This is a genomic window from Micromonospora sp. NPDC048887 (assembly GCF_040649715.1).
In the GTDB taxonomy this organism is placed as follows: domain Bacteria; phylum Actinomycetota; class Actinomycetes; order Mycobacteriales; family Micromonosporaceae; genus Micromonospora.
In genome coordinates this window covers 1-54,762 of sequence record NZ_JBEZGA010000024.1, presented here as the reverse complement: position 1 = coordinate 54,762, position 54,762 = coordinate 1, and the positions used below count along the sequence as shown (strand labels likewise).

Genomic DNA, 54,762 nt, shown 5'->3' with positions numbered 1-54,762 from the left:
CTGTCCGGGTACCGTCCATCCTCGGATCCAACGCACCGTAGGCGTCCGGATCCGCTGGGGAGTGAGGTGCGCGAGCGATGCCGTGGTGGTCATGGCGCCCTGGTCCCGCCGTTGGCGGGGAGCCGGAGACTCGAAGCGGGACCACAGTGGATGACACCATCCGGGTCGGGCCGCCGGCCCCCCGCCCTCCGGGCGACGACGTGGCGCCACCCGAGCGGCCGGCCCTCGCGGACATGCCGGCCACCGTCGCGCCGGTCACCCTGAGCCGGGTCTGCGACGCGCTCGACCTGCTCGACGTGCGCTATCTGGCCGACGGGGACGGCAACCTGCTGGCCATGTGGGAGCGGCACGCGGTGCTGGTCGCGCTGGAGGGTCCGGAGGACGAGATCCTGGTGATGCGGGCCCGCCCGCACGCGACGGTCCCACCGGACTGGGCCGACCGGGCCTACCGCGTGGTGAACGAGTGGAACCACACCCGGCGCTTCTGCAAGGCGTACATCGGCGACCCGACCGAACGCGGTCAGCTCCCGATCTACGCCGAGTTGCAGGTCCCGCTCGGCGCCGGCGCACACGACGCCCTGCTGGTCGAGATGCTCGACTGCGGCGCCGCGGTCGCCGTGACGTTCGTCGACTGGCTGCACGACGAGGGTGCCCTGCTCTGAGCCGGGCTCAGCCCGCGGCCGGGTCCTCCATCACGTTCACCATGAAATAGGCGGCCCGCTCCAGGTAGTCCCAGAGCGCGGCGGCGAGCTGCGGCGGCAGGTCGAGCGTGTCCACCGCCCGGCGCATGTGGTGCAGCCAGGCGTCCCGCTCGGCCGCGCCGATCCGGAACGGTGCGTGGCGCATCCGCAGCCGCGGGTGGCCGCGCTGCTCCGAGTAGGTGTGCGGGCCGCCCCAGTACTGCATGAGGAACAGGGTCAGCCGGTCCGCCGCCGGGCCGAGGTCCTCCTCCGGGTACATCGGCCGCAGCAGCGGGTCGTCGGCGACGCCGGCGTAGAACTCGTCCACCAGCTTGCGGAAGGCCGGTTCGCCGCCGATCGCCTCGAAGAGGGTCATCGACTCGCCTGGGGAAGTCACGCTTCCATCCTGCCAGGTGCGCCCCGGCACCCGCGCCCGCCCGCCGGGCGGCGCGGATCACGTCACCGCGTGCCGGTGCCGGCCGGGTTCGCGGTTGCGGTCACCCGGCGCCGGGCCGGGCGGGTGCGCGTGCGCGACCCCGGTGGCGGCCGAGGACTCGGCGCGGGCGGTCTCGATGGCCTCGTTGATCACCTGTGGCCGGGGCCAGGCGAGCGCCGCCCCGGTCATGATCAGCACCCCGGCCGCGCTCCAGGCACCGACCACCGCCGGAACCGAGAACCGCTCGGCGAGCGCGCCGGTGGCCAGCACCGCGGCACCCTGGATGATCTGTGTGCCGCTGGCCATCACGCCGAACGCCCGGGCCCGGAACCCGTCCGGCAGCGCCTGCACGAACAGGCCGTTGGCGATCGGGACGAGCCCGGCGACGGCGAAGCCGCACCCGGCCGCGAGCAGCGCCACCACCGTCGGTGGCGGGTTGAACAGCGCGGGTACGAGCGTCGCCGGCGCGATGATCATCAACGGTCGCATCAGCGTCAGCCGCCGGGCCGGGCCGACGAGCCGGCTGATGGTCAGCCCGCCGAGGATGTAGCCGACCGGCACGGCGGCCATGATCAGCCCTTGGGCGGTGCCGGTGTTCATCCGGCCGTCGGCGCGGTCGGCGGCCCAGCCCGCGGCCAGCCCCTCGGGGACGATCGAGAAGAGCATCGCGCTGAACACCAGCACCGCGATGGCGCGCAGCACCGGCCGGTCGAAGACGATCTGGAAGCCCTGGACGGTCTCCCGCAGCAGGTGGCTGCGGTGCACCTCGGCCATCGCCGGTGGCCGCTCGCGGATGCCGAAGCGGACCAGCGCGGCCGACACGGCGAAGGTGACGGCGTTGACGAGCAGCGCGATGTTCGGGTTGAGCGCCGCCACTGTGGCGCCGATCAGGTAGCCGACGACCTGGGCGGCCTGGCCGGCGCTGGTCAACGCGGACAGGCCCACGACCAGCCGGTCCCCGGTCAGGATGTGCGGCATCAGCGCCGACCGCGCCGCCTGGCTGGGCGGGTTCGCGAGCGTGGCCAGGAAGATCAGCGCGAAGATCGACCAGGTCGGCATCCGGGGCATCGCGACGAGCGCCATCAGCGCCATCCGGAGGACGTCGCAGACCACCATGACCCGCCGGTAGTGGTGCCGCTCGGCGAGCGCGGAGAGCAGTGGGCCGCCGACCAGCCAGGGAAGGTAGCTGGCGGCGAACGCGGCGGCGGAGAGCGCTACCGAGTCGGTCTCGCGCAACACGAGCACGGCGACCGCGGCGCGGGCCAGGTAGTCACCCACCCAGGAGAGGGTGTTGGCGGCGAAGATGACGCGGAACTCCGACTGGCCGAAGACGTCCCGAAAGGTGGCCGGGCTCTCCTGGGCGGGTCGCGCGTCGGACACCGTCGCCTCCATCGTTCCTGGTCGACCACTTGTGATGGCCCGACCGGGAACCGTCGTCAGATCAACCGATCAGCGAGGACACGAGCACGCTCCCCGGTGGAGCGTGTGCACCGGATTCTGCCCGATCGTCTGACAACTGGCTAGGGCGAACGGATTGATCGTCGCATCTCCGACTGAACCGAACGGACGATACCCGAGGGGCCGCGCGGCGCGCGACCCCCGGAAATTGTCCGGCTCGTCCGGCGACTCAGGTGGGTCCGCCGGTCCCCGTGCCCTCGGTGGCGGGCGGCGCCGGCGGCTGGACCGGCAGGCCCGGGAACAGCCGGGCGGCCGCGATCTGCGCGACGATCCCCGAGTTCTCCAGCGCCTCCGCGAGCCGGCGGCGCAGCTCGCGGCCGACCGCGAACTGGCCGTCCGCGGTGGTCTTGACGACGGTACGGATCACCGCGCCGTCGACGGTGATCTGCTCGACGCCGAGCACCTCCGGCTCCTCGACGATCTTCGGCGCCAGCTCCGGGTCCAGCGCCACCGACGCCGCCGCGGTACGCAGCACAGCGGTGGCCTCCTCGGTGGAGGCGAACCCGATCGGCAGGTCGACCACCACCAGCGCCCAGCCCTGGCTCTTGTTCCCGACCCGGATGATCTCGCCGTTGCGGATGTACCAGAGCACGCCGCGGCCGTCCCGGACGGTGGTGACCCGCAACCCCACCGCCTCGACCACGCCCGTCGCCTCGCCCAGGTCGACCGTGTCGCCGACGCCGTACTGGTCCTCGATCAGCATGAACAGGCCGGCGATGAGGTCCTTGACCAGGCTCTGCGCGCCGAAGCCGAGCGCCACGCCGGCGATGCCCGCGCTGGCCAGCAGCGGGGCCAGGTCGAAGCTGAACTCCTTGAGCACCATCAGCAGCGCGATGCCGAAGACGAACGCGGTGACCATGCTGCGCAGCACCGACCCGATCGCCTCGGCCCGCTGCCGCCGCCGCTCCGGCACGAACTGGTTCGGGTCCAGCGTGGCGCTGGGGATCCGCTCGCGCAGCGGGCGGAGCATGGTCGGCACCGCGCCGTCGGTGGTGGTCCGCACCAGCCGGTTGATGGTCCGGTGCAGCGCCCACCGGGCGGCCACCGCGATCACCAGGATCAACGCGACCCGCAGCGGTTTCAGCAGGACCCAGTAGCTGCTCTCGGCGAACCAGGCGGAGCCGGTGAGCCGGTACAGGAACTCGCAGGAGCTGCTGCCCTGGCAGTCCGGGCGCCGGTCGGAGAGGGCGGACACCACGGCGGAGATCAGGTCGGAGACGTTCACAGTGCTTTCGTACCGCACGGGCGGGCGGCGGCGGACATCGCCACCACGGCGAAGTGCCGCTGCCCGGGGGAAGCCGGGATTAGTACGTGCAATCGAGGGCGCGATCAGGGACTATTGGCGCAACGGACGTCGGTGATCCAGCCGGCGTCGGAGCTGTTCCGCGCTGTTCGCGGGCGGTTCCGGCGCGCGGGCGGCGGGAGCGGCTGGACCGGGAGGGTGAGCGCGATGCCTGACATACGACCCACGGCGGGCTCCGGTGCACTCGTTCTCAACGCCACCTACGAGCCCCTGTGCGTCGTGTCGGTGCGTCGTGCCGCGATCCTCGTCCTCTCCGCCAAGGCGGTCTGCGTCGCCGACGGCGAGGGCATCCTGCACAGTGCGCGCAACGCGTTACCGGTGCCCTCTGTGGTACGCCTGACCCGCTACGTCCGGGTGCCGTACCGCACCCATGTCGGGTTGTCCCGGCGGGCCGTGTTCGCCCGCGACGGGTGGCGGTGCGCGTACTGCCGGGGGCCGGCCGAGACCATCGACCATGTGTTCCCGCGCAGCCGGGGCGGCCGGCACGCCTGGGAGAACGTGGTCGCCGCCTGCGCCCGGTGCAACCACACGAAGGGCGACAAGACGCCGGCCGAGCTGGGCTGGCGGCTGCACCACCTGCCGGCCGCGCCCAAGGGGACCGCCTGGCGGGTGCTCGGGCACCGCGCCCCCGACCCGCGCTGGGCGGACTGGCTCGACCTGCGCGAGCCCGAGCCCGAGGCGGCCTGACCGGCGCTCAGCGCGCCTTGACCAGCGAGGCGTAGACCACCAGGTTGTCCGCGTACCCGGTCTCGCCGCCGACCCAGCGCCCGCCGCAGGTGATCAGCCGCAGGCCGGGCCGGCTGAAGTCGCCGTAGACGTCCTCCACCGGCAGCTTCTCCTTGCCGTACCGCTCGATCGAGGTCACCTCGAACACCGCCACCGAGCGGTCCTGGCGGGTCACCTCGATCCGGTCGCCGTCGTCGAGTTCCCGCAGCCCGTGGAAGACGGCCGGCCCGGTGGTGGTGTCGACGTGGCCGACGAGCACCGCCGGGCCGTACTGGCCGGGGGTGGGGCCCTGGTCGTACCAGCCGACCTCACCGGCCCGTTCCACGTCCGGCACCGCGATGCTGCCGTCCGGCGCGATGCCGACCCGGTGCACCGGCGCGCGCAGGTCCAGCTTCCCGATGCTCAGGTCCGTCGGCGGACTGGCCGGCAGCACCGGGAACTTCTTCGGCGGCGGGCGCAGACCGGCGACGATCCGGTCGGGCAGCACGCTGACCCCGGTCACCCGTTCCACGCCGAGCATGGCCACGATCAGCGCCATCACGCTCGCCACCACGAGCACCGGGACACCCGGGTGCCGGCTCGGGGCGTACCGGCGGGTGGTGGTCCGGGCGGCGCGGGCCGGAACCGGCCGGGACTGCGGATCCGCCGTGGCGACGCTGGCCGAGAACGCGTGCCCGGCGATGTGGGCGAACCGGCGCGCGGCCCCGGCGGTCAGCCGCAGCGCGGCCCGGAGCCGTCCGGTACGCCCCCGCGACCGGCGGGCGGCGGCGCGGCGGCCGGTGCGGTCCGCCGCCGGGCCGGTACGGTCCCGGCGGCGTGATGAGCGGGCCATCGCGGCACCCCGTCAGACGCGGCCGCCGGTCTTGCGGCGGGCGCTCACACCGGCCACCACTGCCACCGCTACCAGACCGCCGACCAGCAGCAGCGAGCCCGTGCCCCGGCTGCCCGCGGTGCCACCGCCGCCGGTCGCCGGCCCCTTGCTCGGCTGCGCCATGTTGAGCACGGTGAGCATGGTCGAGGCGGTGTTGCCGTTGGAGCAGTCCAGGTTCACCGGGTAGTCGCCGGGCGCCTTGTTCCCGGGCACTGTGACCGAGCCGGTGAGGAAGCCGTTGTCCGGCCGCAGCGTCACCCGCCCGAAGGCGTCCGAGGTGACCTGCGCCTGGCGGTTGTTGCTGTTGTCGCAGCCGGCCCGCAGGTTGACCCGGGAACCGGCCTGGACGCTGTTCGGCGTCACCTCGATGAACACGCTCTCCCCGGCCCGGGCCGGCGGCGCGGTGGTCAGGACGAACGCCGCGACCAGGCCGAGCAGGCCCAGCAGGGACGACAACGCACGATGTGACACGAGCCCTCGCATGGTTCCCCCCTCCCGGCGCGACGGTGCGCCGGACCACTGACGGGCAGCGGCGGCTGTGTTCCCGGGAGGTGGGGGAAGCTAACGAGGCGCCTTGACCACCGGGTGCCAGGCCAGCGGGGTGGAGAGCACCATCGTGCTGGACGGCTGCCCGTACGGCGCGAGGCGGTCGATGACCTCTTCGAACTCGCCCATGTTCGTCGCGGCGACCTTGAGCATGCTGCACGCGTCCCCGGTGATCCGGTGGATCTCCATGATCTCCGGCCAGCCCGCGACGTCGGGGTCGTTGAGGATGCAGCGCGCGCCGTAGCAGGACATCCGGATCAGCGCGAGCACCGTGCGCCCGGCCCGGGTGAGGTCGACGTGGGCGTGGTAGCCGGTGATCACGCCGGATTCCTCCAGCCGCCGCACCCGCTCGGCGACCGCGGGCGGGGACAGGTGGACCCGGCGGGACAACTCGCTGTACGACAGCCGGGCGTCGGCCTGGAGCTCGCGCAGCAGCGCCCAGTCCATGTCGTCCACGCGCGGACCTTCCTTCCGTAAAGAGGGCGACGCGAGATGGTTTCGGTTCGCCAAGTGAGACCACCATACCGCCGTTGAACAGGCATTCCATTCGGCCGCCCACCAGCGGGATCATGACGTCTACCCCGCGCACGGACGGAGAATGACTGTGGAACAGACGACGGCGGTGCGCCCGGTAACCCCGCAGGAACGGGCGGCTCGGGCGGCGCGCAACGGCGGCGAGCCGACCCTGGAGTTCGCCGACCGCGTGCCGTACGACGCGTACGTACGGGCCAGCACGCTGCACCGGCTCCAGGAGCCGCTCAGCGACGACCCGGGCGAGATGTCCTTCCTGATGGTCAGCCAGATCATGGAGCTGTACTTCGGCCTGACCTGCCACGAGCTGCGGCACGCCAAGCGCGAGCTGCGCGAGGACCGGATCTGGGAGGCGCTGCCCCCGCTGCGCCGCGCCGCTCTGCACCTGGAGGGCCTCAACGCCGCCTGGCACGGCCTGCGCTGGATGAGCCCGGCCGACTTCAACCGCTTCCGCGACCGGCTCGGCGAGGGCTCCGGCTTCCAGTCCGCGATGTACCGGCAACTGGAGTTCCTGCTCGGCCTGCGCGACCGGGCGCTGATCCGCCCGTTCCGCCGGCACACCGAGGTGTACGACGAGCTGACCGCCGCGCTGGCCACGCCGAGCCTCTGGGACGAGGTGGTGGCGCTGCTGGCCCGCAAGGGCTTCGACGTACCGGCCGAACTGCTGTCGCGGGACGTGAACGCCGAGCACGAGGCGCACCCGGCGATCGAGGCGGCCTGGGTCCGCATCTACGGCGACAACGGCCCGGACAACCACCTGCGCCTGCTCGGCGACGCGCTGACCGAGATCGCCGAGGAGTTCGGCGACTGGCGCTGGAACCACGTCAAGGCCGTGCAGCGCACCATGGGCGCCAAGGTCGGCAGCGGCGGCTCCGCCGGACTGGCATGGTTGCAGCGCAGCATGGCCCGGGTGGTCTTCCCGGAGCTGTGGTCGGCCCGCACCGCGATGTGACGAGAGAGAACAGCATGCACACCCCCGAGAACGAAGCCCTCCGCCGCGACGCCGCCGACCCCGGCCACCGGCACCTGTTCCACATCCCGCCCGCCGACGGCGGGCGCTACCCCGACACGGCGTACCTCGCCGGCAACTCGCTCGGCCTTCAGCCCCGGGCCACCCGGGACGAGCTGCTCGCCGACCTGGACGCCTGGCAGCGCCTGGGCGTGGAGGGGCACCTGGAGTCGGAGCGGCCCTGGCTGCCGTACCACGAGCTGCTGACCGCGCCGGCCGCCCGCCTGGTCGGCGCGCTGCCCGCCGAGACCGTGGTGATGAACTCCCTCACCGTCAACCTGCACCTGCTGATGGTGAGCTTCTACCGGCCGGCCGGCGAGCGCACCCGCATCGTCATCGAGGACAGCGCGTTCCCCTCGGACAGCTACGCGGTGCGCAGCCAGGCCCGCTTCCACGGCCTGGACCCGGACACCACTGTCGTACGCCTCAAGCCGCGCCCCGGCTCCGACACGCTCGACACCGAGGACGTGCTGGACTTCCTGGCCCGCGAGGGCCACACGGTGGCGCTGCTGATGCTCGGCGGCGTGAACTACCTGACCGGCGAGCTGATGGACATCCCCACCATCACCGCCGCCGGCCGCGCGGCGGGCGCGGTGGTCGGCTGGGACCTGGCGCACGCCGCCGGCAACGTGCCGCTGGCGCTGCACGACTGGGACGTCGACTTCGCCGCCTGGTGCTCGTACAAGTACCTCAACTCCGGGCCGGGCGCGCTCGGTGGCGTCTTCGTCCACGAGCGGCACCTCGGCGATCCGTCCATCCAGCGCTTCGAGGGCTGGTGGAGCACCGAGGCGGCCACCCGGTTCGAGATGACCCCGGTGTCCCGGCCCCCGGCCACCGTCGAGGCGTGGCAGATCTCCAACCCGCCGATCTTCGCGATGGGCCCGGTGCGTACCTCGCTGGAGCTGTTCGACTCCGTCGGCATGCCGGCGCTGCGTGAGCGCAGCCTGCGGCTGACCGCCTGGCTGGAGCAGCTGCTCGACGAGGTGACGCCCGGCCGGCCGCTCACCGTGGTCACCCCGCGCGACCCGGCCCGGCGCGGTTGCCAGCTCTCGGTGCGGATCGGCGTCGGTAGCGCCAACGAGCTGACCAAGCGGCTGCGGCACGAGCACGGCGTGGTCGCCGACGCCCGGGAGCCGGACATCGTCCGGTTCGCGCCGGTGCCGCTGTACTCCACGTACCACGACTGCTGGCGGGTCGCCGAGGCGCTGGCGGCAACGTTCGAGAAGGAGGGCTCGTGAGAGAGCGCGACGAGATCGCTGTGGTCGGCGCCGGACTGGCCGGCTGCCTGCTGGCCTGCTACCTGGCCCGGCGCGGCTATCCGGTGGCCCTCTACGAGCGGCGGCCCGACCCGCGTACCGGCACGGTCGAGCGGGGCCGGTCGATCAACCTGGCGCTGTCCGAGCGCGGCCTGGACGCGCTGCGCCGCATCGGCCTGGAGGACGAGGTGATGGCGGACGCGCTGCCGATGCGCGGCCGCATGATCCACCCGGTCGAGGGCGAGCCGGAGTTCCAGTCGTACAGCGGCTCCGGGGACCGGGCGATCAACTCGATCAGCCGGGGCGCGCTGAACAACGCGCTGCTCGACGCCGCCGCCGCGCTGCCGAACGTGCGCGTCGCGTTCGACCACCGGCTGGTCGGCCTCGACCCGCTCGGCGGCGAGATGACGTTCGAGACGCCGCAGGGCAAGGTCACCGCCACCGCCTCGGTCGTCCTCGGCGCCGACGGCGCCGGCTCCGCGGTGCGCGGGCAGCTGCTCGCGTACGGCGGCCTGACCGAGAGCCTCGACTTCCTCGACTACGGCTACAAGGAGCTGACCATCCCGCCGCTGGGCGGGGAGTTCGCGCTCGACCCGGGCGCGCTGCACATCTGGCCGCGCGGCACCTCGATGATGATCGCGCTGCCGAACCCGGACCGCTCCTTCACCTGCACGCTGTTCTGGCCCACCCACGGCACCCGCAGCTTCGCGTCGCTGAGCAGCCCGGCCGCGATCGAGCAGTTCTTCGCCACCCACTACCCGGACCTGGTCCCGCTCGCGCCGAACCTGGTCGACGACTACCAGCACAACCCGGTCGGTGTGCTCGGCACGGTGCGCTGCACGCCGTGGCAGGTAGCCGGCAAGGTCGGCCTGATCGGCGACGCCGCGCACGCCATCGTGCCGTTCTACGGCCAGGGCGCGAACTGCGCGTTCGAGGACGTGGTCGAGCTGGACCGCTGCCTGGACGAGTGCGACGACGAGTGGACCGCCGCGCTGCCGCTGTTCCAGCACCGCCGCCAGGACAACGCGGAGGCGATCGCCCGGATGGCGCTGGCGAACTTCGTGGAGATGCGGGACAAGGTCGCCTCGCCGGTGTTCCGCACCCGCAAGCAGGTCGAGCACGCCCTGGAGCGGGCGTTGCCCGGCCGCTACGTCTCCCAGTACGAGCTGGTCTCCTTCTCCACCACCCCGTACGCGCAGGTGCGCCGCCGGGTGCGCGCGCAGTACGCGGTGGTCGGCGCGGTGGCGGCCGGCGCGCTGGCGCTGCTGGCCGGTGGTGTCCGCGCGGCGCTGGGGCGGCGGCGATGACGCTCTGGGATCCCCGGCTGATGACCGGGCACGCGCCGGACGGCCCCGGCCTGCTGCGCAACTTCGTCGGCGGCGAGTTCGTCGACGCCGGCTCCCGGTTCACCAAGCGCAGCCCGGTCACCGGCGAGCCGGTGTTCGAGGTGGTCGAGGCGTCGCAGTCGACTGTGGACGACGCGGTCGCCGCGGCACGGGCGGCGCTGCGCGGCCCGTGGGGCCGGATGGGCGAGCGGGAGCGCGCCGAGGTGCTCCGCCGGGTCGCCGACGAGCTGGAACGGCGCTTCGACGACCTGGTCGCCGCCGAGGTGGCGGACACCGGCAAGTCCATCTCGCAGGCCCGTACGCTCGACATCCCGCGCGGCGCTGCCAACTTCCGGGCGTTCGCGGAGATCGTGGCGACCGCGCCCACCGAGTCGTTCACCACCGTCACACCGACCGGTGGGCGGGCGCTCAACTACGCGGTCCGTAAGCCGGTCGGCGTGGTGGCGGTCATCGTGCCGTGGAACCTGCCGCTGCTGCTGCTCACCTGGAAGGTCGCCCCGGCCCTGGCCTGCGGCAACGCCGTGGTGGTCAAGCCCAGCGAGGAGACCCCCGCCTCGGCCACGCTGCTGGCCGAGGTGATGGCCGCGGCGGGCGTGCCGGAGGGCGTGTTCAACCTGGTGCACGGCTTCGGGCCCGGCTCGGCCGGTGAGCACCTGACCCGGCACGCGGGCGTGGACGCGATCACGTTCACCGGCGAGTCGGCGACCGGCAGCGCGATCATGCGCGCCGCCGCCGACGGGGTGAAGGCGGTCAGCTTCGAGCTGGGCGGCAAGAACGCCGGCCTGGTCTTCGCCGACGCCGACCTGGACGCGGCGGTCGCCGGTTCGGTGCGGTCCAGCTTCACGAACGGCGGCCAGGTCTGTCTCTGCACCGAACGCGTCTACGTGCAGCGGCCGGTGTTCGAGGAGTTCACCGCCCGCCTGGCCAAGCGCGCCGACGAGCTGGCGTACGGCTGGCCGGACGACGAGGCGACGGCGAACATGCCGCTCATCTCGCACGGTCACCGGGACAAGGTGCTCGGCCACTACGCGCTGGCCCGTACCGAGGGCGCCGAGGTGCGCGCCGGGGGCGGCGTGCCGCGCTTCGGCGACGCCCGCGACGGCGGGGCGTACGTGCAGCCGACGGTGCTCACCGGGCTCGGCCCGGACGCCCGCACCAACCAGGAGGAGATCTTCGGCCCGGTGGTGCACGTCGCGCCGTTCGACGACGAGGACGAGGCGTTCGCGCTCGCAAACGGCACCGCCTACGGCCTGGCGGCGACGGTGTGGACGCGGGACGTGGGCCGGGCGCACCGGGCCGGTGCCCGGCTCGACGCGGGCATCGTCTGGGTGAACACCTGGTTCCTGCGCGACCTGCGCACCCCGTTCGGCGGGGTGAAGGCGTCGGGTGTCGGCCGCGAGGGCGGCGTGCACTCGCTCGACTTCTACTCCGAACTGACGAATGTCTGCGTGGATTTGACGTGAGCGCGAGGAGTGAGCCGGTGTTGCGAGCCCCGCAGTCGCGAACGAAGGGTGGCCCAGCATGAGCGCGCGGACTGGCGCGGGCGCGCGTGGTGGGCAGAATGGCCGGAATCCGCAGCGACGTAAGCGAGGAGCCGCCATGACCGTGGACATCGAGGCCGCCAACCGGGAACTCGCGGTGGCCCGGCAGGAGGGGAAGCCCTGCCCGCCGCTGCGCGGCCGGCTGCTGCCCGAGGGCGACATCGAGGCCGCGTACCAGGTGCAGCAGGTCTACACCCGGCAGCGGCTGGGCAAGGGGCACCGCCGCGTCGGCGCGAAGATCGGCCTGACGTCGCGGACCGTGCAGGAGAGCTTCGGCGTCTTCCAGCCCGACTTCGGAGTGCTCTTCGACGACATGGCCGTCGGTGACGGCGTCGAGGTGCCGATCGGGCGGCTGCTCCAGCCGCGGGTGGAGGCGGAGATCGCCTTCGTGCTCGGCGCGGACCTGCCGGACGAGCGGGTCACCACTGTCGACCTGATCCGGTCGGTGGACCACGTGCTGCCGGCCATCGAGATCGTCGACTCGCGGATCGCCGACTGGGACATCTCCATCGTGGACACGGTGGCGGACAACGCCTCCAGCGGGCTGTTCGTGCTCGGCACCGCGCCCCGGCGACTCGCCGACGTGGACCTGCGGCTGTGCGGCATGGTGCTGGAGCACGCCGGTGAGCCGGTCTCGGTCGGCGCGGGCGCGGCCTGCCTGGGCAATCCGCTGCACGCGTTGCAGTGGCTGGCCGCGACCATGGCCCGGGCGGGCGACCCGCTCAAGGCCGGTGACGTGGTGCTCTCCGGCGCGCTCGGCCCGATGGTGCCGGTCACGCCCGGCGCCGCGTACGAGGCGCGCATCTCCGGGCTCGGTTCGGTGCGTACCTGTTTCTCCAAGGAGACCAGCTCATGAGCGAGCGCCAGCGAGCGAATCATCGATACAGGGCCGTCGAGCCTCATGGCGGCACGCAGCGCAGCGGAGGGCCGGCATGAGCGTCGGAGTGGCGGTGCTCGGGTCGGGCAACATCGGCACCGACCTGATGATCAAGGTGCTGCGGCTCAGTGAGAGCCTGCGCATGGTGGCGATGGCCGGCATCGACCCGGCCTCGGACGGTCTGGCCCGGGCCCGCCGGCTCGGCGTGACCACCACCGCCGAGGGCGTCGACGGCCTCGTCGCGCTGCCCGAGTTCGCCGACGTCCAACTGGTCTTCGACGCCACCTCGGCTGGCGCGCACAAGCGGCACGACGAGGTGCTGCGGGCACACGGCCGCACGGTGGTCGACCTGACCCCGGCCGCGATCGGCCCGTACGTGGTGCCGCCGGTGAACCTCGACGAGCACCTGGGCGAGCCGAACGTCAACATGGTGACCTGCGGCGGGCAGGCGACGGTGCCGATCGTGCACGCGGTCGGCCGGATCACCCCTGTCGCGTACGGCGAGATCGTCGCCTCGATCGCCTCGAAGTCGGCCGGTCCGGGCACCCGGGCCAACATCGACGAGTTCACCGAGACCACCGCCCGCGCCATCGAGGTGGTCGGCGGCGCCGAACGCGGCAAGGCCATCATCGTGCTGAACCCGGCCGACCCGCCGCTGCTCATGCGCGACACGGTCTACTGCCTGTGCCCGGACGCCGACGCCGACCGGGGCGCGATCGCCGCCTCGGTGGCCGACATGGTGAAGGCCGTGCAGGAGTACGTGCCCGGCTACCGGCTCAAGCAGGACGTGCAGTTCGACCCTGTCGACACGTACGCGCCGGTGCTCGGCCGGCACTTCACCGGCCTGCAGGTGTCGGTGTTCCTGGAGGTCTCCGGCGCCGGGCACTACCTGCCCGCGTACGCCGGGAACCTGGACATCATGACGTCGGCCGCGCTGCGTACCGCGGAGCGGCTGGTGGCGCTGCGCGCGACGGAGGTGAGTGCGCGATGACCGACCTCTACATCCAGGACGTGACGCTGCGCGACGGCATGCACGCCATCGGCCACCGCTACACGGTCGACCAGGTGCGTACCATCGCCGCCGCGCTCGACGCGGCCGGCGTGGCGGCGGTCGAGGTGGCCCACGGCGACGGCCTGGCCGGTTCCAGCGTCAACTACGGGCACGGCGCCGCCGCCGACGCGGACTGGATCGCCGCCGCCGCCGAGGTGCTCACCACCGCGCGGCTCACCACGCTGCTGCTGCCGGGCATCGGCACCATCGCCGACCTGAAGGCGGCGAAGGCGCTCGGCGTGACGAGCGTACGGATCGCCACGCACTGCACCGAGGCGGACATCTCGGCCCAGCACATCGCCTGGGCCCGGGAGAACGACATGGACGTCTCCGGGTTCCTGATGATGTCGCACCTCAACGACCCGGCCGGGCTGGCCGCGCAGGCGAAGCTCATGGAGTCGTACGGCGCGCACTGCGTCTACGTCACCGACTCCGGCGGGCGGCTGCTGATGTCGGACGTGGCGCAGCGCGTCGACGCGTACCGGCAGGTGCTGGAACCGGAGACGCAGATCGGCATCCACGCGCACCACAACCTGTCCCTGGGTGTGGCGAACAGCGTGCTGGCGGTCGAGCACGGCCGGATCCTCGGCGACGGCCCGCTCGGTTCGCCCTCCGGGCGGACCGTCCGGGTGGACGCGTCGCTCGCCGGTATGGGCGCGGGCGCGGGCAACGCGCCGCTGGAGGTCTTCGTCGCGGTCGCCGAGCTGCACGGCTGGAAGCACGGCTGCGACGTGTTCGCGCTGATGGACGCCGCCGACGACCTCGTCCGCCCTTTGCAGGACCGGCCGGTCCAGGTGGACCGGGAGACGCTCTCCCTGGGGTACGCGGGCGTCTACTCAAGCTTCCTGCGTCACGCCGAGCGTGCCTCGGCCAAGTACGGCGTGGACGTCCGCTCGATCCTGGTCGAGCTGGGCCGCCGCCGGATGGTCGGCGGCCAGGAGGACATGATCGTGGACGTGGCACTGGACCTGGCGAGCAAGGAGAACCCATGATCGGGCCGGACATCGCGGGCATCGCGGAGAAGCTGGGCGCGGCGGCTGACGACGCCGCCGCGATCCCGCAGCTCGCCGCCGAGACCGGCCTCGACGTCGACGCCGCGTACGCGGTGCAGACCGCGCTGGTGAAGCGCCGCCTCGACCGGGGTGAGCGGCTGGTCGGCCTGAAGATGGGCCTCACCAGCAAGGCCAAGATGGCCCAGGTCGGCGTGGACGAGGTGATCTGGGGCCGGCTGACCGACGTGATGCGGGTGCCCGACGGCGGCGCCGTCGACGTCGGCGACTTCATCCACCCGCGCGTCGAGCCGGAGGTGGCGTTCCTGCTGGACCGGCTGCCCGACCCGGGCGAACCGGTCGGCTCGTTCACCCGGGCGGTACGCGCGGTCGCCCCGGCGATCGAGCTGATCGACTCCCGGTACGCGAACTTCACCTTCTCGCTGCCGGACGTGGTGGCCGACAACACCTCGGCCGCCGCGTTCGTGGTCGGGCCGTGGTCGCCGGTGCCGGACGGGCTGGACAACCTCGGCGTGCTGCTGGAGATCGACGGGCGGGTGGCACAGGTCGGCTCGACCGCCGCCATCCTCGGCGACCCGCGCCGCGCCCTGGACGAGGGCCTGCGGCTGGCCGGCCGGCACGGCGTCCGGCTGCGCAAGGGCTGGGTGTTCCTGGCCGGCGCGGCCACCGCAGCGGTGCCGTTGCGACCGGGCGCACACGTGCGCGCCACTGTGGAGAAGCTCGGTTCCGCCTCCCTGAAGGCTCTGCCGTGACGGCCCGCGTGGTGGCCGGGAAGGCCGTGCCGCGGGGCGCGTTCCCGCACGTCAAGGTGGGCGGTGGGTTCGTCTACGTGTCCGGCACGTCGTCGCGCCGGCCGGACAACACGTTCGCCGGGGTGTCGGTGGACGAGTTCGGCACCACCGACCTGGACATCCGGGAGCAGACCCGGGCCGTGGTGGAGAACATCCGTGACCTGCTCCGCTCGGTCGGCGCCGACCTGAGCGACCTGGTGCAGGTCACCAGCTACCTGGTCAACATGAACGACTTCGGCGGCTACAACGAGGTGTGGGCGGAGTTCTTCGACGCCACCGGCCCGACCCGGACCACAGTCGCCGTGCACCAGCTTCCGCATCCGCATCTGCTGATCGAGATGCAGGCAGTCGCCCTACTTCCGTCGGGAGGTTCCCATGAGTGAGATCGCCGAGCCGTTCAGCTTCTCCGGCTGGATCGGCGAGAACCAGCACCTGCTCAAGCCCCCGGTGGGCAACAAGGAGATGCTGCCCGGCAGCGACGACTTCATCGTCATGGTGGTCGGCGGCCCGAACCAGCGCACGGACTTCCACGTCGACCCGTACGAGGAGTTCTTCTACCAGGTCAAGGGCAACATGCACATCAACCTGATGCTGCCCGAGGGCCCGCGTACGGTGCACGTGCGCGAGGGGCAGATGTGGATGCTGCCGCGCAACACCCCGCACTCGCCGCAGCGCCCCGAGGCCAGCTCGATCGGCATGGTGATCGAGCGGGTCCGCGAGGAGGGCACGCTGGAGAAGTTCCAGTGGTACTGCGGCGAGTGCCACCACAAGGTGCACGAGGTGGAGTTGCAGGTCCGCGACATCGCCGCCGACCTGCCCCCGGTCTTCGCCGCGTTCTACGCCGACGAGAAGGCCCGCACCTGCGACAACTGCGGCGCGCTGCACCCGGGCAAGGGCTGACGCGTGCCGGTCGTGGACGTGCACACGCACGTCGTACCGAAGGGGTGGCCGGACCTCGCCGCGGCGTGCGGCGGGTCCGGGTGGCCCTGGTTGCGGGTGGACTCCGAGCGCGCCGCCATGATCATGGTGGGGGAGACGGAGTTCCGCCCGATCGGCGGGCAGTGCTGGGACGCGCCGACCCGGCTCGCCGACATGGACGCCGACGGCGTGGACGTGCAGGTCGTCTCGCCCACCCCGGTCTTCTTCAGCTACGACCGCCCGGCCGACCAGGCGGTCAAGGTGGCCCGGATCTTCAACGACCTCACGCTGGAGGTCACCGCCGCCGGCGGCGACCGGCTGGTGCCGTTCTGCCAGGTGCCGTTGCAGGACGCGGACGCGGCCTGTGCCGAGCTGGACCGCTGCCTGGCGGCCGGGCACGCCGGGGTGGAGATCGGTAACCACGTCGGCGACCGGGACCTGGACGACGCGGGCATCGTGCAGTTCCTGACCCACTGCGCCGAGGTGGGCGCGCCGGTGTTCGTGCACCCGTGGGACATGCCCGGCGGCCCCCGGCTGGACCGGTGGATGGCGCGCTGGCTGACCGGGATGCCGGCCGAGACGCACCTGTCGGTGCTGGCACTGATCCTCGGCGGCGTGTTCGACCGGGTGCCGGAGACGCTGCGGATCTGCTTCGCGCACGGCGGCGGCAGCTTCCCGTTCTGGCTGGGCCGCGCCGACAACGCCTGGCACCGCCGGGGTGACCTGGTACGCGGCGCGTCCAGCGCGCCGCCCAGCTCCTACGTCGACAGGTTCCACGTCGACTCGGTGGTCTTCGAACCGGCCGCGCTGCGGCTGCTGGTGGACACCATGGGCGCCGAGCGGGTGCTGCTCGGCAGCGACTACCCGTACCCGCTGGGGGAGCGGCCGGTCGGCCAGGTGGTGCACCGGGCGGACTTCCTCACCGACGCGCAGCGGGACGCGCTGCTCGGCGGCAACGCGCTGCGGTTCCTCGGCCGCTGAAGACCGGCGCGGGTGCGTCCGTCGTCGCCCTAGAGTCGACGGACGCACCCGGCGCTGCTCAGGAGTGCGGGCAGGTGTCCCGGTACTCCTCGATGGCCGTGCCCCGGGGTGCCGGGCAGAGGAACTGCTCGTAGCGGGTGTCGTCGTCGACGAACCGCTTGAGCCAGGAGATGCTGTACTTCGCGACAGTCACGTTCGGCGAGGTCGGCGCCGAGTGGCTCGCCGCGTTCAACTCCAGGTACGCCTTGTCCAGCGTGGCCGGCAGGCTGGTGTAGAACGGCTCCGAGTGTGACGACACCGGCGCCACCGTGTCGTTCTCCGCGCCGATGACGAGCGTCGGCACGCGTACCGACGACCAGTTCTTCGTGGAGTGCCAGCCGGTCAGCGGGATCGCCGCCTGGAGCGCGGGCCGGGCGTTCGCCGCCGACAGGCTGCCGCCACCGCCCATCGAGTGCCCCATCACCGCCAGCCGGTTGCGGTCGATCCGGGTACGCACCGCGCTGGTGTTCGTCAGGTAGTCCAGGGCGGCCAGGAGCTGGGTGCCGCGGCTGGCCGGCTGGTCGTAGACGGAGAGGGTGTCGATGGTGATGACCACGAAGCCCTGTGAGGCCAGCCGGGGCCCGAGCCAGGACACCGCCGACTGGCTGGCGGTGAAGCCGGGGGAGACGGCGACCGCGCCGAAGGTGCCCTCGGCGGTGCTTGTCGGGTAGTAGATGGTGCCGCCGCGGAAGCCGCTGACGCTCGACGCGGAGACGGTGGTCTGGGCGATCGCGAACGGGCCGCGGGTGGCCTCGATCGACGCGGTGGTGGGCGCGGGACCGCGCTCGTAGGGGTTCGCGGCGAGCGCCGCGGCCGGCCCGCCGTCGCGGGCTCCGGCCGGTGCCACCGGCAGGGCGGCGAGGCCGGCGGCGGTCAGGGCGAGGGCGAGCAGGGGGCGCAGGGCGCGCGGGAGCCGGGACGGGCGGGCCGGTGTGCCGGGTGCGTGGTGCACGGGGTGCTCCTCGGGGTGGTCGGGGCAGCCTTCAATCGAATTATGTCGATCTGTACATCCTGCGCGCCCCACCCGCCCGGCGGACCATCCCGAACCGGTCATGTCACCCGGATATGGACCGGCTGCCGCCGGTCGGATCACCCGGATACGGACCGGCCACCGCCGGTCGGACGTGTCGCCCGGTCGTCCGGCCGCCGGACCGGCAGGATGGGCGGCATGGCCGAGCCGCACGACCTGACCGCGCTGGAACAGGCCGCCGCGATCCGCCGGGGCGAGCTGTCCAGCCTGGAACTGGTCGAGCACCACCTGCGCCGGGTCGAGGCGCTCGGCGACACTGTCGGCGCGTTCGTCACCGTCACCGCCGAGCGGGCCCGGACCGCCGCCCGCGCCGCCGACGCGGTGGCGGCGGAGGAACGCGGCCCCCTGCACGGGGTGCCGACCGCGATCAAGGACCTGACGCTCACCGCCGGGGTACGCACCACCTTCGGCTCGGCCGCCTTCGCCGACTTCGTCCCACCCGTCGACGCCGACGTGGTCCGCCTCCTGGCCGACGCCGGCCTGGTCAGCCTCGGCAAGACCACCACCTCCGAACTCGGCTGCTCGCTCTACTCCGAGGGACTGGTGGCGCCACCGGCCCGCAACCCGTGGGACCTCGCGTACACGGCCGGCGGATCCAGCGGCGGCGCGGCGGCAGCTGTCGCCGCCGGGCTGGTCCCGGTGGCGCAGGGCTCCGACGGCGGGGGCTCACTGCGCATCCCGGCCGCGCTCTGCGGACTGGTCGGCTACAAACCGAGCCGGGGCATGGTCTCCGGCGGGCCGCTCGGCTTCGGCGGCTTCGGGCTGCCGGTGAACGGGCCGATCGGCCGTACCGTGGCCGACGTGGCCGCGCTGCTCGACGTGCTCGCGCGGCCGGTGCCCGGCGAGCCGTACCTGCCGCCGGCCGCGCCCGCCGGCGGGTACCTCGGCGTCACCCGCGCCGCCCGCTCCGCCGGCCCCGGCCGGCTGCGCGTCGGCCGCTTCACCACGCCGATGCTCGCCGACGAACCGGTCCACCCGGACTGCGCAGCCGCCGTCGACCGGACCTCCGCGCTGCTCGCCGACGCCGGCCACGAGGTGGTCGACGTCCCCGCGCCGCTCGGCCCCGAGGCGTGGCCGCTGTTCGAGACCGTCTGGTACGCGCTGGCTGTCACCCCCGTCCCGGCCGGGCGGGAGGGCGACCTGCTGCCGCTGACCCGGTTCCTGCGCGAACGCGGCGAGGCGCTCGGCACGGCCCGGCTGATCGCCGCGCTCGGCGAACTCCAGGCGCAGGTACGCCGTGGCGTACGCCGTACCGCCGGCTGCGACCTGCTGCTGTGCCCGACGCTCGCGGCCCCGCAGGCGCCGGTGGGGGCGTTCGCCGCCCTCGAACCGGCAGAGGACTTCGACAGGCAGCGGCGTTTCTCGCCATACTGCGCGGTCTTCAACGTCACGGGCGATCCGTCCGTTTCCCTGCCGGTCGGGCGGACCGCCGACGGGCTTCCGGTGGGGGTGCTGCTCACCGGTCGCTACGGCGACGACGCGACACTGCTCGCCACTGCCGCGCAGCTGGAGCACTGGAGTGACGGATGGGATCAGCACCCCGCAATCTGGCGGGCCGCCGACTCCGCTAACGTGAACATCACAAGTGAGGTGGGGCGCGACCGGTCCTGACCGGCCAACCGACCCGCCATTCCTGGTCTCTCTTTCCGCCTGGGGGCGTTGGGATTGTCTGTTACCGAGACGTTGGTGGTCTTCGTCGGCATCCCGGTCGCCGCGGTGCTGCTGATCGCCGCCCTGGCGGCCGCCGGCAGCCGTGGCAACGGTGGCGGCGCCAAGCGCTACCGGCCGGGCCGGCCCTTCGACTTCACTCCGGTCTGGTTCCTGAGCCGTCCGGAGCAACTGGCCGACTCGGCCGGCACGGCCCTCGCGGCCGGGGCGCAGGCGCCGGCGTTGACCAGCCGCAAGCAGGAGCAGGCCGGCCGGGAGGCACCGGCCGCTGGAACCGGAGGCGCAAGTGACCGTTGGTGAAGCGCGGCCCACGACGGGGACGGGCACCCCGCCCGCGGTGCTGGACGGACCGTTCTCGACCCGTCAGCTGCTCCGCATCGACGAGGCGCTGCGCCTCGCCGACCAGGGCACCGGCCTGGTCTTCTCGGTGTTCGTCGGCGGCCTCGACGAGCCGATCCGGGAACACGCCGAGCGGCTGCACCGGCAGCTCGGCGAGCCGGACCGCTCGGTGCTGATCGCGGTGTCGCCCAACCAGCGGCAGCTGGAGATCGTCACCGGCAAGTACGCGCGCAAGCGCATCCCGGACACGTACGCCAAGCTGGCCGCGCTCTCCATGGTGGCCGCCTTCGGCGGCGGCGACCTGGCCGGCGGCATCATCCAGGGCCTCGACCAGCTCGCCAGCCACGCCGGCAAGGGCTGATCCGCCCGCACGCACACACGACGAAGCCCGGCCCGCGTACGCGTGGGCCGGGCTTTCTCGTGGTCCCAGCCGGGGCCGGCGCGGGCTGCCACCCGCGCCGGCCCCGGCCGGCATGCCTCACTCAGGCGGTGCGCGCGTCCCGCTCGCGGGCCTTCAGCGCGCGGACCACACCGTCGCGGCCCTCGGCCACCAGCCGCCGCAGCGACGCCGGTCGCCCGTCCTGGGCCAGCCACGCGTCGGTGGCCGCGACCGTGTCCTCGTCGACCAGGTACGCCGGGTAGGCGAGCTGCACGAACTCCTGCGCCGGCTCGCTGTCGCGCTGCGCCCACACCTGGTCCACCGTGGCGAAGTACCGCTCCCGGTAGGGCGCGGTCAGCTCGACCTGCGCCGGGTGGGTGAAGCCCTGCAGCAGCGCCCGGTTGCGCCAGTTGGGCAGCGCGTCCGGGCCGGTGAGCAGTGCCCACACCGCCGCCTTGTTCTCCACGGTCGGCACCAGCGCGTGCGCGTACGCTGCCTCCCGCTCGCCACTGGCGGTACGGTCGGCGGCCAGCTCCGCGTCCACGTCGGCGGCGCCCGCCGCGCCGTTGGCGACCAGCGACTGGAGCACCGTCCAGCGCAGCTCCGTGTCGACGGTCAACCCCTCCGGCACCCCGTTGCCGTCCAGCCAGCCGCGCAGCGTGGCCAGGTCCTCACCGGAGCGGGCCGAGGAGGCGTACGCGCGAGCCCAGGCGAGCTGGAAGCCGCTGCCCGGCTCGGCCGCCGCGAGCCCGGTCCGCGCGGTACGGGCCAGCTCGGCCCAGCCGGTCGGCGCCCAGGCCGGGTCGGCGTAGAAGGTGAGCGCGGTGGTCGCCTGCCGCAGCGTGGCGGTGATGAGGTTGATGTCCGTCTCGGCGGTCAGCCCGGCCAGCACCAGCGCCACGTAGTCGCGGGCCGACAGCTCGGCGTCGCGGGTCATGTCCCAGGCGGCGGTCCAGCACAGCGCCCGGGCCAGCGACGAGTCGAAGCCGGCGATGTGCTGCACCACGGTGGCCATGGACCGCTCGTCCAGCCGCAGCTTCGCGTAGGTGAGGTCCTCGTCGTTGAGCAGCAGCACGTCCGCGGCGGGCTTGCCGTGCAGCTCGGACAGCTCGGTCAACTCGCCGGTCACGTCCGTCTCGATCAGCTCCCGGCGCACCAGCCGGCCGTCGGTCAGGTCGTACAGGCCGACGCCGATGCGGTGGGTACGCAGCGTCGGGTAGCCCGACGGCGCCTCCTGCTGGACCACCACCCGCTCGTACGTGCCGTCGGCGCCGATGGTCACCTCCGGGCGCAGCGTGTTCACCTGCGCGGTCTCCAGCCACTGGGCGGCGAACTTGCGCAGCTCCCGGCCGGAGGCCGCCTCCAACTCGGACAGCAGGTCGTCGAAGGTGGCGTTGCCCCAGGCGTACTTGCCGAAGTAGGCGCGCAGGCCGGCCAGGAACGGCTCCTCGCCCACGTACGCGACGAGCTGCTTGAGCACGCTCGCGCCCTTGGCGTACGTGATGCCGTCGAAGTTGACCTCGACGGCCTCCAGGTCCGGCATCTCGCAGTAGACCGGGTGGGTGGAGGAGAGCTGGTCCTGCCGGTAACCCCAGTTCTTGCGGATCGACAGGAACGTGGTCCACGCGTCGTTGAACCGGGTGGCGTTCGTGTTGCACCAGTGGCTGGCCCACTCGGCGAACGACTCGTTCAGCCACAGGTCGTTCCACCAGCGCATGGTGACCAGGTCACCGAACCACATGTGCGCCAGCTCGTGCAGGATCGTGTTGGCGCGCTGCTCGTACTCGAAGTCGGTGACCTGCGAGCGGAAGATGTAGTGCGACTCGGCGTGCGTGACGCAGCCGAAGTTCTCCATCGCGCCGGCGTTGAAGTCCGGCACCCAGAGCTGGTCGTACTTGGGCAGCGGGTAGCGCACGCCGAACTTCTCCTGGAAGAAGTCGAAGCCCTGCGTGGTGATCAGGTGCAGGTCGTCGGCGTCCATGTGCTGAGCCATGCTGGCCCGGCAGAAGTAGCCCATGTCGATGCCGTCGTGGGTGCGGCGTACCTCGTGGTACGGCCCGGCGCAGAGCGCGGTGATGTAGGTGCTCATCCGCTCCGACACGGTGAAGTGCACCGTCTTCAGGCCCTCACCGGCGGCCTCCTCGCGCGCCACCGGCATGTTCGACACGACCCGCCAGTGCTCCGGGACGGTGGCGTGCCAGGTGTAGACGCTCTTCAGGTCGGGCTGGTCGAAGCAGGCGTAGACCTTCTGCGCGTCAGCGGTCTCGAACTGGCTGTAGAGGTAGGTCTCGCCGTCCACCGGGTCGACGGTGCGGTGCAGGCCCTGCCCGCTGTTGGAGTAGCCGAAGTCGGCGTCGACCACCAGTACGTTCTCGGCGGCCAGGCCGCTGAGGGTGAGCCCCTTCTCGGCGGACCAGCCGGACAGGTCGACCGGCTCGCCGTTGAGCGTGGCCGAGCGCACCGATTCGGCAGCGGTCTCGATGAAGGTGGTCGCTCCCGGCTCGGCGCAGCGGAACCGGACCTCGGTCACCGAGCGGAACGTGCGACCGGTGGACTGCACCGCGGTCGACAGGTCAAGGCTGATGTCGTACCCGGTCACCTCGAGCAGGCGGGCCCGCTCGGTAGCCTCGACCTGGGTCAGGTTGCGCACTCCCGGCACTGTTCGTCTCCATCCCGCTCGTCTCGCCGCGCCCCGCGGCGCCGGTTCTCGCCCGGCCGCTCGTGACGGCCCGCTGCGAACCGAGTCTTCCATGTACGGACAGCCCTCGGTGGTCGAGGTCACGCTCTCATTCCGGTACCGGTCTATGCGGTGCGGGGTGAGGATCGAAGGTGACCGCGCCGGGTCCCCGGCGCGACGATGGCGTGAAGGGAAGACACAGTGACCGAACGTGTCACCGCGGACATGTGGTTCGACCCGCTGTGCCCGTGGGCGTGGATCACCTCCCGTTGGCTGCTGGAGGTCGAGCAGGTCCGGGACGTGGACATCCGGTTCCACGTGATGAGCCTGTCCGTGCTCAACGACGGCCGGGAACTGCCGGAGGAGTACCAGGACCTGATGGTCAAGGGCTGGGGCCCGGTGCGGGTGTGCATCGCCGTCGAGCAGGCGCACGGTGCCGAGGCGCTGGCGAAGCTCTACACCGCGATGGGTACCCGGATCCACCTCCGCCAGGAGGAGCTGGGCCGGGAGATGATCGTGGGCGCGCTCACCGACGTCGGCCTGGACCCGGCGCTCGCCGACGCGGCCGATTCCACGCAGTACGACGACGCGCTGCGGGCCAGTCACGAGGCGGGCATGCGGCCGGTCGGCACCGACGTGGGCACTCCGGTGATCCACGCGCCGGGTCCGGACGGCGGTCAGGTCGCCTTCTTCGGCCCGGTGATCACCCCGGCGCCGAAGGGCGAGGCGGCCGGCCGGCTCTGGGACGGCGTGCTGCTGGTCTCCGCCACCCCCGGTTTCTACGAGCTGAAGCGCACCCGCGAGCAGGGCCCGATCTTCGACTGAGCGTGGGACGTGGCGCGTCCGAGCCCCGCACCGCCCGTCACCGGGCCGGTGCGGGGCTCGTTTCACCGGGTGTCCCAGCCGACGGCCCGCGGGGCCGCGGCACGGCAGTTCCTGGAGGCGTTCCCATGGCCAAGCACCGCCGCATGTCCGACGACGCGCCGCAGCAGGCGACCGAGGACTCCGGTGCGACGTACTGGTCGGTGACCGAGAGCGACTGGCCGGTCGGCCCGGCCGAGGTGGCCGACCTGCTGGCCCCGCCGATCGTGGTCGGCGTGGCCCGGGTGGTGGCCACCTCGCGGATGACACCGCCGGATGAGCCCGGCCGGCCCGCCCGCGCGCCGTCGCGGTCCGGCGCCGCCGCCCACCCGGCCGCCGCGGGTGCGACGACGGTACGCCTCAACGCCGGCTCCCGCCCCGCCGCGCCGGCCCGCCGTCCGACTCCCGGCCGGCACCGCAACGCCACCGCCTGAGTCGCCCTTCCCGGTGTTAAGAAGGGGCCCTTCCTCTACCGGAGGCGTTAACCGGGGGCCCTTCCTTTCACCTGGTGGTAAGCGGGTGAGTCGGGCGGCGGCGGCGATCGGGGCCCGGGTAGCGTCAGCTGACATGACGGTCGTGCATCCGATCGCCCGGGCCTGGATCACCACTGGCGGCACCGGCGCGCAGAACTACGACGAGTTCGCCGACGACGCGGAGATCACCTCCATCGTCGAGGCGAATCCGCACAGCGCCCTGGGCATCGAGATGCCCCACCGGGCGCCCGGCAGCCTCGGGAAGTCGTTCCTCGACGCGCTGCCCGACGCGGTGGCGCGCCTGGCCGAGGCGAAGGCGGACGGCAGCTACACGCCGGCCGAGCAGGTGGTGGTGCTCTACCGGATCAGCGCGCCGGGCGAGGAGAGCGCGTACGGGCTGTGGGCCATGGTCGACACCGACCAGATCTCCACCCGCGCCGACGAGCCGGGCCTGGTCATCCGCAACGAGGACGTGTTCATCGCCAAGGTGCGCGAGCGCGTCGCCCTGGCCGAGGCGCTCGGTCACCTGCTCTCGCCCGTACTCCTGCTGCAGACCGGCAAGGGCGACGAGCTGCACGCCGCGCTCGCGGCGGCGACCGACGCGGCCGGCGCGCCCGCCGCGACCGACGTCGACCAGTCCGGTCGCACGCACGCGATCTGGCTGCTGGGCCCGGGTGCGGCGCAGGACGAGCTGACCGCGCTCGCCGGCGGCGGGGACCTGGTGGTCGCGGACGGCAACCACCGCAGCCTGGCCGCGCAGACCGGTGGTTTCCCGCGCTTCCTCTCGGTGATCACCACGCCCGCGTCGGTCGCCATCCAGCCCTACAACCGGCTGGTCAGCGAGCTGACCACCACGCCGGACGAGCTGCTCGACCGGCTGCGCGCGGCGGGCGCGGAGGTCACCCCGGCGGCCGGGCCGGTCGACGTGCCGGCCACCGGCGGCGTCGTGCACCTCTATCTCGGCGGCCGGGGGTACGCGGTGACGCTGCCGCACGTCGGCGCCGGCCGGCTGGAGAACCTCGACCACGCGCTCGTCGAGCGCCTGCTGCTGCGCGACGCCCTGGGTCTCGACCCGGGCGACAAGCGGATCACGTACGTGGGCGGCGACTACCCGGCGAGCTGGCTCGTCGGTGAGGTCGACGCCGGCCGGGCCGAGCTGGCGGTGCTCGTCGCGCCGGTGACCGTCGACGACTTCGTCGCGGTGAACCTGGCCCGGGAGAAGATGCCGCGAAAGAGCACCTGGTTCACCCCGAAGGCGCGGGCCGGCTTGGTCGTGGCCGAGCTGCCGCACTGACCGTGTGACGAAACCGCCTCCGGGTCGCCGCCCGCGCGCCGGCCCGGGGGCGGGCCTGTCAGACTGCGCGGTATGCGCGTCTACCTGGGATCCGACCACGCCGGTTTCGAGTTGAAGGTGCACCTCGCCAACCACCTGGCCAAGCAGGGCTACGAGGTGGTCGACGTGGGCCCCCACGTCTTCGACCCGGACGACGACTACCCGGCGTTCTGCCTGCACACCGGCGACCGGGTGGTCGGTGACCCGGGCAGCCTCGGCGTGGTGATCGGCGGCTCCGGCAACGGCGAGCAGATCGCCTCGAACAAGGTGGCGGGCGTCCGGGCCGCGCTCGCCTGGAACGTCGACACCGCACAGCTCGCCCGCGAGCACAACGACGCCAACGTCGTCGCGATCGGCGCCCGGCAGCACACGCTCGACGAGGCGACCGCGCTGGTCGAGGCGTTCCTGACCACGCCGTTCTCCGGCAACCCCCGGCACAGCCGGCGCATCGAGCAGGTGGCCGCCTACGAGCAGAGCCGCCGCCTGCCCGAGCTGCCCGCCTGACCGGACACCCTTCTCGGCGAGCCGGTCACCGGGCCCGGGCCGGAGCCGCCGTACCGGCCTCCGCGGGCTCAGCGCCCGTTGCGGGGCAGGTCCTCGCGCGGCACCCAGTTGCGGCGGATGAGCACCACCCGCTGTTCGGCTTCGGCGAGGTCGTCCTCGGTCGGGCGGGCGGCGTCCCGTGCCCGCAGCGCGGCCGTCACGCTCACCTGCGACGAGCCGGAGCCGACCAGCCCGCGCAGCCCGCGCTCGCCCTCCTCGGCGGGAGCGGGGGAGCGCCGGCCCCGGGGCTCCGGCTCGCCCGGCCGGCCGGCGCGCGGGGACCGGGGCGTCACGTCGTCGTGTACGGGTGCGGTGCTGGCGGTGCTGCCGTCGGCACCCGTGCCGCCGGCACCGGTTCCGGTGGTCTCCGTCGGCGGGACGGCGTCGCCGTGATGCCGTAGCCGTCGTCGCCGTCGCTCCGCCTCACCCATCCCCCGACCGTACCGCCCCCGAGCCCGCCCGCGCGCCGCTCGCACCCCGCGCGGCCCACACACGCTCCCCGACACACCCGATCCAGCCAGCCTCCGTCGATCATGGAGTTGTGGCGCCCGGAGTGCCCCGTAAGCGAGGTATGCGAGGTGCCACAACTCCAAGGTCGACGGGGCACCCGCCCGCACGATCATGAAGTTGGCCTGGATAAAACGGACGCTTCGCGCCGCTAACTTCATGATCGCCGGGGTGGGCCGGGCGCGCGGGCCGGGGTGGGCCGGGTGGGCGGGCGCGCGGGCCGCTGGGGACGGCTAGAAGACCTCCATGGGGGAGGGGGCGCGGTGCCAGGTGAAGGCGGGGTTCAGGGCGGTCAGGGTGCCCGGGATCAGCTCCTTCACTCGGCCGGCGGCGGCCAGCGCGTACGGGTTCGCGCCGCCGAGGTACATCTCGCCGAGCGTGCGTACGTCACACGCCAGCCCCGCCGGGCCGGTGGTGGGCGTGCACTGCGCGCCGTCGCGTCCACCGACCAGCTGCCAGCGGCCCGTGTTCTCCTTCAGCAGATCGTCGGTGACCTCGATCACCACGTCGACGTCGGTGGCGTAGCGCCGGGCGGCCAGCGCGGCCGGCACGTCCACCACGCGTACCCAGAGCGCGTCGGCGAGCTGCGGCGAGAGCTGGCGGGGCTCGTCCACCAGTCGCAGCAGCGGCTCGTCCAGGGCCGCGATCGGGAACGACAGCCGGCGGGTCAGGTCGACCGAGAGCAGCAGCCGCCAGAGCGCCGTGTACGCCTCCGGCGTCGCCGCCACCACCTCACCGACCTGCACCTCGGCCTGCGGTCCGGTGGCCGTCGAGCTGTCCCTGGTCCGGTAGAGCGCGTAACCGTCGGGGCCGCCGGCGCCCTCGTGCAGCAGCACCCGGCGCTCGGTGGCGCCGCCCCGGTGCGCCTTGAGGTCCGCCAGCAGGTACGACCACCAGCGCTCGTCGCGCCGGGACCAGCCGGGACGCCCGGCGCGGACCCGCTCGTACAGCCGGGCCAGTTCGTCGCGGTGCGCGTCCGGACGGTCCAGTCGCAGCGTGCCCTCGGCGGACGCCGGGGCGGGCAGGCGCAGCCCGGTGGTGTCCGCGGACAGCACGTAGCGCGGCGCTGCCGACCCGTAGCCGAACCGGGGGTAGATGCGTCCCTCGCTGGCCCAGAGCACCGCGACCGGTTCCCGGCCGGCGTCGCGGACGTCCCGCAGCTGGCGGCGCATCAGCGTGGTGAGCAGGCCGCGCCGCCGGTGCGTCGGCGCCACCGCGACCATCGTCACGTGCGCGGCCGGCACGTCCGCGCCGGGGACCGCGAGGTCGCGGCTGAACGCGGCGGCGTGCGCCACGGCCGTGCCGCCGTCACGGACCAGCAGCGACCGGTCCGGCTCGAAGATCGGGCGTTCCAGCGCCTGTACGTCGGGGTCGAGATCGCCGTGGAAGGCCAGCGCCAGCAGCGCCGCGATGTCGTCGAAGTCCTCGGCCCGGGATACCAGCACGTCAGTCACGGCACGTGTGTATCGCACCGTGATGGGGGTCGGCACCCTATTTGCGGGCTGGCTACCCTCGGAACCGAGGCCGGAACCGGTCGAGGGGGAGGACGGAAGATGGCGGACCAGACACAGCCGTGGGCCGAGCGCACCGTGGAGGTGCCGCCCCAGCCGGGCGTGGTGCCCCCGCAGCGGGACGCGTTCCAGCGCGGGGTGGCGGCGGTCGGTCAGCCGCGCCCGTCGCGTACGCCCCGAACCGAGCAGTTCCCCACCGTCGAGCACGGCGACTGGGCGGCCGAGCCGGCGCCGCGCCGGCCGATGAGCTGGCACCTGGCCCAGGCGCGCAAGGGCGGCGAGCTGAGCGCCGCCGGCGCTCTGTTCGCGTTCGTGTGCTGGGGCATCTGGGCGATCTCCGGCCGGGGCAACCTCGTGGCCCCGCTGCTCACGTTCGTGCTCAGCCTGCTCACCGCGGTCGGCCTGTTCGCGCTGGCCCGGCTGCTCGGCCGGCTGATCCTGGAGCGGCAGTTCGGCCGGGTGCGCCGCAGCGCCAAGGGCGCCCACCTGGTCACCGCGTTGTTCCTGGCCGGCGTGGGTGTGGCGTACCTCCAGCAGACCGAGTGGGTGGTCTCCGCCTGGAACTGGGTGACCGGCAGCTGAGCCGGCAGGTCGTCCGTCCGGCACGCGCCGGACGGACGACCCGGGGTGTCAGAAGGTGGTCGGGGCGCCGGCGGTCTTGCAGGCGGCGTTGATGTCCTTGCTGGCCTTCTCCATGGCCGGGTTGTCGGCGGCGGTTCCCGGGTCGGCGGCCGAGCCCGCCTTGCCGGCCTCCGCGGCGAACTCCTTCAGGGCGGTGGCCGCCTTGCCGTCCCCGGCGGTCCCGGCCAGCTTGGCCACCCGGTCACCGAGTTCGGTCAGGATCTCGCCGGTCTGCTTCGTCAGGTCGCCACCCGACTGCACGGCGGTCATGAGCTTCGCCCGCATGTCCTTGTTGATCTTTTCTGCGGCGGTGCAGAGGTCCTTGTCACTCATCGCGGCCGCCGAGGGCGAGGGGGCCGCCGTGGAGGGTACGGCGGAGGCCGAGGTGGCCGCCGGCCCGGCCGTGGTCGCTGGCTTCTCGTCGCCGCACGCGGCGAGGCCCAGCACGGCACAGGCAAAGAGGATCGGGATGATCCGGTTCGTTTTCACGCCTGGGCACGCTAGTCGATGCCCGTCATTGATCAAACTCGGTTTGCCGGGGCCGGTCCGCGGAATGCGCGGGCGGGCGGCATTCGTGCCGCCCGCCCGCGTCCGGCCGCGGTACGCCGCGACGCCGGTCGTCGCTCCACCAGGACCGTTCTGCCTTACCCCGCCCCACGGGCTTCATCCGTCGCCCGTTGGGCTGAGCGGTCACCGCTGCTCGTCGGCCTTCGGCGACGCGACCCGGGCCGCCGGGTCCTCGACGCCCGGCTCGCCGCCACCGGGCGCCACCATGCCGTCGTAGTTGTAGACCACGCCGTCGTCGCCGTGCTGCTTGGTGGTCCGGATGTAGCGGTGGATCATCCCATCGATCTCGATCTCCACCAGGGCCTTGCCGTCCGCGTCCTGGCTGCTGCCGTCGCGGGGACCGCCGACCAGGTACGCCTTCGTGTTCGTCTCCATGTGCCCGCCCTACCCCGGCCCGGCCCGCCGGAAACGGCCGGGGCCGGCCACCACCCACCGCCGTGAGGGGCCGTTCGGCGAGCCGGGGCGTGCTTCCGGCGCACCGGACCCGGTCGGCCGTCGTGCCGGCGCGGTGTCGCGGAGCAGCATGACGGCATGGGCGCGTATCGATCAGCGTACGAGCGGAGCATCACCGACCCGGCCGGTTTCTGGCGGGACGCGGCGGCCGACATCGACTGGGTCATCCCACCGGACCGCGTCCTCGACGACTCGGCGGCGCCGCTGTACCGCTGGTTTCCCGACGGGGTGCTGAACACCTGCCACAACGCGCTGGACCGGCATGTCGCCGCCGGCCGGGGCGACCAGCCCGCGCTGATCCACGACAGCCCGGTCACCGGCACCGTCAGGACCCTCACGTACGCCGAACTGCTCGCCGAGACCGCCCGGTTCGCCGGTGCGCTGCGCCGCCTCGGCGTCGGCCGGGGCGACCGGGTCCTGCTCTACCTGGCGATGGTTCCGGAGGCGGTGGTCGCCATGCTGGCCTGCGCCCGGATCGGCGCGGTGCACTCGGTGGTCTTCGGCGGCTTCGCCGCGCACGAACTGGCCGTCCGGATCGACGACGCGCGGCCGAAGGTGGTGGTCGCCACCTCCTGCGGCATCGAGGTGGACAGGGTGGTGCCGTACCACCCGATCCTGGCCGCCGCGCTGGACGAGGCCACGCACGCGCCGGAGCGATGCGTGGTGGTGCAGCGCCCGCAGGACCCGGCCCCGCTGGTGCCCGGCCGCGACCTGACCTGGGACGAGGTGATGGCGGACGCGGAACCGGCGCCGTGCGAGCCGGTAGCCGGCACCGACCCGCTCTACATCCTCTACACCTCGGGCACCACCGGCCGGCCCAAGGGCGTGGTGCGGGACAACGGCGGGCACGCGGTGGCGCTGCGCTGGTCGATGCGCAACGTCTACGGCATCGAGCCGGGCGAGGTCTTCTGGGCCGCCTCCGACGTGGGCTGGGTGGTCGGCCACTCCTACATCGTGTACGCGCCGCTGCTCACCGGCGCGACCACGGTGCTCTACGAGGGCAAGCCGGTCGGCACCCCCGACGCCGGGGCGTTCTGGCGCGTCGCCGCCGAGCACCGGGTGGCCGCCCTGTTCACCGCGCCCACAGCGATCCGGGCGATCCGCCGCCAGGACCCGGAGGGCGAGCACATCTCCCGGTACGACCTGAGTGCGCTGCGTACCCTCTTCCTCGCCGGTGAGCGGCTGGACCCGGACACCTGGGCCTGGGCGGGGGAGCGGCTCGGCGTACCCGTCGTCGACAACTGGTGGCAGACGGAGACCGGCTGGCCGGTGGCGGCCAACCCGCGCGGCCTGGAGCCGCTGCCGATCAAGCCCGGGTCGCCGTCGGTGCCGGTGCCCGGCTACGACGTGCGCGTGGTCGACGGCGCGGGCCGCGACGTGCCGCCGGGCACTGACGGCTCGATAGTGATCCGGCTGCCGCTGCCGCCCGGCTGCCTGCCCACGCTCTGGGGCGACGACGAGCGGTTCGTCCGCTCCTACCTGTCCACGTTCCCCGGCACCTACCTGACCGGCGACGGCGGCCGGTTCGACGAGGACGGCTACCTGTACGTGATGGGCCGCACCGATGACGTCATAAACGTGGCCGGGCACCGCCTGTCCACCGGCGCGATGGAGGAGGTCCTGGCGACGCACCCGGCGGTGGCCGAGTGCGCGGTGATCGGCGTGGCCGACGCGCTCAAGGGGCAGGTGCCCAGCGGGTACGTGGTGCTCAAGGCCGGCGCCGACGTGGACCCGGACGCGCTCGCCGCCGAGCTGGTCGCGCTGGTCCGGCAGCGGATCGGCCCGGTGGCCGCGTTCCGCCGGGTGAGTGTGGTGCCGGCGCTGCCGAAGACCCGCTCCGGGAAGATCCTGCGGCGCACCATGCGGGGCCTGGTGGAGGGGCGCGACGAGCCGGTGCCGGCGACCATCGACGACCCGGGTGCGCTCGCCGTCTTCCGCGACCTCGGCACCGCGGACTGAACTGTGCGGGGCTGACGCGGTCCCCGGCCGGCCGGATCGGCCGGCCGGGGACCGCCTGCGGTCAGCGCCGGACCGGGTTGCGGGCGGCGTAGTCGCGGGCCACCCGGACCAGTTCGATCAGGCCGCCCGCGTACTCCTGCGCCTCGGCGTGCGCCTCGTCGAACGGCGGCTGGAAGCCGACGCCCTCCCACTGGCCGGTGGCCTCGTTCCACCTGTCGTTCCCGACCTCGAAGTCCCAGGCGAAGATGCCCAGCTCGTAGTAGAGCTGGTCGGCGGAGTTGCCGGCCGCCGAGTAGAGGACGTCGGCGACCGGGCCGGTCTGCGACGGCCAGGTGACGGTGCCGCGCTCGGCCGCGATGGCGCCGACGATGCGCCGCGCGCTGCCCAGGAAGAGGGTCGACTCGTCGATCGACGGGCGCGGCAGCGTCACCCGCCCGTCGGCCTTGTACGCCCCGGGCGGCCACATGAAGTAGCCACCGTAGGAGTGCACGTTCATCGCGAACCTGATGTTCGGGTGGGCCTTGGCCAGGTCGATCACGTTGCGGCTCTCCGGTTCGGACAGCTCGGCGGTGCCCGCGTAGTTGCCGGCGAGGCAGTTGGTGCTCGCGCCCACGTACCCGTCGAACAGGGAGCCGACCGTGTAGTTGCGGTTGACGTCGACGCCCCACATGGTGCGGTACTTCGGGTCCCGAGCCTCGCCGGTGCAGTGGTTTACCAGGTTCTTGCGCTGGAAGTTGTAGTCGTGGAACGAGTAGTTCGCGCCGTCCGGGTTGACGGTCGGGATGACGAACACGTCCACCTGCTCCAGCAGTTGGCGGGTGGCCGCGTCGGTACGGGCGTTGGCGAGCAGCCGCTCGGCGAACTCCAGCGTCACCAGCGGCGTCGCCCACTCCCGGGCGTGCTCCTGCGAGTACGCCAGCACGCCGATCCGGGAGCCGTCACGGTGCTTGCCGATGCGCAGCGCCTGCACCGTCCACGGCCGGGCCGGCACCTCGGTGCCCTGCAACCCGTCGTCGAGGCGTACCGGCCCGGCCACCGGCATCGGCAGCCCGGCCGAGCCCTCCTCCACGGTGGCCCGGAAGCGGGCGCCGCGCGGGGCGCTGATCAGGGCGGCGACGTCGTCGGTGGTGCTCGTCACCTTGCCCGCCCGGTCGGTGGCCAGCGAGACGGTGAGCACCCGGTCCCGGTAACGCATGCTCAGCGGCCGGTTCGGCCGGCCCGGGTCGACGGTGCGTACCCGCACGCCGTTCATGCCCTGGTCGCCGAAGCGGACCGACTCCACCACCACGGCGGCGACCGCCGGGTCGCCCAGGTAGGCGGCGGCGTTGCGGCGGTAGCCCTGGGTCTTGTTCGGCAGGTCGATCACGTCGACCAGGTCGCGGTACTGGCGGCCGAGCCGGGCGACGCGCGCCCTGATGTCCACCGGCGTGAGGTACGCGTCGATGAAGTCCCTCTGGTAGCCGGCCGGCTGCGGCGGCGGGGACGCGTTCGGCCAGAGCGACGGCGTCACCGGCCGGCTCGTCCCGCCCAGCGTGGAGGTGGCGGTGAGCTGCACCGGCCGGCTCGGCACCGGCTGCGGCAGCGCGTAGTGGTACTGGTATTCGCCCGAGTCCTCGAAGCGGTACAGCGGGAACGAGCCGGTGGCGCCGTCGGCGGTCCGCCAGCCCACCGTGATCTCCACGTCCGGGTCGTCGGTGGCGGTGGTGGCCACCTGGGCCTGGAGGAACGTCCGCCCGCCCGTGGTCCACCAGTACGCCTGGAGGAACTGGAGCGTGTCGACAGCGGCGGTGGTGCCGCTCGCGCGCAGCCCCGCGCGGGTGCGGTCCTGCGCGGCGCGGCGGCTCTCGGCCAGGCGCCGGGCCCCGTCGTCGGCGCGCTGCACCACCTGCACGGCGGTGGCTCCCTGCCGGGTGAGGTCGGCGAGCTGCCGTCCGGTGAGGACGAGGTCGGCGGTCAGCTCGCCGTCGCGCGAGCGGGGGCGGTTGGCCAGGTCGGCGCCGCCGGCCACCAGGCGGTCGAGCTGCGCCCGGTCGGCGAGCCGCACGCGGACGAGGGCGGTCTCGGTGGGGGCGAGCGTGATCGTGGGGACGGGCGGTGCGGCGGCGGCCGGCCCGGGGTGGGTCAGCGCCGCGGCGATCAGGATGCTTGTGGCGGTGAGTGCGGTCCACCGTCGTCGGACGAACACGGGGCCTCCTGGCGAACGTCGATCTCTCTGCCGCTCACACCAGTCGAGGCATCGATCGCTGTCAAGCTCACTTCCGGTCAGCCGGCGAACCGGTACAGCTGGAACCCCTTCTCCGCGCCGCACACCAGCATCTCGGTGTTCCACGAGCAGGACGCGCTGCGGATCTGCTTCAGCTGCCCCATCTCGACCGGCTTGCCGTCCACCGCCATACCGGCGAGGACGCGGTCGTCCTCGAAACTGCTCGGGGCCTTGGAGAAGATCAGCACGTTGCCGGCGTCCAGCCGGACCGCCGACCCGTCCCGTTCCCGCACCGCGGTGCCGTCCGGCGCGAACAGCGTCACCGCGTCCGGCGAGGCCCGCCCGGCCAGCACGTGCTCACCGACCGGCACCAGCGACTCGGCGCGCGGCGCCGCCCACTGCCGGGTGCCCGCACCCTCGGTCGCCGCCACCACGCGGGTGTCGTCGGCGCCGCTGCCGGTCGTCTCCAGCAGGCACACGCGACGCTCACCGCAGGTGACCAGATCCTTCACCCGGCCGCCCTGCTCCGGCGCCTCGTACAGCACGCCCGGCGTGCCGAGGCTGCCCAGGTCGTAGGCGAGCAGCCGCAGGCCACGCTCGTCCTCCGCGACGTACAGCCGGTCGTCGCGGGCGGCCATCGGATCGTCGAGGCCGGCCACGTTGCCCCGCTCCTTGAGGATCTTCCCGGTGCGCATGTCAAGCACCCGGACCGAGCGGTCCGCGCCGACCTGCACGAGCCGGTCCGCCTTCCCCGCCCACGGGGCGAGCGGCGCGCCCTCGGCGTCGGCGGCGCCGTCCAGCGCCGCACCGGTGGCGACCGGCAACACCTTCGTGCGCGCGTCGCCGTACTCGGTGCGCGGGTTGGGCCGCTCCCACCGCTGCCGGCCGTCGCTGAGCCGCAGCCCGGCCAGGCGTTCGCCGGTGCGGTCCAGCCGGACGATCGTGTCGGGCCCGAGGTACAGGGTGTCGTCGCGGCCGACGTCGGTCCGCCAGCGCTGCTCGCCGGAATCGCCGTCGAGCACCGCGAGCACGCGCGGGTTGTCGCCGCCGGTGGCGTCGGAGAGGACGAGCAGCCCGTCGGGCAGCGCCCGGACCCCGGCCCACCGCTGCGCGCTCGCGTCGGTCCGCGTCTCCCAGACGGTCTTGCCGGTCGACGCCTCGACTGCTGTCACGTGGAGATGGTCGTCGGGCAACGAGCGGGCCAGGTAGGCGCGGTCCCCGAGCGTCGCGGTGAACATCTGGTCCGGCCGCGTGTCACCGGCGGCCACCGTCCGCACCAGCTCGGGGGCGTGGAAGTCCAGCGCCGGGTGCCGGTCCCGGAACACCCAGAGCAGCACCGACGCCGCCACGGCGACCACCACGAGACCCGCGCCGAGCGCGATCCACCGGCCGCGCCGGGGCCGGCCGCCGCCGGGCCGGACACCGTTCGGCGCGGGGGAGAAGGGCGCCCCGGGTACGCCGGGCTGCCAGCCGCCGCCGGGCGGAGGGGCGCCGTATCCCCCGGCGGGCTGGGGCGGAACCGGACCGTGGGCGGCGGGTGTGCCGTCGTACCTCGTGGGCTGGGGCGGAACCGGACCGGCGAGCGGCGTGCCGTCGTACCTGGTGAAGGGCGTCTGCGGGGCGGCGCCGTCGGCGACCAGCGTGCCGTGCGGTCCGGCGGACGCCGAGTCCGGCCCGCCGAGGCGCGCGGTCGGGTTCGTCCTCGTCGCACCGGCGGCGACAGTGGCCGCGTTCGCCGTGCCGGCGGCCGGCGCCTCGCCTGCCGGCGGCGGGGGCCCCGCCGGTCCGGGATGCGGGGGCGCGTGCTGGGCCGGCACGGCGGGACGGCCGGACCGGCGAGGTAGCGGCAGGTCCGTGAGCGCGCCCTCGGCGACCGGCATCTCCGGCTGCTCCAGCACTGTCGGCGCGATGCCCAGCTCGGCGTGCAGCAGCCGGGCCACCAGCGGCACCCGGGTCGACCCGCCGACCAGGAACAGGCCGGACAGCTGCTCCGGGCGCAGCCCGGCGGCGGCGGTCACCTCCCGGGTCTCCGTCACCGCCCGGGCCAGCAGCGGCGCGGCCAGGCGTTCGAAGTCCTCCCGGGTCAGCGGCACCGCCGCCTCCACCCCCGGTACGGCCACCGGCGCCACCATGGCCCGGGACAGCATCTCCTTCGCGCCGCGCACGTTGTCCCAGAGCTGCTGGCGGTCCCGCCGCTCGGCGGTGGTGCTCGGGTCGGTCAGCCGGGCCCACTCCCGCGGGTGGGCCGGGCCGACCAGCTCGCCGAGCCGCCCGAGCAGGGCCGCGTCCAGGTCGAGCCCGCCGAGGTCGGGGATCCCGCCGGTGGCGACCAGCTGGAAACCGGAGTCGCCCCACGGGTCGGCGCCCTCGTTGCGCAGCACCGCCACGTCGAGCGTGCCTCCGCCGAAGTCGAACACCGCCACCGCGCCGCCCACCGGCACCGGCCGGCGCAGCACCTGCGTGAAGTAGCGCGCCGCGCCCACCGGCTCGCGCAGCAGCCGGGTGCCGGGCGCGATCGGCCCGGCGAGCGTGTGCTCGGCCGCCGCCGGCCAGCCGGCCAGTTCCAGCGCGTCGTGCAGCACCTGACGGCGGGCCGGCGTCCAGGCCGCCGGGTGGGTGACCACCGCCGGGGGCAGCATCCCGACCGCCGCCACCGCCGCGTCCGCTACCGCGCGCAGCGTCGCGGCCAGCAGCTCCGCCGGCCGGTACGCCCGCCCGCCCAGCTCGACGGTCTCCTCGTCGACCCGGCGCTTCGGGTTCGGCTCGTAACCGGCCGGGTCGGCCTGGGCCAGGCGCTGCGCGTCCCGCCCGACGTGCAGGTGACCGTCCGCGTCGGCGTGGACGCCGGACGGCAGGATCGGGTGCCCGTCGACCAGCACCGGCCGGGTGCGCCCGTCCGGCCAGCGCAGCACCGCCACGGTGTTCGAGGTGCCGAGGTCCACGCCGAGGGCGAAACCGTCCTGCTGGCCTGCCATCCGCGGCTACCTCCACCACCCGACGAGGATGTCCGGCCCGCATCGTACGCAGCCCACGCCGCCCCGCCGCCCACCCGGCCCGGCGGAATGGGGTGGCCGGTGGGACCGTGGCCGCATACCGTCGCGGTCATGAAGGTGATCTCCGTCAACGTCGGCCGACCGCAACCGAACCCCTGGAAGGGGATCGGGGCCACCGGCATCGACAAGCGGCCAGTCGACGGACGGGTGGCCGTCACCGCCCCCGGACCCAAGGGCACCGGCGCGGTCGGGCTCGCCGGTGACCGGGTCTACGACGTGGCCCACCACGGCGGCACCGACCAGGCCGTCTACGCGTACGCGCGGGAGGACCTGGACCACTGGGAGGCCGGACTGGGCCGCCCGCTCGCCGACGGCAGCTTCGGGGAGAACCTGACCACCCGCGGGCTGGACGTCAACGGCGCGCTCATCGGCGAGCGGTGGCGGATCGGGCCGGACCTGGTGCTGGAGGTCTCCTGCCCGCGCATCCCCTGCGGCACGTTCCAGGGGTGGCTGGGCGAACAGGGCTGGATCAAGCGGTTCACCGAGGCGGTACGGCCCGGGGCGTACCTGCGGGTGGTCACGGCGGGCAGCGTCGGCGCCGGCGACCCGGTCGAGGTCGTGCGCCGGCCCGACCACGACGTGACAGTGGCCCTGGTGTTCCGGGCCACGACGCTGGAGCCGGACCTGTTGCCCCGGCTGCTGGTGGCCGACGCGCTGCCGGAGGAGGACATGGCGCGGATCCGCCGCCGCCTGTCCTGAGCGCGCCTGTCAGCCGCGCCGCACGCGCCGCCTGGCCGCCACCACCGACCCGGCGGCGGCGAGCACCGCCACCGCCACCGCGCCGGCGATCCACCAGGCGCCGGGGACGTGCCGTCCCGCGGCCTGCGTCCGCTGCGCCGAGACCGTGGACGATGGTGCGGCCGACGTCGGGCCCGACATCTCGCGGATGCCGGCGCACAGGCCGGTGGCGCCGCCTGTCGAATTCACCCGGTACCGGATGCCGAGGCGGAAGTCGTAGCCGCAAGCGGCTTCGTCGGGCCAGACGCGCAGCCCGAGCGTGCTCCCGACCCTGGCGTCGCCCTTCTCGACGGAGTCGACGATGAGCCGGACCGCGCGGTCGGTCACCTGCGAGACGGTGCCGACGACGATGCTCTCGGCGCGCTCGTCCATCGCGGTCGTGGGCCCGGCGCAGGTGCACGCCCAGGCGGGTTCGGCGGGGGACATGACCACGACGAGGCCGAGAGCTGCCATGGCGACGACAAGCAGGGCACGAAGTCTCATGGCCGCTTCGACGTCGGCGCATGTCGGTGGGTTCCGGGCCGCTTGACGAGGCGACGGCGCTGTGGCTGGACACCGGGACGCGCACGCGATCGAATTCACCGGTGCGACGCGTACGTCCGCAGCGGCGACCGGGCCCGGCTCGCCGTCGTGGACCGACCACCTGGAGGGCCGATGACACCCGATGACGAGGCGTTCCTGCGCCGCGCCGTGGAACTCGCCGACCGGGCCGGCGCGTCCGGCGAACGGCCGTTCGGGTCGCTGCTCGTCGGCGCGGACGGCACCGTCCTGATCGAGGACCACAACACGGTGGTCTCCGACAACGACGTCACCGCCCACCCGGAGCTGAAGCTGGCCCGCTGGGCCGCCCGGCAGCTCACCCCCGAGGCAGCGGTCGCCACCACCATGTACACCAGCTGCCAGCCCTGCCCGATGTGCGCCGTCGCGATCGACGCGTCCGGCCTCGGCCGGGTCGTGTACGCGCTGTCCGCCGAGCAGTTCGAGCAGGTGAAGCCGGCCACTGCGGCGCGGCGCCCGGTGCGGTACGACGGGCCGGCGCTGTTCGACGAGGCACGACGGCCGATCGAGGAGCACCACCAGGGAACGCGTCCTCGCACCGGGTGATGGGGATGGCACGCGATGGCTACGCTGTGCCGCACTGTCAGGGGGTGTGGTCCGGTGAGGCGTCGGCTGGGGTACGTAGCGATGGTGCTGCTCGGCGCCGTGCTGTTCGGTACGGCCGGCCTGGCCGCCGGGTCCTGGTACGGCGGCCGGGGCGCCGTGGCGGTCGGCTCCGACACGGCTCGGAGCGCGGCCGGCGAGCTGCTTCCCGGCACCGAGCCGACCGGCTCGATGAGCGTGCGCGGCTACCGGTACGGCGTCTTCCTGGCCGCTGACGAGGTGGGCGGGAGCCGGTTCGAGTTCCAGTACGGCGACGACGCCGACTGCGCGCTGTCCGAGCGGATGCGAGGCGCCGCCGAGACGAGCGGGTGGCGGGAAATCCGCCGGGTGCCGGGCTCCCCGTGCCACGGTTTGCGCGCCGAGCGGGACGGGCTGACGGTCACGCTCACCCATCGCGCGTACGGGTCGAGGCTGCGCATCGAGCCCTCCGCCCCCGGCGGGCTCACCGCCGCCACGATCATCGGCACCCTGCTGGGCGCGGTCGCGGGTGCGGCACTGTTCCGGGAGGTGGCGCGGCGTCGTTGGCCCGTACCCCTGCTGGTCGGCACGCCGGTGGTCGTCGCCCTGTTCCCGGGCGCCGCCCTCACCTGGATGGACCTGGCCGCGAACGGGCTCGCCGAGCCGGTATGGCCGGTCTGGCGGGCGCTCGCTCCCGTGCTGGTGCCGCTCTCGCTCGTGCTCCTTCTGATCGGTGTGGTCGTCCTCGCGAGCCGGCGGCGTCCGGCCGCGCCCGCCGCCGAGGCGGTCGTGACCACCACTGCCGGCTGATCAGTGCACGTCCGGCTCGTCGTACGGCACGCGGCCGGTGAAGAGGCCGAGCGCGGCGCCCAGGTGCCAGCCGCGTGTTGCCCGGACGGTCACGGCTCCCCGGTCACCGGCGCCGGCTCGCCGGTCACGCAGCTCTCGATGAACAACCGCTCGCCTTCCTTGCGCAAGGCAGCCCGCTCCGCGTAGTCGCCGACGTGTGGCGCGTTGTCGCCGGTGGGACCGTCGTAGAGCTGGTGGTAGGCGTCAGCGCACTCCTCCTGGTCGCCGACCGGGCCAGGGCTCGTCGCCGCATGGTGCTCGACGCCGTGCTGGGCCATCGAGCGCAGGTAGTCCATCTGCTCGTCGGGGGAGGCGGTGCCGCCGCACGCGGAGAGAAGCATCCCGACGGTCAGCGACAAGGCCGCTGCCGCGTATCGCTTCTCCACGGGCACGGATCGTATCAATCATCCCGAATGCCCTGGGGGAAGCCGGGAGTGCGCCCAGGAGTTGTTGGAGCGGGCGACGGGAATCGAACCCGCACCGTCAGTTTGGAAGGACGAAGATCAGCGCCCCGGGATGCCCCAAACGCCTGCTCGTCGCGCCCGGCCAGGTGAGCGCTCGTGCCCGCTCGTGCCCGCTCCGGGCCCTGGCTACTGGCACGTGGCTGGCACGCTGCCTGTTCGCCCCAGTGCTCGCCGCGTCGCCCCGCCATGGCCAGGTCGCCTGTGATCCACATCGCTGTGGGCGGGAGCACGGGATGAGTGTGGCCAGCCATAGGGTCGGAGCGTGAGCGTCAACGAGGACTCCTCCGGTCAGCTTCTGGTGCCTGGCTCCGGGATCGCAGGCGACAGCGGCGAACCAACCAGCGACCTGACGGCAATCCGGGAAGCTGTCCGACGGCAGGCCCAGCGGGTGACCTCCGGCATCGAGGACATGGTGTCCTACCTGTCCCAGCAGGTGGCGGATGAGTCGCATCGCGAGGTGACTGGTCCCCTGCTGGCTGGCACCGGTGCGAGCGGTGTCGTGCGGTACCGAGGTCGGGTGGTCGCCGAATGGGGCGACTCGGCGATCCCGGAAATGCTGTTCAGCGGCACCAAGAGCGTCGTCGCCACCGTAGCGGGATTGGCCTTCGACCGAGGACTGCTTGCCCCGGATGCGCTGGTGTCGGCGACGGTCCGTCATCCGATGGTCGACTGCCTCGGAATGGAGGGGATCACGTGGCAGCATCTGTTGCAGCAGACCAGCGGGTGGAACGGTGAGCTGTGGGGGAAGCCGACGGGGGTGGACGCGCAGAGCCGCCGTGAGGGCTTCGAGCGCGAGGGAGCGCCCGGTACCGGGTGGGCCTACAACGACGTACGGGTGAACCTGCTCTGCCTTGCCTTGACGGTGCTGTTCCGCCGACCGCTGCCCGACGTGCTCCGCGAGGACGTGCTCGAACCACTCGGTGCCTCCTCGTCCTGGTCCTGGCACGGCTACACCGACTCGGTCATCGACATCGACGGGATGCCCACGCCGGTGGTCAGCGGCGGGGCGCACTGGGGCGGCGGTCTGTGGATCTCCGCGAGGGATCTGGCTCTGCTCGGCGAGCTGCACCGGTGCCGGGGCGAGTGGCGGGGCCGGCGGCTGCTCAGCGAAGAGTGGATCGACCGCGCCTGGAGTCCCTGCGACTTGAACCCCGACTACGGCTACCTCTGGTGGCGCAACGACTCCCAGCGGGTACAGCCCGGCGCTCCGGCCAGCGGACGATGCGCCCGCGGCAACGGCGGCCGTCACCTGCTCTGGATCGACCCCGCCCGGGACCTGGTCATCGCCTCGCACTGGGGCGACGATGTCCGCGACTTGATTACCGAGGTCTCGGCCGCCATCCCGGCGACCCCCACCCGTACTGGCTCGTGACGCCACCGAGGCGATGCCAATCACCTACTCCAGATGCTGCCCGTTAACTTGCCGCCCAGTGACGCCGGTAACGCTGGCCTGGGGCTGACTGACAGGAGTGCCATGGACCGGACGCGGGAGTTGGAGGGTCTGTCGGAGCACTTCGCCCAGGCACCAGCCATCTTCACCACCTCGCCGCTGTACCAGGCGTTGTGCACAGCTGTTGCGGCCGACCAGCCAACACTGGAGATGCTGCTCGAACGACGCTCCGGGCAGCAGGCGTCGTTCCTGCTCTTCGGCGCAGCCCATTACCTCCTGCTGGACGGTGTCCACCACGATCTGCGCCACTTCTACCCCTCGGTCGTCGGGCCCGATGCTGCCGACGCAGAGTCGGCAGGACCGGTGTTCGTCGACTTCTGTCGTGCGTTTCGCCGCGAACTTGGAGAGCTGGTCCGTTCCCGTCTCGTGCAATCGAACGTTGTGCGTAGAGCTGCCGGTCTCCGCTTCGCGCTGGCCGCGCTCAGACGCCAATGTGACGGCCCTGTTCATCTGATCGAGGTGGGCGCCAGTGCGGGCATCCACCTCCAAGTGGACCGATACCGCTACCTCATCGGCGGACACTCGTTCGGGCGGCAGGAATCTCCGGTCACCATCGAGAGCCGCTGGCTCGGCACGGAGCAGCCACCGAACTTAGACGACATCCCGCTGATCGCCACCAGGGTCGGCGTGGACCTGAACCCAGTGGATGTCACAAGCATTCAGAATCGGCGCTGGCTCAGGGCGCTGGTCTGGCCCGAGGACCACGCCGGAGCGGGGCTTCTTGAGGCCGCCCTCGAACACGTGGCGGCGGACCCGCCGGAGATCATCGCCGGCGACGCCATTGATGTCTGTTCGCCGCTGGGCCGAAGCCTGCCGCCCGGCGAGCCGCGTGTTGTATTCCATGCCGCGACACGAATGCATGTGCCCACCCATCGGCGAGCCGCCTTCGATGAAGCGATCGATTCAATTGGCAGCGATGGGCCGCTGTACCACGTCTGGCAGGAGCCGCCGTCGGCACAGCACCACGGCGAGCTGGCGGACGACCGGGGAGTGATCGCGTTTCACGGTCCGGGCGACAGCAAGCCGACGTCGCTGGTGCAGGTTGACGGACACCTGAACTGGCTGGCGCCCCTGCATGACATGTAGGTCATAGGCACCGGAGATCGCCACCCGCCCGGCCGCCCAGTGGGGCTGCTCGTTGATGAGGGGCAGGGAGGGGCAGCCAGTTGTGTGCGGATCTCCTCGTCGGGCAGTCGCCAGACCGTCCAGCCTCCCCGGACGGGGACAAGGTGGAGCGCCCTACCGGACGAACGACCTTGGCCCCGTCCGGGGAGGCTGGTAGCCCTTGTGGTGCCCGGCGAGGTGATCCGCGGCGGCATCTCTGAGGAGGGTCGGGGTTCGGGGCGGAGCCCCGAGGTCTTCGAAGTCTGGCAATCCCGAAGCGTGGCCGGTCGGCCCGGCCGATGCCGGCCGGAGGTCGCCAGCAGGCCGGGGCCGGGCCGGCGCGGCCCGCTTGCGGGCCGCCTTGATCTGATAGAGCGCAATTCGGCAATGTCACACGGCGAGCTGCGCCAGGTGCTCGCATATCCGACGGGCAGCATCGGCGGGGCTGGTGGTCCCGGTGTCGATTGCCAGGCTGGCATCCGGCAGCGGCGCGGTCTCATCCCATGCACGTAGGCGGGCAGCGGTGTCGCCGGTTGCTCGTGCCGTGATGCGGTCTCGGGCGATGTTGCGGGCGCAGTGCACGTAGACCGTGAGCCAATGGACGTCCGGCAAGGAGGACCTGACGGCCTGGACGGCATCGACCTGGCCGAGGTGCAGCACGGGTATGTGGTCGATGAGGTCGGCCTCAAGCGTGGGCCGGTCGACGACGTACACAGCTCCGTAGCGGTGGTTCTCCCACACAACATCGCCCGCGGCGCGCAGCTGGTCGATGTGCTCGACGGTTGTCATGCGGTAGCCGGCGGTTCGTCCCGGTCCTGCCTTCAGCCGTTGGAACAGGCGGCAGGCGGGATCAAGGTCGCGGAGTGCTCGGGTGATGGTGTCTTTGCCGGCAGCGGGAGGGCCATAGAGGATGACGCCACGCATCAGGCGGAACCGCGCCTTAGCACCGTGTCGAGCAGTTCCTTGGCCTGGGTTTGCAAGGGAGCGCTCGACGCGCAGTTCTCCACAGTGATGTGCGGCCCTGCCGGGCGGAAGTCGATATCCATGGTGGCGAGGTATCCGGGCCAGTCGGAGAGCTTGAAGGCGTCCCGTGCTGCGCCTCGGCGACGCAGATAGGTGTGCATGGTGTCCGGGTCGCAGTAGAGCCAAACGAGCGTGACGGCGGCTTCGAGGTTGGCGAACGAGGCTTCGGTACGACTGATCCAGGCGGGGTCGCTGAACTCGCGGATGAAGGGCGCAGTGACGACGGCGCTGTTGCCGCAACCCACGTTCTCTAGAGCGGCAGCGCTCAGCGCCTCGTACTCGCGTGGCCGGACCACGTTCAGATACGTCTCGGATTCTCGGTCATGCGGCGACTGCCCGAGAACCTCCAGCGCGGCCTCAACAACGGGACGGGTCAGGGTGTCCTTGTCGAGCATCGGCCAACCGGTCTGTCGCGCGAGGACGCGGCCCAGCTCGGTCTTTCCGCTAAGCAGGCCGCCGACTGCCACGAGGTCACCACGGCCCGGCAGCGGGCGCACCTGGAACGGCTGCGGCAGGAGCTGCGACACACGCCCTGTTCGGAGCGGTGCGCCAACTGGCTGCTCTACGGTGTCCAGCCGAAGAAGGCCCGGGCCGGGTTGAAGCCGGGCAACTGCAAGAACAAGGTCCACAAGCGGGACACCCTCGGCATCGGCGGTCGGCGCGTCCTGATCTCCCGACAGTGGTCCGGTAAGACCCTCACGGATCACCGGGCGGACCGCAAGGAGTGGGTCAAGGCGTTGCTCGGGGTTACCACCGACGCCGACACCGCCCCGGCGGGGTCCGACACCGTCCGGCATGCCTGGGAACTCGCCAAGCCGACTGACCCGGACGTGCCGCCCCTTGGCCACCGGGTCCTCCGGGCGATCTCCGAACGCATCCAATGGCGCGCCCAGCTCGACGCCGCCAGACGCGCCGCCGTCGAACCGGCCAATGTTTCGGCAACTGCTCAGAGCCGCCCAGAACGAGAGGAGCCCCGACGTGACGGATGATCTGCTGACTCCCGGCGAGGTGGCCGCTCGCCTTCGTGCCACACCTCGCTTCGTCCGCCGGCTGGTGGCTGAGCGTCGTATCGCCTACGTCAAGGTCGGGCGCTCGGTGCGGTTCGAGCCTGCTGCGGTGGCCGCCTACATCGAGGCCAACCGGGTGGTGCCAACCTCGCGGGCGGAGCTTCGGCGTCAGTTCGGGGCGGTGGCCTGATGGGCGCCAAGCGTCGCCGGCGTTTCGGCAACGTGCGCAAGCTGCCGTCCGCCCGCTGGCAGGCCCGTTATCTCGGCCCGGACGGCGTAATGCGGACTGCACCGCAGACGTTCGCCACGGAGCGCCAGGCCGAGAAGTGGCTCACGGTCGTTGAGTCGGAGATCCTGCGGGGGGAGTGGGTGCCTCCGGAGGCGGGGGAGATCCGGCTGTCGGACTACGGGGATCGTTGGATCAGGGAGCGCCGTCTCGCCCCGCGTACCCGACAGCTCTACGAGTACCTGTTCGCCCTGCACATCGGGCCGCACCTCGGGCACCTCGCCCTGGCCGCGATCAAGCCGGCGACCATCCGGACCTGGCGCGGCAACCTGCTCAACGGCGGCACTCCGGAGCCCCAGGCGGTCAAGGCGTACTGCCTGCTGCGGGCGATCCTCAACACGGCGGTGCGCGAGGACGAGATCCTTCGGCAGAACCCGTGCCGGATCAAAGGCTATGACCGCTACCACACCCCGGAACGGCCCACGGCCACCATCGCCCAGGTCTACGCCCTGGCCGACGCCATGCCGGCCCGCTTCTCCGCGCTGATCATCCTGGCTGCTCTCTCTGGCCTGCGGTGGGGAGAGCTGGCTGCCCTGCGCCGCTGTGACGTCGACCTGGACGCGGCGACCGTGCGAGTGCCCCGGAAGCTGGCGGCGCTGAAGGATCGTCTGGAGTTCGGGCCACCGAAGTCTGCGGCCGGGGTCCGTGTCGTCGCGCTGCCTGAGGCTGCGGTCGAGGCGCTGAGTGAGCACCTGGCCGAGCACGTCGAGGACGGCAATGATGCGCTGATCTTCACCGGGGCGAAGGGCGCGATGCTGCGTTCCGGCAACTTCGGGCGTGCCGTCAAGTGGACCAAGACTGCCGCGTCGGTGGGCCTGGCTGGCTTCCACTTCCACGACCTGCGCCATACCGGCAACACCCTCGCCGCCGCCTCCGGGGCCAGCACGCGCGAGCTGATGCATCGCATGGGCCACGCCACCATGCGCGCGGCCCTGATCTACCAGCACGCCACCAGCGAGCGTGACCGCGAGATCGCCCAAGCGATGGACCGCCGGATCGCCGGAAGTGGTCGACGCCGACCGTGACTGGCACGCGGATGGCACGCAAGATCCAACCCGGCGGAGAAGTGAAAGGCCCAGGTGCCGCGATCATGCGGTCTGCCTGGGCCTTCGTGGGTGGAGCGGGCGACGGGAATCGAACCCGCACCGTCAGTTTGGAAGACTGAAGCTCTGCCATTGAGCTACGCCCGCGCGCACCCCACCATCGCGGGGCGCGCCGACAGCGTACCCAATCGTGGCGGACGTCGCGCAGCGCGTACCCCGGGCGGGCCCCGAACGCCGCCACACCGCGCCCCGGTCACCCGCGCGGGTGGCCGGACGGCATACACTCTTCGTCGCCACCGGGGTGTGGCGCAGCTTGGTAGCGCACTCGCTTTGGGAGCGAGGGGCCGTGGGTTCAAATCCCGCCACCCCGACTGTCGTTCGCGACCGGATCGTCCCGGGAACCGCCGGTTTCTTCCGCGCGGTGCCCGGGCACTGCCGATGCCGTCGGCCGGCTCGCCTACACTCGATGCGCGCAATCACGCCCCAGAACCAACACCCAGATCCGTCAAGGAGTACGCCTGTGAAGAGCACCGTCGAGACTCTGAGCCCGACGCGCGTGCGGCTCGCCATCGAGGTGCCGTTCGTCGAGCTCGAGCCGAGCCTCAAGAAGGCGTACCGGGAGATCGGCCAGCAGGTCCAGGTTCCCGGCTTCCGCCGGGGCAAGATCCCGGCCGCCGTGATCGACCAGCGGGTGGGCCGGGGGACCGTCCTCAACGAGGCGATCCAGGAGGCCATCCCGCAGAACATCCTCGCCGCGGTCCGGGAGCACGACCTGAAGACGCTCGGCCGTCCCGAGGTCGACATCACGGAGTTCAACGACGGCGACTCGCTCAACTTCACCGCCGAGGTGGACGTCCGGCCGGAGATCACTCTGCCGGACCCGGCCACCATCGAGGTCACCGTCGACGAGATCGAGATCGCCGACAGCGAGATCGACGAGCAGATCAACAGCCTGCGCGAGCGCTTCGCCACGCTGAAGACCGTCGAGCGGGCCGCCCAGGAGGGCGACTTCGTGCAGATCGACCTGAACGCCACCGTTGACGGCGAGGAGGTTCCGGGCGGCTCGGCGAGCAACATCTCGCACGAGGTGGGCAGCAAGCAGCTCCTGCCGGGTCTGGACGAGGCGCTTGTCGGCCTGGCCGCGGGCGACGACACCACCTTCACCACGCAGCTCGTCGGCGGCGACTACGCCGGCCGCGACGCCGACGTGGCGGTGACCGTCCGCACGGTCAAGGAGAAGGAGCTCCCCGAGCTCAACGACGACTTCGCGCAGATGGCCAGCGAGTTCGACACGATCGACGAGCTGCGCGGCGACCTGCGTGAGCGGGTCACCCGGGGCAAGCAGGTCGAGCAGATCTACGCCGCCCGTGACAAGGCCCTGGAGCAGATGGTGGCCGCCGCCGAGGTGCCGGCGCCCGAGGGCGTCGTCAAGGAGGAGGTCGAGAGCCGTAAGGCCGCGATGGTCGACCAGCTCGAGCGCATCGGCGCCTCCCTGGAGGAATACCTCGCGGCGGAGGAGAAGACCGAGGAGCAGATCGACACCGAGCTGACCGAGGCGGCGACGGACGGCGTCAAGATCCAGCTCCTGCTGGACACCCTGGCCGACGCCGAGGACGTGCAGGTCTCCGACGACGAGTTCGGTCACGAGATCGTGCACCGGGCGCAGCGCGCCGGCATGGCCCCGCAGCAGTACTACGACCAGCTGGTCCGCTCCGGCGCCGCCGCGGCCGTCTTCGGCGACGTCCGCCGGGGCAAGGCGCTCGCCGCGGTGATGGAGAAGATCAAGATCAAGGACTCGGCGGGCAACGAGGTCTCCCTCGACGCCCTGCGGGCCCAGAACGAGGCCGAGCACGACCACCAGCACTGATCATCGGGGGTGTCGGCCGCCGTCCCGCGCTGCGCGCCGGGAGGCGGCCGAAACCCTTTCCGGGGTACGCCGTGCGGGTGACTGCGCTGAGAGCGAACAGTGCCCCGACCGGGAGTACGCCCCCCGGCTGAGCGGTTAGTGTCGGGTAGGACGGTACGGAGAGCGAAGGGCTGCCATGACCGACATGCACATCCCCAAGAAGTCGCTCCGGGTGAACGAGGCCCGCGGTGGCGACTCCATTGGCAACCTCGACGACTCGGTCTACAACCGGTTGCTCAAGGAACGGATCATCTTCCTGGGCAGTGAGGTGAACGACCAGGTGGCCAACCGCATCTGCGCGCAGCTCCTGCTGCTCGCCGCGGAGGACCCGGACCGCGACATCTTCCTCTGGATCAACTCGCCGGGTGGCTCGGTCTACTCCGGCATGGCGATCTACGACACCATGCAGTACATCGACAACGACGTCTCGACCGTGGCGATGGGCATGGCGGCCTCCATGGGCCAGCTCCTGCTCTGTGCGGGCACCAAGGGCAAGCGGTACGCCCTGCCGCACGCGCGGATCATGATGCACCAGCCGTCGGGCGGCCTCGGCGGCACCGCGTCGGACATCGCGATCCAGGCCGAGCAGATGCTCTACACCAAGCGGATGTTCCAGGAGCGGGTCGCGTTCCACACCGGCCAGTCCCAGGCGCAGATCGAGGCGGACTCGGACCGTGACCGTTGGTTCACCGCCCAGGAGGCCATGGACTACGGCTTCATCGACAAGGTGATCATCGGGGCCGCGCAGGTTCCGGATGGCGCCGGGACCCTGAGCTGACCGAGGAGCTGACGATGACCGACCTGAGCCTGCCGCCCCAGTTCGCGGCCGTGCACAACCGCTACGTCCTGCCGTCGTTCGTCGAGCGCACGTCGTACGGGATGAAGGAGTCCAACCCGTACAACAAGCTCTTCGAGGACCGGATCATCTTCCTCGGCGTCCAGGTGGACGACGCGTCGGCGAACGACGTGATGGCCCAGCTGCTGACGCTGGAGGGCACCGACCCGGACCGCGACATCATCATGTACATCAACTCGCCCGGCGGCTCCTTCACCGCCATGACGGCGATCTACGACACCATGCAGTACGTCCGCCCGGACATCCAGACCGTCTGCCTCGGGCAGGCGGCGAGCGCGGCGGCGGTGCTGCTCTCCGCGGGCACCCCGGGTAAGCGGATGGCGCTGCCCAACTCCCGGATCATCATCCACCAGCCGGCCACCGAGGGCGGTTACGGCCAGGGCTCGGACATCGAGATCCAGGCGCGGGAGATCCTCCGGATGCGGACGCAGCTGGAGGACATGCTGTCCCGCCACTGCAATCGCCCGATCGAGCAGGTCCGCAAGGACATCGACCGTGACAAGATCATGACGGCCGAGGAGTCCAAGGAGTACGGGCTGGTCGACACGATTCTGACCAGCCGCAAGAAGGGTCTGCTGGCGTCGCACGCCGCAGGCTGATCAAGGTGTGGTCGGAGGTCGATCGGGGTATCGTTCCCGGTCGACCTCTGACACACCCGTTTTGGGGGTCGGAGAAAACCCGGCCACCGGGTAACGTCGGGTCTGTACCGCTCCGCCGGTCGGATCGGGTGGACTCGACAGCATGGTGGGACGACAGGACGGACGGGCGCTCCGGCGCTCGCAGGTCAGGGCCGGCGTTCCGGCCGATGAGTGCAGGGAGAACGTAGGTGGCACGGATCGGTGACGGCGGCGACCTACTGAAGTGCTCCTTCTGCGGCAAGTCGCAGAAGCAGGTCAAGAAGCTCATCGCGGGCCCCGGTGTCTACATCTGCGACGAGTGCATCGATCTCTGCAACGAGATCATCGAAGAGGAGCTGGCCGAGTCCGGCGAGGTGAAGTGGGAAGAGCTTCCCAAGCCGATGGAGATCTGCCAGTTCCTCGACAACTACGTCGTCGGTCAGGAGCAGGCCAAGAAGGCGCTCGCCGTAGCGGTCTACAACCACTACAAGCGGATCCAGGCGGAGGCCGCGGGTGCCCCGGGTTCCGGCACCGACGGTGTCGAGCTGGCCAAGTCCAACATCCTGCTGCTCGGCCCGACCGGCTGCGGCAAGACCCACCTGGCGCAGACGCTCGCCCGGATGCTCAACGTCCCGTTCGCGATCGCCGACGCCACCGCGCTCACCGAGGCGGGCTACGTCGGTGAGGACGTCGAGAACATCCTGCTGAAGCTCATCCAGGCCGCCGACTACGACATCAAGCGCGCCGAGACGGGCATCATCTACATCGACGAGGTCGACAAGATCGCCCGCAAGTCGGAGAACCCGTCGATCACCCGGGACGTCTCCGGCGAGGGCGTGCAGCAGGCGCTGCTGAAGATGCTCGAAGGCACTGTGGCCAACGTGCCGCCGCAGGGCGGGCGCAAACATCCGCACCAGGAGTTCATCCAGATCGACACCACGAACGTGCTGTTCATCTGCGGTGGCGCGTTCGCCGGGCTGGATCAGATCATCGAGGCCCGCACCGGCTCCGGCGGCACCGGCTTCGGCGCCCGGCTGCGGTCGGTCTCCGAGCGGTCGACCGACGACATCTTCAGCCAGGTCATGCCGGAGGACATGCTGAAGTTCGGGCTGATCCCCGAGTTCATCGGCCGGCTTCCGGTGATCACCAACGTGCGCAGCCTCGACCGCAGCGCCCTGGTACGCATCCTCACCGAGCCGCGCAACGCGCTGGTCCGGCAGTACCAGCGCCTGTTCGAGCTGGACGGCGTCGAGCTGGAGTTCGAGCCGCCCGCGCTGGAGGCCATCGCCGACCAGGCCATGCTCCGCGGCACCGGCGCCCGGGGCCTGCGGGCGATCATGGAAGAGGTCCTCCTCTCCGTGATGTACGAGGTGCCGAGCAACCCCGACGCCGCCCGGGTGCTGATCACCCGCGAGGTCGTCCTGGAGAACGTCAACCCGACGATCGTGCCCCGCGAGTTCACCGGCCGGCGCCGGCGGGACCGCGAGGAGAAGTCGGCCTGACCGCCGTCGTGACCGTGCCCGGGTCAGCCCGGGCGCGGTCCGCGTGAACGGGCCCGCCGATCCCACTCGCCCGACGGGGTCACCACCACCATCATCAGGCGTACCGGCTCGTCTCCGTCCGTGCGGTAGCCGTGCTCCCGGTCGGCGTGGAACTCGACCGTCTCGCCGGCGCGTACCTCGTGGTCGACGCCGTCGACCGTGACGGTCGCGGTGCCGTCGAGGACGTGCAGGATCTCCCGCGTGCCGTGGGCGTGGTCGGGGGAGCGCAGCTCCTCGCCGGGCTCGATCCGCCACTCCCAGAGCTCGACCAGGCCGGGCTCGCCGAGACCACTGAGCAGGCGGGCGACTCCGCCGTTGGGCCCGCGCCACAGCACCGGCGCCTCGTCCACCGCGCTGACCCGTGCGGTGCTCTGTTCGGCCGGCTCCAGCAGCCGGGCGATGCTCACGCCGAATGCGTCGGCGACCCGGCAGAGCGTGCCGATGCTCGGGTTGGTGCGGGCGCCCTCGATCTGCACGAGCATGCCCTTGCTGACGCCGGACCGGCCGGCCAGTTCCTCGAAGGACCAGCCGCGGGCCGCTCGCAACTCACGTACCTGGCCGGCGACCGCGGAGGTCACCGCGCCCACCCGTCCGCTAGCGTCGGTCATCACACTGTCCTTCATGGTCACTATTGTGGTACGACTTCCGGGTGCTTCCCGTTGTCTTCGCCGCCGTGTCCGCGGTCACCTTCGGCACCGCCGACTTCTGCGGCGGCAAGGCGTCCCAACGCGCCGACCCGATCGCCGTCACCGTCGTGTCACAGATCCTCAGTCTCCCACTGCTGGTGGTGCTCGTTCTCGTCGTGCCCGGCACCCCGAGCCCGCTCGACCTGGGGTGGGGTCTGCTCGCCGGGATTGCCGGCGCGGGCGGCGTCATCCTGCTCTACCGCGCACTGGCCACCGGCGTCATGGCCGTCGTCGCGCCGGTCACCGCGATCACCGCGGCGATCGTGCCGATCGTCGCCGGCCTGGCCCTCGCCCACTCCCCGGGCGCTGTCGCGCTCAGCGGCGCCGGGCTCGCAGTGGTCGCCATCGGGCTCGTCAGCATGGGGGAGCGTGGTGCCGCGCGCCGCGTCTCCGGCCGCGTCCTGACCATGGCACTCGCCGCGGGGCTGCTCTTCGGAGTCTTCTTCGCGCTGCTCGGCCAGGCCGACGAGAGCGCCGGCATGTGGCCGGTGCTCGCCATACGCTTCAGCTCCGTGACGTTCGGCCTCGCGCTCGCCGCCCGAACCGGCACGCGCCTGCGCCTGGGGCGGTGGGTGTTCGGCTGGACAGTGGCCGCCGGCCTGCTCGACGCGGCCGCCAACGCGTTCTTCCTCGCCGCCGCGGGACGGGGACATCTGAGCGTGGTGTCCGCCATCGCCTCGCTCTACCCGGCGAGCACCGTCCTGCTCGCGCTCGTCATCGACCGGGAACGGCTGCGGCCGGTGCAGCTGGCCGGGCTCGGCTTCGCCGCCGCCGCGCTCGTGCTGTCCAGCGTCTGAGCCCTGTCGTACGCCTGCTTCCGCCCGTACCCTCGGGTCATGCGTGTCGCCGTCTGCCAGCTCAACGCCCGCGACGACCGGGCGGCGAACCTCGCCGCCGCCGAGGCCCTGCTGGTCAGGGCCGCGGCGGCCGGCGCGGATCTCGCCCTCCTTCCGGAGTACGTCGACTACCTCGGTCACGCCGACGGGATGCCGCCGGCCGAGCCGGTCGACGGCACGGTGGGGCGGTTCTTCGCCGAGGCCGCCCGCCGCCTGGGCATGTGGGTGATCGCGGGCTCGTTCCACGAGGCCGGTCCGGACCCGGCGCACACCTGGAACACCTCCCTGGTCTTCGACCGCGAGGGCGCGCTCGCCGCCGCGTACCGGAAGATCCATCTGTACGACGTGGAGATCCCCGGTCGCGTCTCCTACCGGGAGTCGGCAACCGTCGCGCCCGGCGAGAAGCCCGTGGTGGTCGACGTCGAGGGTCTTCGGGTGGGCCTGTCCATCTGTTACGACCTGCGGTTCCCCGAGTTGTACCGCCAGCTTGCCGTCGACGGCGGCGCCGAACTGCTCGTCGTGCCGGCGGCGTTCATGATGCACACCGGGCGGGACCACTGGGAGGTGCTGCTTCGCGCGCGGGCGATCGAGAACCAGTGCTTCGTGGCGGCGGCCGGACAGACAGGCGACCACGACCCGGGCCGGACCTGCTTCGGCCGCAGCATGGTGGTCGACCCGTGGGGGACGGTCCTGAGCCAGGTCGCCGACGGTCCCGGGCTGGCGGTCACCGAGTTGGACCTGGAGCGGCTGCGGACGATCCGCAGCGAGCTGCCCAGCCTGGCCAACCGCCGGCTCTGACCCGGTCAGCCGCCCAGGAGCAGACCCAGGGCGGCGATCCCGGCGATCGCCGCCGCCGTGACCAGCAGGGCGGTGGTCATCCGGGAGGGGCCGCGCCGGGCCAGGCGTCTGACCGACAGCACCAGTACGGCGAGCACGACGGCCCCGATCACCAGTTGCCAGAACGGCAGCAGGAGCCCGAGGAGAGCATCCTCGGCGACGGCCGGGACCGGGGACGGATCATCCATGCCGACCACTCTGGCACGGCACCGCTCCGGGCGACCCCCTTCGACCGCGGCTTATCGCGGAAACGGTCGCGTCCCGGCCAACGACGATCATTGATTTGCCTTCGGCGGCGCGTCCGCGTAACTTTCTCTCTGCACGCGGGAGGCCGGGCAAACCGGCCGAGAACGGGCGCCAGGCTGGTGGCGGTGACGCCGAGCCAGACTGAGATTCGGGCGGTGCTCGAAGCTCCGGGAGACGGAGTTGCGAACGCGAAGCCGACCGGGTAGAGTTCGAAAGCCGGCAGGGAGCCGGGCGGGTGGTCGCGGAAGCGGCGCCGGCCGGTCCGCCGAAACTCACGACAGCAACGACCGCCGGAAACGGCGAGCGTCAGCGTGGGTCTGGTCGAGCCAAGTTGATCACCTAAAACACGAGGTTGACGACGAAAGCAAGACCGAGTAGGTTGGAGAGGTTGCCCCAAACGGGGATTCCGCTGATGCGGGGTTTCTGGTTGGTGTGTGGTTGTTCTTTGAGAACTCAACAGGGTGCTTGTAAAGCCAGTGCCAATTGTTTTATACCCCGGACTGGTCAGGCTGTTGTCTGGCTGGTTGGGATTCCTTTGGCAACACTTTTGTTGTCAGGATGCTGTTCGACAAGTTTTTGTTGGAGAGTTTGATCCTGGCTCAGGACG

The 54,762-nt window shown here is 72.3% G+C and carries 55 protein-coding genes, 2 tRNA genes and 1 pseudogene; 37 read left to right on the top strand and 21 right to left on the bottom strand.

The genetic code is table 11. The annotated features are described in order from the left end of the window. The first annotated feature begins 77 nt into the window (after nucleotides 1–77). Nucleotides 78–662: a YbjN domain-containing protein gene (locus AB0C17_RS27150; RefSeq protein WP_357386292.1), complete on the top strand. Its 585-nt coding sequence runs from the start codon at nucleotides 78–80 to the stop codon at nucleotides 660–662. 7 nt (nucleotides 663–669) lie between these two features. Here the strand turns inward: AB0C17_RS27150 and AB0C17_RS27145 are convergent, their stop codons facing one another. From AB0C17_RS27145 to AB0C17_RS27135, 3 genes are all read right to left on the bottom strand, one after another. Continuing rightward, on the bottom strand, nucleotides 670–1,056 hold the full coding sequence (locus tag AB0C17_RS27145; protein ID WP_357386382.1) for a globin: 387 nt from the start codon (nucleotides 1,054–1,056) through the stop codon (nucleotides 670–672). 78 nt (nucleotides 1,057–1,134) lie between these two features. Beyond that, nucleotides 1,135–2,508 carry an MFS transporter gene (locus AB0C17_RS27140; protein ID WP_357386294.1) on the bottom strand — a complete coding sequence of 458 codons (1,374 nt, stop codon included), beginning with the start codon at nucleotides 2,506–2,508 and terminating at the stop codon, nucleotides 1,135–1,137. A 235-nt stretch (nucleotides 2,509–2,743) separates the two neighbouring features. Further along, nucleotides 2,744–3,817 carry a mechanosensitive ion channel family protein gene (locus AB0C17_RS27135; protein WP_357481093.1) on the bottom strand — a complete coding sequence of 358 codons (1,074 nt, stop codon included), beginning with the start codon at nucleotides 3,815–3,817 and terminating at the stop codon, nucleotides 2,744–2,746. A gap of 207 nt (nucleotides 3,818–4,024) precedes the next feature. Here AB0C17_RS27135 and AB0C17_RS27130 point away from each other — a divergent pair, with 207 nt between their 5' ends. Further along, the gene (locus tag AB0C17_RS27130) at nucleotides 4,025–4,564 is read left to right on the top strand and encodes an HNH endonuclease (protein ID WP_357386298.1); all 540 of its coding nucleotides are present in this window, start codon (nucleotides 4,025–4,027) and stop codon (nucleotides 4,562–4,564) included. Between the two features lie 7 nt (nucleotides 4,565–4,571). Here AB0C17_RS27130 and AB0C17_RS27125 read toward each other — a convergent pair whose 3' ends face one another. The 3 genes from AB0C17_RS27125 to AB0C17_RS27115 all read right to left on the bottom strand — a co-directional run bounded on the left by AB0C17_RS27125 (nucleotide 4,572) and on the right by AB0C17_RS27115 (nucleotide 6,476). After that, the gene (locus AB0C17_RS27125; protein WP_357386300.1) at nucleotides 4,572–5,435 is read right to left on the bottom strand and encodes a class F sortase; all 864 of its coding nucleotides are present in this window, start codon (nucleotides 5,433–5,435) and stop codon (nucleotides 4,572–4,574) included. A 12-nt stretch (nucleotides 5,436–5,447) separates the two neighbouring features. Further along, complete coding sequence (locus AB0C17_RS27120) at nucleotides 5,448–5,957, bottom strand: hypothetical protein (protein WP_357386301.1); 510 nt, start codon at nucleotides 5,955–5,957, stop codon at nucleotides 5,448–5,450. 78 nt (nucleotides 5,958–6,035) lie between these two features. Continuing rightward, on the bottom strand, nucleotides 6,036–6,476 hold the full coding sequence (locus tag AB0C17_RS27115; RefSeq protein ID WP_091423095.1) for an Lrp/AsnC family transcriptional regulator: 441 nt from the start codon (nucleotides 6,474–6,476) through the stop codon (nucleotides 6,036–6,038). Nucleotides 6,477–6,618: 142 nt separating this feature from the next. Between AB0C17_RS27115 and AB0C17_RS27110 the strand changes: the two genes are divergently transcribed. The 11 genes from AB0C17_RS27110 (at nucleotide 6,619) to AB0C17_RS27060 (ending at nucleotide 17,331) form a co-directional block, all read left to right on the top strand. Further along, entirely contained in the window at nucleotides 6,619–7,503 is an 885-nt protein-coding gene (locus AB0C17_RS27110; protein WP_357386303.1) for a tryptophan 2,3-dioxygenase family protein, read from the top strand. 14 nt (nucleotides 7,504–7,517) lie between these two features. Further along, nucleotides 7,518–8,798: a kynureninase gene (kynU, locus tag AB0C17_RS27105; protein WP_357473261.1), complete on the top strand. Its 1,281-nt coding sequence runs from the start codon at nucleotides 7,518–7,520 to the stop codon at nucleotides 8,796–8,798. Further along, nucleotides 8,795–10,123: an NAD(P)/FAD-dependent oxidoreductase gene (locus tag AB0C17_RS27100; protein WP_357473258.1), complete on the top strand. Its 1,329-nt coding sequence runs from the start codon at nucleotides 8,795–8,797 to the stop codon at nucleotides 10,121–10,123. The genes kynU and AB0C17_RS27100 overlap by 4 nt, the downstream gene beginning before the upstream one ends. Before the next feature lie 20 nt (nucleotides 10,124–10,143). Then, nucleotides 10,144–11,625 carry a 2-hydroxymuconic semialdehyde dehydrogenase gene (locus AB0C17_RS27095; RefSeq protein ID WP_357481113.1) on the top strand — a complete coding sequence of 494 codons (1,482 nt, stop codon included), beginning with the start codon at nucleotides 10,144–10,146 and terminating at the stop codon, nucleotides 11,623–11,625. Nucleotides 11,626–11,761: 136 nt separating this feature from the next. After that, entirely contained in the window at nucleotides 11,762–12,559 is a 798-nt protein-coding gene (locus AB0C17_RS27090; RefSeq protein WP_357386309.1) for a fumarylacetoacetate hydrolase family protein, read from the top strand. Nucleotides 12,560–12,635: 76 nt separating this feature from the next. Next, nucleotides 12,636–13,571, top strand: coding sequence for an acetaldehyde dehydrogenase (acetylating) (locus tag AB0C17_RS27085; protein WP_357473254.1), 936 nt, complete (start codon nucleotides 12,636–12,638; stop codon nucleotides 13,569–13,571). Beyond that, nucleotides 13,568–14,623, top strand: coding sequence for a 4-hydroxy-2-oxovalerate aldolase (dmpG, locus tag AB0C17_RS27080; RefSeq protein ID WP_357473250.1), 1,056 nt, complete (start codon nucleotides 13,568–13,570; stop codon nucleotides 14,621–14,623). Before AB0C17_RS27085 ends, dmpG begins: the two co-directional genes overlap by 4 nt. Then, the gene (locus AB0C17_RS27075; protein WP_357481090.1) at nucleotides 14,620–15,393 is read left to right on the top strand and encodes a 4-oxalocrotonate decarboxylase; all 774 of its coding nucleotides are present in this window, start codon (nucleotides 14,620–14,622) and stop codon (nucleotides 15,391–15,393) included. The genes dmpG and AB0C17_RS27075 overlap by 4 nt, the downstream gene beginning before the upstream one ends. Beyond that, nucleotides 15,390–15,815, top strand: a complete 426-nt coding sequence (locus AB0C17_RS27070; protein WP_357473244.1) for a RidA family protein — start codon at nucleotides 15,390–15,392, stop codon at nucleotides 15,813–15,815. Before AB0C17_RS27075 ends, AB0C17_RS27070 begins: the two co-directional genes overlap by 4 nt. After that, nucleotides 15,808–16,332 carry a 3-hydroxyanthranilate 3,4-dioxygenase gene (locus AB0C17_RS27065; protein ID WP_357481087.1) on the top strand — a complete coding sequence of 175 codons (525 nt, stop codon included), beginning with the start codon at nucleotides 15,808–15,810 and terminating at the stop codon, nucleotides 16,330–16,332. Before AB0C17_RS27070 ends, AB0C17_RS27065 begins: the two co-directional genes overlap by 8 nt. 3 nt (nucleotides 16,333–16,335) lie before the next feature. Then, a complete protein-coding gene (locus AB0C17_RS27060; protein WP_357386318.1) occupies nucleotides 16,336–17,331 on the top strand; it encodes an amidohydrolase family protein in 996 nt (331 codons plus the stop codon). Nucleotides 17,332–17,389: 58 nt separating this feature from the next. On the opposite strand, the gene AB0C17_RS27055 is transcribed toward AB0C17_RS27060, so the two are convergent. After that, nucleotides 17,390–18,322 (bottom strand): alpha/beta hydrolase, encoded by a 933-nt coding sequence (locus tag AB0C17_RS27055; protein WP_357473236.1) that lies wholly within the window; start codon nucleotides 18,320–18,322, stop codon nucleotides 17,390–17,392. A gap of 216 nt (nucleotides 18,323–18,538) precedes the next feature. Between AB0C17_RS27055 and AB0C17_RS27050 the strand changes: the two genes are divergently transcribed. From AB0C17_RS27050 to AB0C17_RS27040, 3 genes are all read left to right on the top strand, one after another. Further along, nucleotides 18,539–20,011 carry an amidase gene (locus tag AB0C17_RS27050; protein WP_357481084.1) on the top strand — a complete coding sequence of 491 codons (1,473 nt, stop codon included), beginning with the start codon at nucleotides 18,539–18,541 and terminating at the stop codon, nucleotides 20,009–20,011. A 72-nt stretch (nucleotides 20,012–20,083) separates the two neighbouring features. Further along, nucleotides 20,084–20,368 carry a hypothetical protein gene (locus tag AB0C17_RS27045; RefSeq protein WP_357386386.1) on the top strand — a complete coding sequence of 95 codons (285 nt, stop codon included), beginning with the start codon at nucleotides 20,084–20,086 and terminating at the stop codon, nucleotides 20,366–20,368. Continuing rightward, a complete protein-coding gene (locus AB0C17_RS27040) occupies nucleotides 20,355–20,768 on the top strand; it encodes a DUF5130 family protein (protein WP_357386324.1) in 414 nt (137 codons plus the stop codon). Before AB0C17_RS27045 ends, AB0C17_RS27040 begins: the two co-directional genes overlap by 14 nt. Before the next feature lie 121 nt (nucleotides 20,769–20,889). On the opposite strand, the gene pepN is transcribed toward AB0C17_RS27040, so the two are convergent. Beyond that, nucleotides 20,890–23,436: an aminopeptidase N gene (gene pepN / locus AB0C17_RS27035; RefSeq protein ID WP_357481081.1), complete on the bottom strand. Its 2,547-nt coding sequence runs from the start codon at nucleotides 23,434–23,436 to the stop codon at nucleotides 20,890–20,892. A gap of 228 nt (nucleotides 23,437–23,664) precedes the next feature. Between pepN and AB0C17_RS27030 the strand changes: the two genes are divergently transcribed. The 4 genes from AB0C17_RS27030 to AB0C17_RS27015 all read left to right on the top strand — a co-directional run bounded on the left by AB0C17_RS27030 (nucleotide 23,665) and on the right by AB0C17_RS27015 (nucleotide 26,634). After that, complete coding sequence (locus AB0C17_RS27030) at nucleotides 23,665–24,288, top strand: disulfide bond formation protein DsbA (protein ID WP_357386328.1); 624 nt, start codon at nucleotides 23,665–23,667, stop codon at nucleotides 24,286–24,288. Nucleotides 24,289–24,413: 125 nt separating this feature from the next. Next, on the top strand, nucleotides 24,414–24,758 hold the full coding sequence (locus tag AB0C17_RS27025) for a hypothetical protein (RefSeq protein ID WP_357481078.1): 345 nt from the start codon (nucleotides 24,414–24,416) through the stop codon (nucleotides 24,756–24,758). Nucleotides 24,759–24,891: 133 nt separating this feature from the next. Next, the gene (locus AB0C17_RS27020) at nucleotides 24,892–26,091 is read left to right on the top strand and encodes a DUF1015 family protein (protein WP_357386332.1); all 1,200 of its coding nucleotides are present in this window, start codon (nucleotides 24,892–24,894) and stop codon (nucleotides 26,089–26,091) included. A gap of 72 nt (nucleotides 26,092–26,163) precedes the next feature. Further along, on the top strand, nucleotides 26,164–26,634 hold the full coding sequence (locus AB0C17_RS27015; protein ID WP_013288048.1) for a ribose-5-phosphate isomerase: 471 nt from the start codon (nucleotides 26,164–26,166) through the stop codon (nucleotides 26,632–26,634). Between the two features lie 68 nt (nucleotides 26,635–26,702). Here the strand turns inward: AB0C17_RS27015 and AB0C17_RS27010 are convergent, their stop codons facing one another. Both AB0C17_RS27010 and AB0C17_RS27005 read right to left on the bottom strand, forming a co-directional pair. Next, a complete protein-coding gene (locus AB0C17_RS27010) occupies nucleotides 26,703–27,104 on the bottom strand; it encodes a hypothetical protein (protein WP_357481075.1) in 402 nt (133 codons plus the stop codon). A gap of 309 nt (nucleotides 27,105–27,413) precedes the next feature. Next, nucleotides 27,414–28,634 carry a GNAT family N-acetyltransferase gene (locus AB0C17_RS27005; protein ID WP_357481072.1) on the bottom strand — a complete coding sequence of 407 codons (1,221 nt, stop codon included), beginning with the start codon at nucleotides 28,632–28,634 and terminating at the stop codon, nucleotides 27,414–27,416. Between the two features lie 99 nt (nucleotides 28,635–28,733). Here AB0C17_RS27005 and AB0C17_RS27000 point away from each other — a divergent pair, with 99 nt between their 5' ends. Next, the gene (locus AB0C17_RS27000; protein WP_357473218.1) at nucleotides 28,734–29,273 is read left to right on the top strand and encodes a hypothetical protein; all 540 of its coding nucleotides are present in this window, start codon (nucleotides 28,734–28,736) and stop codon (nucleotides 29,271–29,273) included. A gap of 48 nt (nucleotides 29,274–29,321) precedes the next feature. Here AB0C17_RS27000 and AB0C17_RS26995 read toward each other — a convergent pair whose 3' ends face one another. Together AB0C17_RS26995 and AB0C17_RS26990 are read right to left on the bottom strand one after the other, a co-directional pair. Beyond that, a complete protein-coding gene (locus AB0C17_RS26995) occupies nucleotides 29,322–29,801 on the bottom strand; it encodes a hypothetical protein (RefSeq protein WP_357473216.1) in 480 nt (159 codons plus the stop codon). Between the two features lie 201 nt (nucleotides 29,802–30,002). Further along, nucleotides 30,003–30,254, bottom strand: a complete 252-nt coding sequence (locus AB0C17_RS26990) for a hypothetical protein (protein ID WP_269704528.1) — start codon at nucleotides 30,252–30,254, stop codon at nucleotides 30,003–30,005. 156 nt (nucleotides 30,255–30,410) lie between these two features. Here AB0C17_RS26990 and AB0C17_RS26985 point away from each other — a divergent pair, with 156 nt between their 5' ends. Beyond that, the gene (locus AB0C17_RS26985; RefSeq protein ID WP_357473212.1) at nucleotides 30,411–32,291 is read left to right on the top strand and encodes a propionyl-CoA synthetase; all 1,881 of its coding nucleotides are present in this window, start codon (nucleotides 30,411–30,413) and stop codon (nucleotides 32,289–32,291) included. A 61-nt stretch (nucleotides 32,292–32,352) separates the two neighbouring features. Here AB0C17_RS26985 and AB0C17_RS26980 read toward each other — a convergent pair whose 3' ends face one another. Further along, nucleotides 32,353–34,476 carry a M14 family zinc carboxypeptidase gene (locus AB0C17_RS26980; RefSeq protein WP_357481069.1) on the bottom strand — a complete coding sequence of 708 codons (2,124 nt, stop codon included), beginning with the start codon at nucleotides 34,474–34,476 and terminating at the stop codon, nucleotides 32,353–32,355. 77 nt (nucleotides 34,477–34,553) lie between these two features. After that, nucleotides 34,554–37,469 carry an Hsp70 family protein gene (locus AB0C17_RS26975; protein ID WP_357481066.1) on the bottom strand — a complete coding sequence of 972 codons (2,916 nt, stop codon included), beginning with the start codon at nucleotides 37,467–37,469 and terminating at the stop codon, nucleotides 34,554–34,556. 129 nt (nucleotides 37,470–37,598) lie between these two features. On the opposite strand from AB0C17_RS26975, the gene AB0C17_RS26970 reads away from it, so the two are divergent. Continuing rightward, nucleotides 37,599–38,246, top strand: coding sequence for an MOSC domain-containing protein (locus AB0C17_RS26970; protein WP_357481063.1), 648 nt, complete (start codon nucleotides 37,599–37,601; stop codon nucleotides 38,244–38,246). Between the two features lie 9 nt (nucleotides 38,247–38,255). Here the strand turns inward: AB0C17_RS26970 and AB0C17_RS26965 are convergent, their stop codons facing one another. Further along, nucleotides 38,256–38,768 (bottom strand): hypothetical protein, encoded by a 513-nt coding sequence (locus AB0C17_RS26965; protein WP_357481060.1) that lies wholly within the window; start codon nucleotides 38,766–38,768, stop codon nucleotides 38,256–38,258. Between the two features lie 171 nt (nucleotides 38,769–38,939). Between AB0C17_RS26965 and AB0C17_RS26960 the strand changes: the two genes are divergently transcribed. Together AB0C17_RS26960 and AB0C17_RS26955 are read left to right on the top strand one after the other, a co-directional pair. Next, nucleotides 38,940–39,389 (top strand): nucleoside deaminase, encoded by a 450-nt coding sequence (locus tag AB0C17_RS26960; protein ID WP_357481057.1) that lies wholly within the window; start codon nucleotides 38,940–38,942, stop codon nucleotides 39,387–39,389. Between the two features lie 54 nt (nucleotides 39,390–39,443). Next, complete coding sequence (locus AB0C17_RS26955) at nucleotides 39,444–40,214, top strand: hypothetical protein (protein ID WP_357481054.1); 771 nt, start codon at nucleotides 39,444–39,446, stop codon at nucleotides 40,212–40,214. An 89-nt stretch (nucleotides 40,215–40,303) separates the two neighbouring features. Here AB0C17_RS26955 and AB0C17_RS26950 read toward each other — a convergent pair whose 3' ends face one another. Further along, nucleotides 40,304–40,639, bottom strand: a complete 336-nt coding sequence (locus AB0C17_RS26950) for a hypothetical protein (protein WP_357481050.1) — start codon at nucleotides 40,637–40,639, stop codon at nucleotides 40,304–40,306. Nucleotides 40,640–40,979: 340 nt separating this feature from the next. Between AB0C17_RS26950 and AB0C17_RS26945 the strand changes: the two genes are divergently transcribed. Beyond that, entirely contained in the window at nucleotides 40,980–42,089 is a 1,110-nt protein-coding gene (locus AB0C17_RS26945) for a serine hydrolase (protein WP_198039678.1), read from the top strand. Nucleotides 42,090–42,191: 102 nt separating this feature from the next. Next, nucleotides 42,192–43,253: a DUF2332 domain-containing protein gene (locus AB0C17_RS26940; protein ID WP_052166206.1), complete on the top strand. Its 1,062-nt coding sequence runs from the start codon at nucleotides 42,192–42,194 to the stop codon at nucleotides 43,251–43,253. A 408-nt stretch (nucleotides 43,254–43,661) separates the two neighbouring features. On the opposite strand, the gene AB0C17_RS26935 is transcribed toward AB0C17_RS26940, so the two are convergent. Together AB0C17_RS26935 and AB0C17_RS26930 are read right to left on the bottom strand one after the other, a co-directional pair. Continuing rightward, nucleotides 43,662–44,195, bottom strand: a complete 534-nt coding sequence (locus AB0C17_RS26935; protein ID WP_030273347.1) for a kinase — start codon at nucleotides 44,193–44,195, stop codon at nucleotides 43,662–43,664. Next, entirely contained in the window at nucleotides 44,195–44,689 is a 495-nt protein-coding gene (locus AB0C17_RS26930) for a hypothetical protein (RefSeq protein WP_357481044.1), read from the bottom strand. Before AB0C17_RS26930 ends, AB0C17_RS26935 begins: the two co-directional genes overlap by 1 nt. A 63-nt stretch (nucleotides 44,690–44,752) precedes the next feature. Between AB0C17_RS26930 and AB0C17_RS26925 the strand changes: the two are divergent. The 3 genes and pseudogenes from AB0C17_RS26925 to AB0C17_RS26915 all read left to right on the top strand — a co-directional run. Continuing rightward, nucleotides 44,753–45,283, top strand: a pseudogene (locus tag AB0C17_RS26925) (replication initiator); the annotation flags it as partial. Continuing rightward, nucleotides 45,273–45,491: a helix-turn-helix domain-containing protein gene (locus AB0C17_RS26920; protein ID WP_030273361.1), complete on the top strand. Its 219-nt coding sequence runs from the start codon at nucleotides 45,273–45,275 to the stop codon at nucleotides 45,489–45,491. The pseudogene AB0C17_RS26925 and the gene AB0C17_RS26920, both read left to right, overlap by 11 nt. Then, a complete protein-coding gene (locus AB0C17_RS26915) occupies nucleotides 45,491–46,612 on the top strand; it encodes a site-specific integrase (protein ID WP_030273363.1) in 1,122 nt (373 codons plus the stop codon). Before AB0C17_RS26920 ends, AB0C17_RS26915 begins: the two co-directional genes overlap by 1 nt. 91 nt (nucleotides 46,613–46,703) lie before the next feature. Here AB0C17_RS26915 and AB0C17_RS26910 read toward each other — a convergent pair. Beyond that, nucleotides 46,704–46,777, bottom strand: a tRNA-Gly gene (locus tag AB0C17_RS26910). Between the two features lie 150 nt (nucleotides 46,778–46,927). Here AB0C17_RS26910 and AB0C17_RS26905 point away from each other — a divergent pair. The 5 genes from AB0C17_RS26905 to clpX all read left to right on the top strand — a co-directional run bounded on the left by AB0C17_RS26905 (nucleotide 46,928) and on the right by clpX (nucleotide 51,511). Next, nucleotides 46,928–47,001: transfer RNA gene (locus tag AB0C17_RS26905), tRNA-Pro, on the top strand. A 149-nt stretch (nucleotides 47,002–47,150) separates the two neighbouring features. Then, nucleotides 47,151–48,497: a trigger factor gene (gene tig / locus AB0C17_RS26900; protein ID WP_357386358.1), complete on the top strand. Its 1,347-nt coding sequence runs from the start codon at nucleotides 47,151–47,153 to the stop codon at nucleotides 48,495–48,497. Between the two features lie 175 nt (nucleotides 48,498–48,672). Continuing rightward, nucleotides 48,673–49,314 carry an ATP-dependent Clp protease proteolytic subunit gene (locus AB0C17_RS26895; protein WP_013288035.1) on the top strand — a complete coding sequence of 214 codons (642 nt, stop codon included), beginning with the start codon at nucleotides 48,673–48,675 and terminating at the stop codon, nucleotides 49,312–49,314. A gap of 14 nt (nucleotides 49,315–49,328) precedes the next feature. Continuing rightward, nucleotides 49,329–49,991, top strand: a complete 663-nt coding sequence (locus AB0C17_RS26890; protein WP_013288034.1) for an ATP-dependent Clp protease proteolytic subunit — start codon at nucleotides 49,329–49,331, stop codon at nucleotides 49,989–49,991. Nucleotides 49,992–50,218: 227 nt separating this feature from the next. Then, nucleotides 50,219–51,511, top strand: coding sequence for an ATP-dependent Clp protease ATP-binding subunit ClpX (gene clpX, locus AB0C17_RS26885; RefSeq protein WP_091423211.1), 1,293 nt, complete (start codon nucleotides 50,219–50,221; stop codon nucleotides 51,509–51,511). A gap of 23 nt (nucleotides 51,512–51,534) precedes the next feature. On the opposite strand, the gene AB0C17_RS26880 is transcribed toward clpX, so the two are convergent. Continuing rightward, nucleotides 51,535–52,158 (bottom strand): XRE family transcriptional regulator, encoded by a 624-nt coding sequence (locus AB0C17_RS26880; RefSeq protein WP_357481040.1) that lies wholly within the window; start codon nucleotides 52,156–52,158, stop codon nucleotides 51,535–51,537. A gap of 41 nt (nucleotides 52,159–52,199) precedes the next feature. Here AB0C17_RS26880 and AB0C17_RS26875 point away from each other — a divergent pair, with 41 nt between their 5' ends. Together AB0C17_RS26875 and AB0C17_RS26870 are read left to right on the top strand one after the other, a co-directional pair. Next, on the top strand, nucleotides 52,200–53,033 hold the full coding sequence (locus AB0C17_RS26875; RefSeq protein WP_357473177.1) for an EamA family transporter: 834 nt from the start codon (nucleotides 52,200–52,202) through the stop codon (nucleotides 53,031–53,033). 39 nt (nucleotides 53,034–53,072) lie between these two features. Beyond that, nucleotides 53,073–53,870 (top strand): carbon-nitrogen hydrolase family protein, encoded by a 798-nt coding sequence (locus AB0C17_RS26870; RefSeq protein WP_357473174.1) that lies wholly within the window; start codon nucleotides 53,073–53,075, stop codon nucleotides 53,868–53,870. 5 nt (nucleotides 53,871–53,875) lie between these two features. Here the strand turns inward: AB0C17_RS26870 and AB0C17_RS26865 are convergent, their stop codons facing one another. Then, a complete protein-coding gene (locus tag AB0C17_RS26865) occupies nucleotides 53,876–54,097 on the bottom strand; it encodes a hypothetical protein (RefSeq protein ID WP_357386367.1) in 222 nt (73 codons plus the stop codon). Nucleotides 54,098–54,762 lie beyond the last annotated feature (665 nt).

Excerpts from the sequence above, each read along its gene's own strand:
- AB0C17_RS27150 (WP_357386292.1), top strand. The coding sequence starts at position 78 with ATGCCGTGGTGGTCATGGCGCCCTGGTCCCGCCGTTGGCGGGGAGCCG.
- AB0C17_RS27145 (WP_357386382.1), bottom strand. The coding sequence starts at position 1,056 with ATGACCCTCTTCGAGGCGATCGGCGGCGAACCGGCCTTCCGCAAGCTG.
- AB0C17_RS27140 (WP_357386294.1), bottom strand. The coding sequence starts at position 2,508 with ATGGAGGCGACGGTGTCCGACGCGCGACCCGCCCAGGAGAGCCCGGCC.
- AB0C17_RS27130 (WP_357386298.1), top strand. The coding sequence starts at position 4,025 with ATGCCTGACATACGACCCACGGCGGGCTCCGGTGCACTCGTTCTCAAC.
- AB0C17_RS27125 (WP_357386300.1), bottom strand. The coding sequence starts at position 5,435 with ATGGCCCGCTCATCACGCCGCCGGGACCGTACCGGCCCGGCGGCGGAC.
- AB0C17_RS27120 (WP_357386301.1), bottom strand. The coding sequence starts at position 5,957 with ATGCGAGGGCTCGTGTCACATCGTGCGTTGTCGTCCCTGCTGGGCCTG.
- AB0C17_RS27110 (WP_357386303.1), top strand. The coding sequence starts at position 6,619 with ATGACTGTGGAACAGACGACGGCGGTGCGCCCGGTAACCCCGCAGGAA.
- kynU (WP_357473261.1), top strand. The coding sequence starts at position 7,518 with ATGCACACCCCCGAGAACGAAGCCCTCCGCCGCGACGCCGCCGACCCC.
- AB0C17_RS27095 (WP_357481113.1), top strand. The coding sequence starts at position 10,144 with ATGACCGGGCACGCGCCGGACGGCCCCGGCCTGCTGCGCAACTTCGTC.
- AB0C17_RS27090 (WP_357386309.1), top strand. The coding sequence starts at position 11,762 with ATGACCGTGGACATCGAGGCCGCCAACCGGGAACTCGCGGTGGCCCGG.
- AB0C17_RS27085 (WP_357473254.1), top strand. The coding sequence starts at position 12,636 with ATGAGCGTCGGAGTGGCGGTGCTCGGGTCGGGCAACATCGGCACCGAC.
- dmpG (WP_357473250.1), top strand. The coding sequence starts at position 13,568 with ATGACCGACCTCTACATCCAGGACGTGACGCTGCGCGACGGCATGCAC.
- AB0C17_RS27075 (WP_357481090.1), top strand. The coding sequence starts at position 14,620 with ATGATCGGGCCGGACATCGCGGGCATCGCGGAGAAGCTGGGCGCGGCG.
- AB0C17_RS27065 (WP_357481087.1), top strand. The coding sequence starts at position 15,808 with ATGAGTGAGATCGCCGAGCCGTTCAGCTTCTCCGGCTGGATCGGCGAG.
- AB0C17_RS27050 (WP_357481084.1), top strand. The coding sequence starts at position 18,539 with ATGGCCGAGCCGCACGACCTGACCGCGCTGGAACAGGCCGCCGCGATC.
- AB0C17_RS27025 (WP_357481078.1), top strand. The coding sequence starts at position 24,414 with ATGGCCAAGCACCGCCGCATGTCCGACGACGCGCCGCAGCAGGCGACC.
- AB0C17_RS27020 (WP_357386332.1), top strand. The coding sequence starts at position 24,892 with ATGACGGTCGTGCATCCGATCGCCCGGGCCTGGATCACCACTGGCGGC.
- AB0C17_RS27015 (WP_013288048.1), top strand. The coding sequence starts at position 26,164 with ATGCGCGTCTACCTGGGATCCGACCACGCCGGTTTCGAGTTGAAGGTG.
- AB0C17_RS27010 (WP_357481075.1), bottom strand. The coding sequence starts at position 27,104 with ATGGGTGAGGCGGAGCGACGGCGACGACGGCTACGGCATCACGGCGAC.
- AB0C17_RS27000 (WP_357473218.1), top strand. The coding sequence starts at position 28,734 with ATGGCGGACCAGACACAGCCGTGGGCCGAGCGCACCGTGGAGGTGCCG.
- AB0C17_RS26990 (WP_269704528.1), bottom strand. The coding sequence starts at position 30,254 with ATGGAGACGAACACGAAGGCGTACCTGGTCGGCGGTCCCCGCGACGGC.
- AB0C17_RS26985 (WP_357473212.1), top strand. The coding sequence starts at position 30,411 with ATGGGCGCGTATCGATCAGCGTACGAGCGGAGCATCACCGACCCGGCC.
- AB0C17_RS26975 (WP_357481066.1), bottom strand. The coding sequence starts at position 37,469 with ATGGCAGGCCAGCAGGACGGTTTCGCCCTCGGCGTGGACCTCGGCACC.
- AB0C17_RS26970 (WP_357481063.1), top strand. The coding sequence starts at position 37,599 with ATGAAGGTGATCTCCGTCAACGTCGGCCGACCGCAACCGAACCCCTGG.
- AB0C17_RS26965 (WP_357481060.1), bottom strand. The coding sequence starts at position 38,768 with ATGAGACTTCGTGCCCTGCTTGTCGTCGCCATGGCAGCTCTCGGCCTC.
- AB0C17_RS26960 (WP_357481057.1), top strand. The coding sequence starts at position 38,940 with ATGACACCCGATGACGAGGCGTTCCTGCGCCGCGCCGTGGAACTCGCC.
- AB0C17_RS26940 (WP_052166206.1), top strand. The coding sequence starts at position 42,192 with ATGGACCGGACGCGGGAGTTGGAGGGTCTGTCGGAGCACTTCGCCCAG.
- AB0C17_RS26935 (WP_030273347.1), bottom strand. The coding sequence starts at position 44,195 with ATGCGTGGCGTCATCCTCTATGGCCCTCCCGCTGCCGGCAAAGACACC.
- AB0C17_RS26930 (WP_357481044.1), bottom strand. The coding sequence starts at position 44,689 with ATGCTCGACAAGGACACCCTGACCCGTCCCGTTGTTGAGGCCGCGCTG.
- AB0C17_RS26915 (WP_030273363.1), top strand. The coding sequence starts at position 45,491 with ATGGGCGCCAAGCGTCGCCGGCGTTTCGGCAACGTGCGCAAGCTGCCG.
- AB0C17_RS26895 (WP_013288035.1), top strand. The coding sequence starts at position 48,673 with ATGACCGACATGCACATCCCCAAGAAGTCGCTCCGGGTGAACGAGGCC.
- AB0C17_RS26890 (WP_013288034.1), top strand. The coding sequence starts at position 49,329 with ATGACCGACCTGAGCCTGCCGCCCCAGTTCGCGGCCGTGCACAACCGC.
- AB0C17_RS26880 (WP_357481040.1), bottom strand. The coding sequence starts at position 52,158 with ATGACCGACGCTAGCGGACGGGTGGGCGCGGTGACCTCCGCGGTCGCC.
- AB0C17_RS26870 (WP_357473174.1), top strand. The coding sequence starts at position 53,073 with ATGCGTGTCGCCGTCTGCCAGCTCAACGCCCGCGACGACCGGGCGGCG.
- AB0C17_RS26865 (WP_357386367.1), bottom strand. The coding sequence starts at position 54,097 with ATGGATGATCCGTCCCCGGTCCCGGCCGTCGCCGAGGATGCTCTCCTC.